The following is a 52,082-nucleotide window of genomic DNA, read 5'->3' as shown; positions in this document are numbered from 1 at the left end:
GGGGCCCCTCCCATGCCTTTCGGGCTATGGGGGAGTCGTCGACCGACGACAACGCCGCCAGGCGCCGCCCATCGGCACGCGACGCCGCCCCACCTCTGTGCGCGGCCTCTCACGCGCACGGGAACCGTCGCACCGCCCGGCACGTCCGACGGGCAAGCAGCGAGGGCCGAGGCCGGACAGGGGCGGGGCATGAACAGAGGCAGAGCGGGCGGTACGGTCGTGGTGATCCTGGTGACTGCGCTGTCGGTGGTGGCGTGCGGCGGGGGTGCCTCCGAGGATCTCGTGATCAAGGGGAGCCCACCGGCCGCGCCCTACAGCGGCCCGCTCGACGTACCGCATCCGAACGTCGAAGCCGACACCCCGCAGGCGAGGAAGACGGAATCGGGAGCCGCCGGCCGCGCTCTGGAATGCGCGGGGGACATTTACTCCGGCGGCAGCAGTGAACCCTGGAGCAAGGGCGACGGCGGGGCGACGCCCGAGGAAGGGCTGAAGCTGTATTTCGAGATCGAGCAGCCCGATCTGCCGCAGTACGGCTATCGCGTGGAACGCGAGGAGGCGGACCGGGTCCTGTACTCGTTCGACGTGGACCGCAGGACGAAGATCGCCGTTGTCGTCGCCAAGGACCGCAAGGGGCGCCCGGGCTGGGGTCCGGAGACCGCCGCCTTGTGCGACCCGGCGGAGCTGCCGTCGAGCTACACGGACAAGCAGCCGTACCGGGTCTGGACCGACAAGGACGGCCACCGGGTGCCCGTGTCCGAGCTGAACAGCTGGGCCGGCGAGGCGCACTGCGACTGGCAGGAGGCGAACTTCCTTGAATGGGGCGCGGGTTCGGGGGAGGGATCGGCCGACCGGAAGGTCTACGCGCGTGACCCGAAGGGCGTACTCCCGTCCGGGATGCTCACCTCGGCGTACGACGGGGACGTGACGATGCCCGCCGGTGCGCGGTCCACGGGCTACCACCTGGACGACTGGGAACTGTGGCTGACGGACGACCTGTCCAGGGCCTATGTCCGCACCCCGGACGGGGTGGAGGCGTGGCCCGCCATGAAGCAGCACATGGGATGCCGGTGACCTGTCCGGCCTGCCGGGCACCATGGTGGGCCCGAGGGCCCGCCCCGGGGCGCCGGACGGGCCCCGCACGGCGCCGGGGGCACGACACCGCCCCCCCGTACGGACCGTCTGCGGTCGCGCCCACCGGCTTCGTTCGCGAGGCTGGGCTGAGCCGAGCCCGTACGAACGTCCCCAGGAGCAGGCATGCAGCAGGACAAGCACCCGTCCTACCATTCCGTCGTCTTCCGCGACCGCTCCGCGGGCTACGCCTTCCTGACCCGGTCCACAGCGTCCAGCGAGCAGACCATCCAGTGGGACGACGGGGAGACCTATCCCGTCATCGACGTGGAGATCTCCGCCGAGAGCCACCCCTTCTTCACCGGCAAGGCCCGGGTCGTCGACACCGAGGGGCAGGTCGCCAAGTTCGAGCGCCGGTACGGGGAGGGAGAGCGCCCGTAAGCCCGGCCGGCAATTGGGGGGCGGCGTCACGGGGCTGGGGCACGCACCTCGCGGCGTTGTCGTCCATCACCATGGCTCCGCCATGGCTCAATCCTCCGCCTTGCGATGCACGCACCCCAGCCCCGCTCCCTTCACCCACCCCCCAATTGCCGGCCGGTCTAAGCCCACTGACCGCGCACTGCCCCCAAGTCTTCCGCCGCACCCTGGGCGCGGTGGAAGACGCCTGACTGAAGCGCCTACTCCCCGTGAGGACTTCGCCGCCTTCACCCGGAATTTCAACCGGTTCGCCCCCGGGCAGATCGCGGCGCCCCTGACCGCCCAGGCGATCTTCGAGCCGATGCTCGCTACAACCCGGCCAAGGGCAAGACAACGCCGTGGCCGGCCACCTGCTGGGAGCCCCCCGAACCCAGTGGGCACGGGCCCGTACACCAAGGCCGCCAACTTCCAGAGCCAGTCGTACAAGCTCCCCGGGAATCCGAGTGCTAGTGCCCCTCCCGGCAAGCTTTGCCCCGTCGCACCGCCCAGCACGCCCGTTCGCCGCGTTGGCCAAAAGCCCTGGTAGCTCCTTCCCCAAGCTCTCAGCTTCGTTCGAGCAGGGGAGACCCCACCCAAGGACTTCCGGCCGCCTTACGACCGCACGCACTGGACGACGCTCCTCACAGGGCAAACATTGCCGGTCACGGCACTGGCAGCCGAAGAAGCAGCAGATCGCCGGGATCGGGGTGCTCGGCTTCTCCGGGAACGACAGCGCCAACCTGGCGTTCGTGAACGGCGAGACGTCGCTCTTCCGACCATCGACATGACCGACACCCGGCGTGCGCCGGGCAGGATCGGACTCCATGTGTTCGGTGGCGGCGCCTACCAGGACACGTACGTACGCGCACTCGAGGAGAGATCCCACCTATGCCCGAAACGGTCGACACCCACGGCTCACCCGGCTCGCCCGGCTTTCTGGTCATCGGCGAATGCGTCGCCGACATCGTCCGGTTGCCGGGCGAGGACGACCGCGTCCACCCCGGCGGCAGCCCGGCCAACGTCGCGTACGGACTCGCCAGACTCGGCCGGCCCAGCACCCTGCTCACCCAGCTCGGCCCGGATGCCGAGGGCCGGCTGATCGCGGCCCATCTGGCGTCCGCCGGAGTCGTGGTGCTCACCGACGGCTCCACCGGGCCCACCCCGTCCGCCTCGGTGGCGCTGGACGCGGCCGGCCAGGCCGCGTACACCTTCGCCATCACGTGGACGCTCTCCCCGGTGGAACCGGAGCGGCCGCCGCACCATGTGCACACCGGCTCGATCGCGACGGTCATGGAGCCCGGCGCTGCCACCGTCCTCGCCGCCGTGGAGTCACTGCGTGGCGCGGCGACCGTCAGCTACGACCCCAATGTGCGGGCGGCCCTGATGGGCGACCACGACGCAGCCGTCCGCCGGGTGGAGCGCTGTGTCGCACTGAGTGATGTGGTCAAGGCCAGCGACGAGGACCTGGCATGGCTGTACCCGGGGCAGTCCCCGGAGTCCGTCGCCGCGCGCTGGCTCGGCACGGGCGGCCCCGCCCTCGTCCTGGTCACCCGAGGGGCGGACGGCGCGCTTGGTTTCACTCCGGGCGCGCGGGCCACGGTCGACGCGCCCCGTGTCAAGGTCGTGGACACGGTGGGGGCGGGCGACGCGTTCATGTCGGGCACGCTGCATGCTCTCGCCGCGCACGGGCTGCTCGGCGCCGCAGGACGGGACGGACTGCGTGCAGTCGATCCGGAGACCGTCACCGATGTGCTGCACCACGCGGCTGTCTCCGCGGCGCTCACCGTCGCACGCGCCGGTGCCAATCCGCCCGACGAACCGGAGCTGCGTGCCGCGCTGACCCGCGCCTGAGCACGGCTGTGCCACCGGCTGCCCGACGGAGCTCCGTCGAGCGGCCAGTGGCACAGCGGGGCCTGCGGTCACGCGTGCGGTTCCGGGAGCATGTGCGGTGTGCTGTCGTTGTCGAGGAACTCCACGACCGCCAGGGCGAACAGCGCCGCCAGGGCGATCCACACCGTGACGAGCCCCGTCGGCCGGTCCCACACGAGCAGGACCGCCGCGGCGACCACGACGACCGTCCAGTTGAGCCACTGCTTCGCCCGGTGCACCCAGGCGCCGACCGGACCGCCGGTGATCCCGGCCGCGTCGCGCACGGCGCCGATGCCGCCGTTCCACATGGACTTGACCCGGGTGGCGGCGCGGCCTTCGCCGGAGAGCCAGGCGGCGAGCGCCACCACCGTGCCCAGCGTGACCACGAGCCGGACCACGGCGCGGAGCTGGACGACCAGGGCGTCGAAGACGGAACCGGCCGCCGGCTGCGACACCGAGTCCGGAAGACTGTCCAGATAGAAAGCGCGGAACACCCATACCGCCAGGCCCAGCACCGCACCGCCCACCGCGATCGCGAGGGCCGCCGTGACCAGCGCACGGCGTCGGCGCACCGCGAGCAGCACTCCGCCCGCAGCGAGCACCAGGGTCACCACCGGAAGCCAGAATCCGGCCAGTTGCAGCAGCCGGAACCCCTTCTTGGCCTTGCCGATCGCGTCGGACGTCAGCACGGTGAAGTCGGTGTGGATCTCGGGGATCTTCGCGGCGATCGTCAGCCCGTGATCGACCAGGAGTTGCTTCACCCGGTCGATCACCGGGGCGAGATCGATGACAACCGTGTCGTTGGTCAGCTTCACGGCCCCGCCCCCACTGCCGGTCAGCGCCTTGACGGCCGCCGCGTGGGCGCCGCGGTTGAGGGCGACCCACACCTTCTCGAAGGCGTCCGAGGCCACGAACTTCTCCACGGTCCCGTGCACGAAGTTCGTCAGGCCCGTGGTCAGCGGGCCGCTCAGCCGTCCCAACGCCCTGTCGAGGACCGGCCGGTCCGCCGGGGCCACCTCGGCGAGCAGCGCGTGGACATCCAGATGTGTCATCACGGCATCGGTGACCCGGTTCGTCAGCGCTGCCTGCACGTCGGGGTCCGACGCCAGCGGCTTCATCATCGCCACATAGCGGTCGGTGTCGCTGACATCGTTCTTGGCCCAGACGGCGACGGCGCTCAGCGGCGTGAGGACGGCGGCGACGAGGATCAGCAGCACGGCGAAGACCGAGCGGATGTGGGGCCGGGACCGCACGGGCGTGCGCGCCTCCAGCTGCGTCACCCGCGCGCGTAGTGAGTCCAGTTCGTCGTTGGCTGAGTGAGGCTGTGACTCGTCGTGGTCCGCTGATGCCATGACCCCAGGGGATGCCCTGCGCGTCGGGGCAGCACGGCGAGTTGCTCCGTACAGGTGAGCCGGGGGCGCGTGGCGGGCGTGAGCCGTTCGTGCTCGCGGGCTCCGCGCGCCCCCGTTCGGCCCAGTGAGCGCATCCTCACCGGGGTGACGGCCGTTCGCCAGCCGGTGGGTCTGATGGGTTGCGGGGGCCGGAGCAGTGAGCGCCGAGGGGATACGTACTCGACGGCGGGGCGCAACCGGATCGGGGGCGGGTACGGGGCAGCGGAATCACCGCCTTCGGGTGCGGTCCGGCCTGGGCTTCCGCCGTACTTCGCCGGCCAGGAACCCGCACGGACCACGCACAGTGCGCGACGGAAGGAATGGCACATGACACAGGCTGACACCGGGGTCGCGGTGACGGGAGTGGGGCTGGTGACCCCCGCAGGCGCCGATGAACACGCCTTCTGGGCGGGGCTGTGCGCGGGACACTCCGTGGCGCGGCGCTGTGACGAACTGGGCGGCCTGTCGGTCGACTTCGCCTGCCCGGTCGACGGACTCGACCTGGACGCGGCGGTGGGCGGGCGCTCGGCGTGGCGGATGGCACGGTTTGTGAAACTGGCCCTGATTGCCGCCCGGCAGGCCGTCGCGGACGCCGGACTCTCCCCGGCTGACTGGGACGGGAGCAGGGTCGGCGTGGTGCTCGGCGTCGGTGTGGGCGGTGTCTCCGTCCTCGTCGACAACCTTCGCAGGCTCGACGGCACAGGACCTGAGGCTGTCTCCCCGCTGCTGGTGCCGATGATGATCCCGAACGCGGCGGCCGGGGAGCTCGCCATCGCGCTGAGCGCCCAGGGGCCCAGCCTGGCGCCCGCCACCGCCTGCGCGTCCGGGGCGACCGCGATCGCCGTCGCCCGTGACCTGCTGACGAGGGGGCGATGCGATGTCGTCGTGGCGGGAGGTGCGGAGTCCGCGCTGACCCCGCTCGTGGTGGCGGCTTTCGCGAAGATGGGGGCGCTCTCCACCCGCACTGGCGATCCGGCGGGCGCGTCGCGACCATTCGCCACGGACCGGGACGGGTTCGTCATCGGGGAGGGTGCCGCCGTGCTCGTGCTGGAGCGGACCGCTGACGCGTGCGCGCGCGGCGGACATCCGCGTGCGCTGCTGACCGGCGTGGGTTCCAGTACGGATGCCCACCACCCCACTGCCCCGACACCCGACGGGCGCGGTGCGCAGCGGGCGGTGGAGGCGGCGCTGCATGAGGCAGGCTGGGCGCCCCACGAGGTCGACCACATCAACGCGCACGGCACATCCACTTTGTTGAACGACGCGATGGAGATCGCGCTCATCTCCCGGCTCTTCCCGCACCGGCCCTCGGTCACCGCTCCGAAGGGCGTGGTCGGACACACCCTTGCCGCCTCCGGGGCGATCGAGGCGGTGGCGACCGTACTGACCCTGGAGCAGGGCATCGTGCCGCCGATCGCCAACCTGGATGCGTTGCCGGACGGGTTCGCCCTCGACTGCGTGACCAAGGAGCCGCGCCGGCAGTCCGTCGAGCGCGCCGTCAGCCACTCCTTCGGCTTCGGCGGACACAACGTCGCTCTCGCCTTCCAGCGTGTCTGACCGGTCGGACCGCCCGCAGGTCCCGGTGGGAGCGGCGAGGTGTGTCCTCGCCGTTCCTTCATCGTTCTCCTGTTCATGACCGCAACGATCGACAGCACCACAGTCCACGGCACTGCCGACTTGTTGAGAGGCGTCCTCTTCGGCGTCAACTTCCTTCAGGAGCACGGCTCCTGGCGTCGGCTGATCTCTACGGAACCGTTCCGCCGCCCGGCCGGCCGCAGTGCCGACGAGCGTCTTGCCCTGACGTACGAACGCCTGAGGGTCCTCAACAGCGCGCTTGACAGCGCAGCAGGGCCCGCCGCCGACCCCCGCGCCCTCGCCGCCCTGCACGAGTGGCTCGGCCCGGTCGATCCGGCGCTCACCACCGTTGCGGGCATCCACTACAACCTCTTCCTCGGCAGCCTCCTCGACCACGCCGGCGACAACCGCCGTGATCTGTCGGACTTCCTCCGGTTGCGGCGCATCGGCACGTTCCTCTGTACGGAGGTGGCGCACGGCAATGACGCGGTGGCCATGGAGACCACGGCGACGTACGACCGTGCACGCGACGGGTTCGTGCTGCACACCCCGCACGCCGGGGCACAGAAGTTCATGCCCAACACCAGTCCGGCCGGCGGCCCCAAGGCCGGACTGGTTGCGGCGCGCCTGCTCGCCGACGGCGCCGACCACGGCGTCTTTCTCTTCCTGGTGCCGCTCACCGACGACACGCACGCACTCCCGGGGGTACGCGTCCGCAGGCTGCCGGCGCGCCTGGGCAGCCCCGTCGACCACTGTCTGACCTCCTTCGACCGGGTCTTCGTGGGGCGTGACGCACTGCTCAGCGGTGAGCACGGACGGGTCGGCGACGACGGGGAGTTCAGCAGCGTTCTGCCCAACCGCAGGCGTCGCTTCCTCACCTCGATCGCACGCGTCACGGTCGGCAAGATTTCCATGAGCGCCTGCGCGGTCGGCTCCGCGCGCGCGACGCTTGCCGTCGCCGTGCGCTACGGGAGCCATCGGCACATCTCCGGGCCGCGCGCCACGGAACGGGTGCGGGTGATCGCCCACCGCAGCCATCACGGCCCGCTCGCCGAGGCCATGGCCACGGTGTTCGCGATGAGCCTGCTGCATCGCAGGGCCCTCGACCGCTGGGAGAAACAGCTCGGGACCGGCACGGAGACGGGACGGGCCGAGGCGGAGCGGCTGGTCGCCGTCGCGAAGGGGTGGATCACCTGGCAGGCCCGTGCCGTTGTCGTCGAGTGCCGCGAACGATGCGGAGCACAGGCGCTGTTGGAGAACAACGGCATGACCGAGCTGATCACCGGCGTGGAGGCGGTGATCACCGCCGAGGGCGACAACCTGGCCATCCACGCCAAGGCCGCCGCAGAAATGCTCTTCGCCACCTCACCGTCCGTGGACGGCGGCACCTCGGGCCGGGCGACCGGAGAGCTCGCCGACCCCCGGTTCCTGGGGTGGCTGCATGCGCAGGTGGAGGCCATCTGGTTCGCCCGCGCCAGGGAGCGGATGAGCAGTGCACCGCACAGTGACCCGCTGGCGCGGTGGAACGCGGCGTCCGGGCCCGCCCTGCGGGGCGTCGAGGCGCACGCCCGCCGACACGCGGCCGAGGCGTACGCGGAGGCCGTCGCAGAACTGCCCGTAGGCCCTGGCCGCGAGAGGCTGGCCGAACTGGAGCGGCTGTTCGCTCTCCAGTGGGTCGCCCGCAACAGCGGCGATCTGCTCGCCGCCGGCCATCTGACCGCCGATCAGGTCAAGGCCCTGCCGGACGCCGTCGAGCAGCTCATCGCCGCCGTCGCCGGGCATCTGCCCACCCTGATCGAGTCCTTCGCGCTGCCGGACGAGGTGCTCGCGGACTGGCCCATCGCCGGCGCGAACTATGTCGATGCGTACGACGATCCGGAGGCGTCCTGGCAGACCACCACCGGGGCGCAGGGGGAGCGGTGAAGGCTTCGGACGAGCGAACCGCCGGACAGCTGTGCAGGGTACGGGACGCGGTCGGGGCCCTTGGAGTCCGGGCCGTTCTGCTGGCGTACTGGGGCACCACATCCGTCCTTTCCCGGCGCTGTGCGAAGCCACGGGTGATCGTTGGCGAATCGGTTCGCCGCAAGGCGTAACCGGCAGATCGGGAGTCAGTTACTTCGGCATCGGGACCGTGCGTTCCACCGTCCCGGGAATCGGTAGAACCTGCATGAAATGCGCGACCTGCACGACCTAGCGAAGAGGAAGATCATGAGCGCGATCCACCCCCAGATCACCGACGTTCTCACGAACACCTTCAAGGTGCCGGCCGCCGAGATCCTTCCGGGTTCCACGATGGACAGCCTGGAGATGGACTCCCTCGCCGTCGCCGAGTTCGCCGTCATCATCAAGGAGACGCTGGGGGTCGAGGCCGACTCCGGCAAGCTCTACAAGGACGCCACCCTCGCCGACATCACGACGTTCATCGATGCCGTGGTGAGCGGCGACCCCGCGATGAGCAACGCCCGATGAACAGGCCTGCCGTCGCCGTCACCGGCCTGGGGATGATCACCCCGGTCGGCAACGACACCGACACCACCTGGCACGGGGTGTGCGCCGGGGTCTCACCGGCCCGCACCGTCCCCGAGCTCGAAGGCTGCGCGATCGACTTCGCGTGCACGGTCTCCGGTTTCGATCTGGACGACGCGGTCGGCGGCCGTGCGGCCTTCCGGATGGGGAGGTACGTCAAATTCGCCGTCCTCGCCGCGCGGGAAGCGGTCGCGGACGCCGGACTGGACCCGGCCGACTGGGACGGCAGCCGGGTCGCCGTGGTCGTCGGCACCAGCAGCGGAGGATCCGCGGGCCTGACCGAACAGGCCGTCGCCCTCGACCGGCGCGGGCCGGGGGCCACGTCGCCGGCGGGGATCCTCCTCACCATTCCGAACATGCCCGCGGCGGAGATCGCCATCCGGATGGGGGCGACCGGTCCCAGCCTGGCGCCGTGCACCGCCTGTTCCTCCGGGGTCACCGCGCTCTCCGTCGCCCGGGACCTGCTGGTCACCGGGCAATGCGACCTCGCCATCGCCGGAGCCACCGAGTCGATCGTCTTCCCGGTCGCCATGACCGGATTCGCGCGGTCCGGTGCCGCCGCCACGAGGGACGGCGACCCGGGCCGCCTCTGCCGGCCGTTCGCGGCTGATCGTGCCGGCCTGGTCATGGGCGAGGGCGCCGCCGTCATGGTGCTGGAACGGGCGGATGACGCACGGGCCCGGGCAGCGGTTCCGCGGGCGCTGCTCGCCGGGACAGGCGCCACCACCGACGCCCACCATCCCACCAGTCCGCACCCGTCCGGCGCCGTCGCCCGGGCCGCGGTAGAGGCCGCGCTGCGCGACGCGGACTGGGCGGCCGCGGACGTCGAACACGTCAACGCGCACGGCACGTCGACACCGCTGGGCGACGCCATCGAAGCCGCTCTCATCAGCCGGGCCTACCCGCACCGGCCACCCGTCACCGCCCCCAAGGGGGTACTGGGCCACTGCATGGGGGCCGCCGGAGCCATCGAGGCGGGGCTGACGATCCTCACGCTGCAGCGCGGGGTCGTACCGCCGATCGCCAACCTGGACGCCCCGGCGCCCGAGTTCGACATCGACTGCGTCACCCGACAGCCCCGCCACCGGCCCGTCCGGCGCGCCGTGAGCCACTCCTTCGGGTTCGGCGGCCACAACGCCGTGGTCGCCCTCCAGAGTCCGTAGGCAGGGGCAGACATGACGGTACGGTACGGCCGGGACGCCTTTGGCCCCACCGCACCGCCGACGAGCCGCGCGGGGCCGCGTGATAGCTTGCCGAAGCCAGTCAAACTCCACGTAGGGGTCAGGGAATCCGGTGCGAATCCGGAGCTGACGCGCAGCGGTGAGGGGGACGGGCGGGGCCACGGCCACTGGGACATCCACGGTTGTCCTGGGAAGGCGTCCCGTCCGAAGGAACCCGAGTCCGAAGACCTGCTGGCACCTGTCGCCCGGTACCGGGCGACAGCACTTCGTACAGTGGGCTCCGCGCATGGGCCCTGAGACGCAGAGGGACTCCGTGCCGTCCATAGCCAGCCCCGCCCGCACCGCCGCCCTGCTCCCGGCGGCACTCCTCCTGCTGACCGCGTGCGGCGGAGGGACCGACAACTCCGCGGCCAAGTCAGCTGGTGGCGAAGGCTATCCGGTGACGCTCAGGAACTGTGGTCGCACCGTCACCGTCGAAGCCGCACCGCACCACGCCGTCTCCGTCGACCAGGGATCGACGGAGATCCTGCTCTCCCTCGGCCTCGCCGACCGGCTGGCGGCCACAGCCACCTGGACCGACCCGGTGATGAAGGGGCTGGAGAAGGCCAACGCGAAGGTGCCACGCCTCTCGGAGAACCGGCCGTCGTCGGAGAAGGTCCTCGACCAGGAACCCGACTTCGTCAGCGCCTCGTTCGAATCGACCCTCGCCAAGGGCGGCGTCGCCCCCCGCGAACAGTTCGAGGAGCTCGGTGTCCCCACCTACGTGTCGCCCGCCGACTGCACCGGCAAGGACAACAGCGGCGGCGGCGACGGAGCGCGTACCGAAGCACTGACCATGGACAGCGTCTACGGCGAAGTGCGCGACCTGGCCGCCGTGTTCGGCGTTCAGCAGCGCGGCGACGAGCTCGTCGCCCGGCTGCGGGAGCGGGTGAAGAAGGCCACCGACGGCATCGACGCCTCCCACGCCACTCTCCTCTACTGGTTCTCCGACTCCAAGGCCCCGTACCTGGCTGGCTGTTGCGGTGCACCCGGCGTCATCACCAGGGAGCTCGGAGCGAAGAACGTCTTCGACGACACCCATGAGGAATGGCCGCAGATCAGCTGGGAGACCGTCGCCGACCGCAACCCCGACGTCCTGGTCATCGGCGATCTGACGCGCAGGGCACAGACCGCCGAGAGCGCCGCGAAGAAGATCGAGTTCCTGGAGTCCAATCCCGCGACGAAGAACATGGACGCCGTCAAGCACAAGCGGTACGTGCTGCTCAGCGGCCAGGCCATGAATCCGTCCATCCGGACGGTCGAGGGTCTGGAACAGGTCGCCGCCGGGTTGCGGACGTTCGGGCTCGCCGGGTGACGGACACCGAACGGGTCGCAGCGGTACGTACGGAGCAGGCACCCGGAACCGATGGGCACCGCAGGGCCGGTGGCGCACGGGGGCTGCGCGACGGTGTGCTGTGGACCACGGGCCTCGCCCTGCTCGCGCTGTCCGTCGCCATCGCCGTCACCATCGGCCCCGCCCGGATCTCCGTCGCCGACGTCTGGTCCGCGGTGGCCGCCCACCTCGGGGTGGGCGAATCGCGGCTCACCCCTGTCCGGGACGGCATCATCTGGAACCTGCGCATGCCCCGTACCCTGCTCGCCGCCGTGTGCGGCGCCGGACTCGCGGTGTGCGGCACGGTCATGCAGTCCCTGCTCCGCAATCCGCTCGCCGACCCGTTCGTCCTCGGCGTCTCCTCCGGGGCGTCGACGGGTGCCGTCGTGGTCGTCGTCCTCGGGGTGGGCGGGGGAGCGGTGTCGATCTCGACCGGGGCGTTCATCGGGGCACTCTGCTCGTTCGCCCTGGTGCTGCTGCTCAGTCATACCCTCGGCGGTACGACGGACCGGGTCGTCCTCTCCGGCGTCGCGGCCATGCAGCTGTTCTCCGCGCTGACCTCCTTCGTGGTGATGACCGCGGCCGACGCCGAGCAGACCCGAGGCGTGCTGTTCTGGTTGCTCGGCTCGCTCAGCGGGGTCGGCTGGACCGATGTGTGGGTCTGTTTCCCCGTGCTCGTCGTGACCCTGCTGATCTCGCTGGGCCACGCCCGAACGCTCGACGCCTTCGCCTTCGGTCAGGACGCGGCCGCCGCCCTGGGAGTCGATGTCGGCCGCACCCGGATCGTGCTGCTCTGCACGACCGCGCTGCTGACCGCCGCGCTCGTCAGCTCGGCGGGTGCCATCGGCTTCGTCGGGCTCGTGCTGCCGCATGCCGCCCGGGCGCTCACCGGCTCCGGGCACCGGCAGCTGCTGCCGGTCACCGCGCTGGCCGGGGCGGTGTTCCTCGTCTGGGTCGACACGCTCGCCCGGACCGTCCTCGATCCGCAGGAGGTGCCGGTGGGCGTCGTCACCGCCCTCATCGGCGTACCCGCGTTCGTTCTGGTCCTCTACCGAACCCGGAGGACCACATGACATCCATCGGTACCACCGCAGGTCTGCGTGCCCAGCGAGTCTCCCGCGAGGCGGGCGGCCGTCTTGTCCTCGACGGGGTCTCCCTCGTCTCTCCGCCCGGCGCGACCGTCGGACTCCTCGGCCCCAACGGGTCGGGCAAGTCCACGCTGCTCCGGGTGCTCGCGGGGGTCCTCGCGCCGGCGGCGGGCGTGGTGACGCTCGACGGCGAACCGCTCGCCGCGATCGGCCGGCGCACTGTCGCGCAGCGGGTCGCCGTGGTCGACCAGCATGCCGACACCCAGGTCGAGCTGCGCGTCCGGGACGTCGTGGGGCTCGGCCGCATTCCGCACCTCCGCGCCTGGTCGGCGCCCAACCGCGCGGACGAAGACGCGGTATGCGAGGCACTGGAACGCACGGGACTGGCCGAACGCAGCGACCAGGCCTGGCACACGCTCTCCGGGGGCGAGCGCCAGCGTGTCCAGATCGCCCGCGCACTGGCGCAGCAGCCGCGTGAACTGCTGCTGGACGAGCCGACGAACCATCTCGACATCCAGCACCAGCTGGAGCTGTTGTCCCTGGTCACCTCGCTGCCCGTCACCGGCGTCATCGCCCTGCACGACCTCAATCTGGCCGCGATGTTCTGCGACCGGATCGTCGTCATGAAGGAGGGGCGGGTGGTGGCCGCCGGCACCCCGGCGGACGTCATCACCGAGGAACTCATCTCGGATGTGTACCGGGTACGGTCGGTGGTCACCGAGGACGGCCCGGACGGGCGACCCTCGGTGCGGTTTCTGCCTGGACGGGCCCAGTAGCCGGGCATACGGAAGCAGAGCCGGAACCCGGCACGGTGCGGGCCCCTGGCCTGTCCGCTCCCCGGAGCCGCGCCTGCCCGGTCGCCAGGACCGGACGGACTCACCTGGTGAGGCCGTAGTGACGGTAGAGCTCCTCCTCCTCGGAGACGGAGAGATGGGCATCCGCGTCCACTCTCGGGGCACCTTTCACGCGGTCCTTCGGATGGGGAATGTGCAGATCGGAGCCCACCCGGCGAGCGCCGTCCAGGGGCACGAAATTCTCCTTCATACCGAACAGGCCGGTCTTCACCGTGATCCAGTCCGGTCTGCCGGTCGCGTCGTCGAGATACACCCGCCCCACGGTGCCGACCTTCTCGCCCCTGGGGTCGTACACTGTCAGGCCGTCGAGCTCCTTGGCATCCGTGAAACCGTCAGCGGCTCCCATGACCGGTTCCTCCTCGCCCGCGCGCGTGTCCTGTGGGCAGCTCCACCAGGGAAGGCACGTCCGGCTTCCATCGCGCCTCACCCGGATGGGCGATGCAACTTCCCGGCCCGGAACGATGGCCCCTCGCATCCGGGTCGGCAGCGTGCGATGCCGGTGGCGGGGCACAGCCCGACGTTGGACCGTTCGAGTGAGATCGTGACGGCGTGGAGGCGTACGCGGGCTTGCGCACGGGCGCCCCGGGCGGTCCGGCCGAACGGCGCTCCGGCCGCACCGCGGTCTCCGTGCCACGGGCATGCCGCCGCCTCGGCGAGCATGAGAGCGCGCCCATCAGCCCCATTCTGCCCGCCGGCGCAACACCTCCGCAGGAACCCGGCCATCGCCGCGTGGCGCCGCTGACCTGCTACCACCCCACCGTGCTATCGCACTTCGTATCCGTCGCGTCCGCCGTAGGATCTGCACCCTGCCCCGGCCGCCGCCGGTCAGGAGCCGAAGACCTTACAGGAGAGGCCCGTTGAACACCCCGCCGATAAATGAGCAGGCCGCCGCGCACCGCATGGACCCGGCCGGAGGGTGCCCGCACGCGGACAACGCGCGGCTGCTCGCCCGGGGCGCCGTGGCGTCCGTCGTGCTCCCCGGGGAGGTGCCGGGGATGGCGGTGCTCGGGCACGACGCGCTCAAGGAGTTCCTCGCCCACCCCGATGTCGCCAAGGGCGCAGCCCACTTCGCCGCGCTGGCCGAAGGACTGATCCCCGACGGCTGGCCACTGCGGACCTTCGCCACTGTGCAGGGCATGACCACCGCCGACGACGAGGACCACCGGCGGCTGCGCTCGCTGGTCAGCAAGGCGTTCACCACACGGCGGGTGGAGCAGCTCCGGCCGCGCATCGAAGTCCTCACCGCCGAACTGCTCGACCGTGTCGATGCCATGGCCGCCGAGGGGGACGGGACGGTGGACCTGCGCGCGGGGTTCGCGCTGCCGTTGCCACTGGGGGTCATCTGCGAGCTCCTCGGGGTGGACGAGCGGCACCAGGACCGACTCCACCATCTCTCGAACCAGATCGTCTCCACCGACATCGGACCCGCGGTGGCCATGGCCGCCAACCGGGAGCTGGTGGAACTGCTGAGCACCGTTGCAGCCGCCCGGGCCGAGCAGCCGGGCGACGACCTGATCAGCGCGCTGATCTCGGCCCGCGACGAGGGCGGTGACCGGCTCAGCCAGCAGGAACTCATCGGCACCCTGGTGCTGATGATCATCGCCGGTCACGAGACCACGCTGAACCTGATCGCCAACGCTGTGCGCGCCCTGTGCACCCACCGGGACCAGCTCGGCCTGGTCACCTCGGGCCGGGCGGGGTGGCCGGACGTGGTGGAGGAGACACTGCGCTGGGACAGCCCGGTCAGCTACTTCCCGTTCCGCTACCCGACCCGTGACCTGACCCTCGACGGGACCGTCATCCCGAAGGGTGCCCCCGTACTCGCCGGATACTCGGCCGCCGGACGCGATACCGCGGCGCACGGCCCGGACGCCGACCGCTTCGACGTCACTCGGCCGGCCAGGACGTCGGCGGCGCGTCACCTCTCCCTCGGGCACGGGCCGCACTACTGCCTGGGAGCGCCGCTCGCCCGGATGGAGGCGACGATCGCGCTGGAACAGCTGTTCCGCCGCTTCCCGGAACTCGAGGTGACCGTCCCCGACACGGAGCTGCCCCGCCACGCCAGCTTCGTCGGCAATGGCGTGCGCACCCTGCAGGTGCGGCTCCGGCCCGACACGGATACCGTCGCGGGCTGAGGCCCGGCACCGCATCGCACGGCACACCGCCGTGGCCCGGCAGCCGAGCTGCCGGGCCATTGCCACATCTGCGCCAACACGCCCCTGGTGCTCCAGTCGCAGTTCGCTATTCCTGCTGGTCAGGAGCATGTATCTGAGCGTACTTGGCTGACGTTCCGTCAGGTTGGGCGAGTTCGTGACCTTGCGTGCGCCGGTGGTAGTGGCAGCGGCGGGCCACTGCTTGGTGGCGGCGTCGCCATTGAGACCAGTGCAGTGCGTGGTCTATACGCCGACGGTGCGTCAGCGCGGCGCGGCCAACTGCCAGGAGCCCGCCGGATTTCTGCCACGGTGAGCGGGACCAGGGCGCCGGAACCGTTTCTGCTGCCCCCCTTTGCGTCACCGCGGCGGCCATGGCGGCGAGGTAGGCATGGGCGAGCATGGCCAGGGTGATGTGCCGGTACCAGCCCGGATAGCGGCGGACCTCGTACTGGTCCAGGCCGCACTCGTTCTTCGCCGCCTGGAAGGCTTCCTCGATCACCCACCGCGTCCCGGCGACAGGCACTCGGTACGGGTGGTGGGGCGGTAGGCCATGATGATCTGAACCTCGATTTATAACTTCCGCTCCCGCTGAACCATCGCCGCGCCTGCCGTGCAATGATCGGCGGCCGCCGGCGGGGAGGTAGAACCCTCTTTCTCCTTTCTCCGGGTAGCAGAAAGCCCGTTCGAGGCCGGGCGAGCGACGGCTGTTACAGAAATCCGCGCCTTTCTCGCAGGGGTGAGCCGTGGCGCGCGCGGGTTGACGTGGCGCCAGCAGTCAGTGATTGACGGGCGCCCGGGTAGTTGAATGCGTGCCAAGTGCATGCGTGTGTGACAGAAATGTCTGCATTTCGTAACACGCATATTGACGTCTGCCGCAAATCGGGTGATTGGGCCAAAGTGTGCGCTCTCGGCGTCACGCCGGGACCGATCAACGCTCGGGCCGCACGGTCCGGGCCTAGCCGGGATGTCATGCGGCCGGCGTGGGCCTCCCGAGGGGAGGAACAGTGCGGGGGCGTGGGCCTCCCGGGAGGAGGAACAGTGTTGGGCGAACGCGTCGAGCCACTGGGGACCTGGGGGGTTCTGTGTGGCAAGGGGGACTAGTCAGCCCGCTTTCGTCGGCGCGCGAGCGTCTGGCGAACGGCGCGATCAGCCAGCCCGCGATCGAATGGGAGCAGCGGTACTGCCGTGCCGTGATCACCAGCGATACCGTGGCCACCGCCTTCGTGGTGGCGGCCATCGGCAACTTCTTCGGGGCCCGGGACGCGGCCAACTGGCATGAGAAGTGGGGAATTCTCGCATTCGGCACCGAGCTGCTGGTGCTGGGGGCGCTTGCGGTGAGCCGGTCGTGGGCTCCGGCCGTACTCGGCCAGGGCGCCGAGGAATTCCGCCGGCTCGGACGCTCACTGTTCGCGGCGACCGTCGTACTGGCGCTCGGCGGGATCGCCCTCGCCTCGCGCAACATCAAGCTCTGGATCTTCGTCGCGATCCCCGCGATCGCGCTCATCACCATGACGGAGCGGTATCTGCTGCGCCTCTGGCTGCACAAACAGCGGAAGGAAGGACGGTGCCTGCGACCGGTGCTCGCTGCCGGGAGCCTGGCCACCGTCAGCGACCTGGTCACCCGAACCCGCAAGTTCCCGCACCTCGGCTGGCGGGTGGATGCGGTGTGCACGACGGACGGTCTCGGGCTCGACGGTGACCAACTGGACGGAGTGCCGGTCGTCGGCCGACTGGCGGATGTCGCGGGCCACGTCCACCGCGACGGCTACCATGTCGTCGCGGTCACACCGGACCCGCACTGGTCACCGGACCGGCTGCAGCGGCTGGCTTGGAACCTCGAAGGCAGCGACGCCGAGATGGTCGTGGCCCCCGTGCTGATGGAGGTGGCCGGTCCGCGGCTGCGCATCGACGCGGTGCTCGGGATCCCGCTGCTGCGGGTCAGCATGCCGACCTTCACCGGGGGCCGCCGGGCGGTCAAAGGGGTCGTCGACCGGATGGGCGCGGCGATCCTGCTGATCCTCTTCGCGCCGCTGATGGTGTTCGTCGGGCTGCTCGTGCTGGTGGGCAGTCGGGGTGGTGTGTTCTACCGCCAGCGCAGGGTCGGCAAGGACGGCCGCGAGTTCACCATTCTCAAGTTCCGCACCATGGTCGCCGGGGCTGACGGGGCACGTGCCGAGCTGGCCGACCGCAACGAGGGCGCCGGCCTGCTGTTCAAGCTCCGCCGGGATCCGCGGGTGACCCGGGTGGGAGCAGTGCTGCGCCGGTACTCGATGGACGAGCTCCCGCAGCTGTTCAACGTGCTCACCGGATCGATGTCGCTCGTCGGTCCGCGGCCTCCGTTGCCGGGGGAGTTCGCTGCGTACGGCCCGGACATCCGGCGGCGGCTGCTGGTCAAGCCCGGACTCACCGGCCTGTGGCAGATCAGCGGACGCAGCGACCTGGCGTGGGAGGAGGCGGTCCGGCTGGATCTGCGGTACGTGGAGGACTGGTCGCTCGCCCTGGACACAGTGATCTTGTGGAAGACGCTGCGTGCGGTGCTCTACGGGCAGGGGGCCTACTGATGCGCTGGGGTCGCCGTCCGGCCGACGCCCGGACCGCAGGCCGGGAGGGCCTGTCTGGAGAGAGGAACGGGTCATGAGAGTCAGCGTTTTCGGGCTCGGCTACGTGGGCTGCGTGTCGGCCGCGTGCCTGGCCAGCATGGGTCACGAGGTCATCGGGGTGGACGTGAACCAGGTGAAGGTCGACCTGGTCAACGACGGCAAGGCCCCGGTGGTCGAGGAGCGGATCGGCGAGCTCATCGCCGAGGTCGTGCGGACCGGAGCGTTGCGCGCTACCGGCGACGTCCGCGAGGCGATCATGGGCAGCGGGGTGTCGCTGGTCTGCGTGGGCACGCCGTCGGAGTCCAACGGGAGCCTGTGCACCACGTACTTGGAGCGGGTCACCGAGCAGATCGGCGCCGCGCTGGCCGAGCGGGGTGGGTGGCACACCGTCGTGTTCCGCAGCACCATGCTCCCGGGCACCTGCCTGAACCTGCTGGTACCGATCCTGGAGAAGTACGTCGGCGGCACGGCCGGGGTGGACATCGGGGTCGCGGTCAACCCGGAGTTCCTGCGCGAGGGCACGAGCGTGCGGGACTTCTTCGACCCGCCCAAGACCGTCATCGGCGAGCTCGACCCGGCAAGCGGCGATGCGGTGTTGGCGCTGTACGACGGCCTGCCCGGCGAGGTGTTCCGAGTACCGGTCCCGACGGCTGAGGCGATCAAATACGCGGACAACGCGTTCCACGGCCTCAAGATCGGCTTCGCGAACGAGCTGGGCGCGGTGTGCCAGGCGCTCGGGGTGGACTCGCACCAGGTGATGGACGTGTTCCTGGCCGACCGCAAGCTGAACATCAGCCCCGCCTACCTACGGCCCGGCTTCGCCTTCGGTGGCTCCTGCCTGCCCAAGGACCTCCGCAGCCTGGTCCACGCGGCGCAGCGGGCCGACGTCTCGGTGCCCATCCTCTCCCACGTGCTGACCTCCAACTCCGTGCATCTGCAGCGCGCGGTGGAGCTGGTCGAGCGCACCGGCAAGCGCCGGGCGGGCCTGTTCGGGTTGTCCTTCAAGCCCGGCACTGACGACCTCCGTGAGAGCCCGCTCGTCGAGCTGGCGGAGCGGCTCATCGGCAAGGGGTACGACCTGCGGATCTACGACGCCAACGTGAGCCTGTCCCGGCTGCTCGGCGCGAACCGCGAGTACATCGAGACCCGGCTGCCGCACCTCGCGCAGCTGCTCGCGGATTCCGTCGACGAGGTGCTTGAGCACGCCGAGGTGTGCCTCGTCGGGACCAGGGATCCGGCCGTGCTGTCGGCGCTGCCCCATGGCGCCGACGGCCCGGCGATTGTCGACCTCATCCACCTTCCCGACGCCGAGACGCGCCGGGCCGAACCGGGGTACATGGGCCTTGCTTGGTAACACGACCAGCGGCGACCGGGCGGACCGGCGCGCGCTGATCCTGGTGGAGAACCTGTCGGTGCCGTTCGACCGGCGGGTGTGGCAGGAGTGCACGACACTGCGCGACGCGGGCTGGAAGGTGCACGTCATTTGTCCCCAGGGGAGTAAGCGGGACACGGAGCCGGAGGCGGAGATCGACGGGGTGCGGATCCACCGCTACCCGTTGCGCGCGGCCACCGGAGGGCCGGCCGGCTACCTGCGGGAGTACGGATCGGCGTTGTGGCATACGGTCCGGCTGGCCCGGAAGGTCGGCCCGGTCGACGTGGTCCACGCCTGCAACCCGCCCGATCTGCTGTTCTTGCCGGCACTGTGGCTGAAGCGGCGCGGCGCACGGTTCGTCTTCGACCAGCACGACCTGGTACCCGAGCTGTACCTCTCCCGGTTCGGCCGCGGCGAGGATCTGCTCTACCGCGCCGTGCGCGCGCTGGAACGGCTGACCTACCGGGCCGCGAACGTCGTGCTCGCCACGAACGAGAGCTACCGGGACGTCGCGGTGCGCCGTGGCGGTCGGCGGCCGGAGGACGTTTTCGTGGTGCGCAGCGCGCCCGATATCGACCGGTTCCAACCGGTACCGCCCGAGCCGGAGCTGAAGCGCGGCAAGCCTCATCTGCTGTGTTACCTCGGCGTCATGGGCCCGCAGGACGGCGTCGACTATGCCTTGCGGGCCCTCGCGAAGCTGCGCGACGAGCTCGGGCGGACCGACTGGCATGCGGTGTTCGTCGGCGCCGGCGACACCTTCGACGCGATGGTGGAGCTGTCCCGGCGGCTCGGGCTCTCGGAGCAGGTGCAGTTCACCGGGCGCATTCCGGATGCCGATCTGGTGCGCTACCTGTCCACTGCGGACGTGTGTCTCTCCCCCGACCCGCACAATCCGCTCAACGACGTGTCGACCATGAACAAGGTCCTGGAGTACATGGCGATGGGCCGGCCGATCGTCTCGTTCGACCTCCGGGAGGCGCGAGTCTCGGCCGGTGACGCCGCCGTCTACGCGCCCGCCGACGACGAGGCCGCGTTCGCCGGGCTCACCGCGCTGCTGATGGACGATCCGGAGAAGCGGGCCCTGATGGGCAAGATCGGCCAGGAGCGGATCAGCGGGTCGCTCTCCTGGCGGAACTCGCAAGCGTCGCTGCTCGCCGCCTACGCCGCTGCCTGCCGTGACCACGCCCCGGTGTCGGCGGGCAAGACGGTCCGAACAGGGAGGAGGACGCGGCGTTGAACGATGACACGATCCGCCTGGTCACTATCGGGCGGATCCTCCGCCGGCGCCGGCGGCTTCTCGCCGTCCTCACCGTGGTGGGCGCGCTCGTCGGCTACGGTGCCTCGGTGCTGCTGTTTCCGCCGCGATACACGGCGTCGGCATCGGTACTTTTGCCTGGGCAGTGGGAAGAGCGCGAGCTGCTGACCCAGGAGGACATCGCGACCAGTTCGTCGGTGGCCGACCGCGCGGCCGCCACGCTCGGCTGGCAGGGCGTCAGCGGCGCCGACCTGCGGGACCGAGTGAGCGCCAAGGCCGCTGACGGGAACATCATCAAGATCTCGGGCACGGCCGACACCCCCAAGCGCGCGCAGCAGCTCTCCGACCGGATGGCCCAGCAGTTCGTCAGCTACGCCGCGCGGATCGCAGGCGGCAGCACCAACTCCGACGCGGCGTTGGGGACCGAGGCGCTGCGGAAGCAGGTGGCGGAGACCAACCTACGCATCACCGAGCTGGCGGATGCGGCCGATCCGGGGCAGACCGTGGAGAGCGTGCAGAGCCGCACCGAGCTCGAGAAGTTGCGCACCACGCTCCAGGAGGCCATCGGCAAGCTGGACCAGGCCGACTCCACCGCCACCAAGGGCAACATGGTCGTCATGGGACCGGCGGCCCGGCCGGCTGGCGAGGCACCGCCGACGAGGATTCAGCTCATCGTCGCCGGGGCACTGCTGTTCTTCCTGCTCGCGGTCATCGGCCATCTCACCGCCGCACGGATGAGTCGCCGACTGCGCACCCAACCGGAGATCGCCGCGGCGCTGGGCTCGGCGCTGCTGGGTACCGTCGACGTACCCGGTGAACGGCCCGCGCACCGACCGGAAGACCGTGGCCCGCGGGCCCGGATCCGCCGGCTGCTGGGCGTCGACATCCGGTGGGACCTACCGACCCCGCAGACGTCCGGCGACGAGGCCAGCAGGCAGATCCGCTACCGGCGGGTGTGCGCCCGCCTCCGGGACCAGCTGCCGGCCCCCCGGCGGCTGCTGGTTGTCGTCCCGGACGGCGACGAGATCGCCCGCCGGGCCGCCGGGCAGCTCGTCGCCGAGGCCGAGAGCGACCCTTCCCCAGGCTCTTCGAGCAGGGGATACCCCATGCTGCGGGTGGTCGGGGTTTCGGTGTCCCAGCCGATGGTCCCGGACCGCGACAACGAGTCCGGCGTCCTGATCGTGCTCAGCGCGGGCAGCTGGACCACAGGGGAGCTCGCCGGCATCGCCGAGGCGTGTGCGGACGCCGAGCACGAGATCGTCGGCATCGTCCTCGCCGGCACGGTCCGGGTCAGTTCGACGCGGTCCGCCGGCCATTCATGGGATGCCGCCGTGCCGGCGCTCGCGGTTGGCGGCGACGCAACGGGAGGTTCAAGGTGACGACGAGTGAATCTTCGCAGTCGTCTGCCGCCGCTCCGCTGCTGGACCTGCAGGCGCTGGTGGTGGCGGTGCGGAGGCGGCGCCGCCTCTGGTGCTCCATGGCGCTGCTGGGACTGCTCGTCGGCGCCGCGGTGGCGGTCCTGCTGCCATCGCCGCCGACCGCGGTGACCAAGGTGCTGGTCGCGCATCAGGAGGACCAGCCGAACGACCCCGGAACGCTGATCCGCACCGACGTCGCGCTGCTGGAAACCACGCGGATCGCCGACAAGGCCCTGAAGTCCCTCGACTCCGCGGAAAAACCAGAGGACTTCATGCAGGACTACGGGGCCATCGGCTTGACCAACAACCTGCTGCAGATCACTGTGACAGGTGACAGCGACGCGGAAGCGGTGACCCGCGCCAAGGCGCTGGCCGATGCGTTCGTCGCGGACCATGTGAAGCGGATCCGGGCGGCCGCGGACGCCGAGTCCAAGGCCCTGCTCGACCAGCGTGACCGAATGCGGGACGATCTCGCCAAGGTCAACAAGGCCATCGGAAACGGATCGCCGGAGAGTGGGCCGACGGCGTCGTCCGACCTGGAGTCGCTCTTCGCCCGCCGGGCCGAACTCACTTCGCGGATCACCGATTTCGGTCAGCGCGCCGCGGAGGCACGCATCGGCACGCCCCAGCTCATCGCCGGCACACAGATCGTGGACGCCCCGCGCGCGGTGCGGCACTTCCTGCCCAGGGCCGCTGCCACCAACGCCGCGGTCGGCCTCGTCCTCGGGCTCGTCCTCGGGCTCGCGGTGGCCGCGGTCGGCACGGTGGTGGCGGACCGCCCCGTGCTGCGCAGGGAGATCGCGGTGAACCTGGGCGCCTCGGTCATCACGGAGCTGCCCCTCCGGTCGGGCAGGCTGTGGCAGCGCCGACGGATCCGGGCGGCACGCGAACGGCTCACCGCGTCACTGGCCCGCACCGTACGCGGCTCCGCGGAACCGGTGTCGCTGCTGGAACTGGGCTGTGCGCGCAGCACGAGCGTGATCGCGCTGGACCTCGCCAGGACACTGGCGGCGGATGGGCCAGTGGTCATCATCGATGGTCTGCCCGGCCCACAGCTCGCCAAGCGCCGCCTGAAGCCGGGAGACCCGACCGTGGTCAGCGGCGAACGTGCCGCATCCGTGCCGCATCAGGAACGCCGGGTCGGCGTCGGCTCGGTGGCGCCCGGCACGGCGTGGACCGACCTCCAGTACCTCGGCACTCAGACCGTGCTCGTCGTGCGTGCCGGGCACGGCAGCGCCGCATGGCTGCACACCGTGGCACGGCAACTCGCTGACCAGCGCATTGTGGTGATCGGTGTGGTGCTGATCGACCCCGATCCGCGGGACCGGACCGACGGCACGCTGTGGGACGGGCTGGACACCGCGCTGCGCGCCCGGAGTGAGTGGCAGGCCCGGCAGAACGGGACCGGGCGACGGCGGCGGACGGAGCGGCAGCCGATGTGGGCCGCAGGAGTCCGCGACAGCGACCAGGAGGCGCGCTAGCACATGTGTGGCATCGCAGGCACTTACCGATGGCCGGACGGGAAGGAAGTGACCGATCGGCTCACCGACATCCTCGCCCACCGCGGTCCGGACGGGGCGGGCCGGTACAGCCACGCCGTCGGTGACGGCGAAGTGTACCTCGGGCACCGCCGACTGGCCATCATCGACCTGTCCGAGACCGGCGCCCAGCCGATGGTCGCGGACGGCCTCGCCCTGACGTACAACGGCGAGCTGTACAACGCGCCCGAGCTGCGTGCCGAGCTGGCAGCCGCCGGGGTGCGCTTCCGCGGTACGTCCGACACCGAGGTGCTCCTCGAGGCCTGGCGGCGCTGGGGTACGGACTGCCTGCCCCGGCTGCGCGGCATGTTCGCGTTCGGGATCTTCGACGAGCGAACCGGTGATCTGGTGCTCGCCCGCGACCAGCTCGGCATCAAGCCGCTGTTCCTGCTCCGTCGCGGCGAGGGGCTGGTGTTCGCCTCCGAGCTCAAGGCGCTCGCCGCCGCGACCGGCAGGTCGCTGGACGTGGACCACGCGGCGCTGGTGGCCTCACTGCTGTACTACTGGGTGCCGGACTCACGGTGCGCGTACCGCGAAGCGGAGAAGCTGCCGCCGGGGAGCTGGCTGAGGTGCCGGCGCGACGGCCGGGTGGAGCGCGGCCGGTACTGGCACCTGAAGGACGTCGCCGCCGAGGGCCGGGAGCGGGCCCGGAGCGGCGAGCGGCTGGACCTCGCCGCCATCGTCGAGGAGTCAACTCGGCAGCACCTGCTCTCCGACGTACCGGTGGCGACCTTCCTCTCCGGCGGCCTCGACTCCAGCTGGCTGACCGCGCTGGCGGCCCGCCACCGACCCGAGATCTCCGCCTACACGATCGGGTTCCGCGCCGAGGACGCCAAGTTCGAGGCGATGCCGGACGACCTGCGCTATGCCAGGAAGGTGGCCGAGCAGTTCGGCGTCGACCTGCACGAGATCGAGATCGCCCCGAACGTGCTCGACCTGCTGCCACAGATGACGTACCACCTGGACGAGCCGATCGGCGATCCCGCCGCGATCAACACCTTCCTGATCTGCTCGGCCGCTCGGGAGGCCGGGGTCAAGGTGATGCTCTCGGGGATGGGCGCCGACGAGCTGTTCGCGGGGTACCGCAAGCACCTGGCCAACCTGCTCGCGCTGCGCTATCAGCGCGTCCCGTGGCCCTTGCGTCGCGGCCTGTCCAGGGCCGTGGACCGGCTGCCGGTCGCCACGTCCCGCCGCGGGTACCGGTCGGTGCGCTTCGCGAAGCGGTTCCTCTCCTTCGCCGATCTGCCGGAGGAGACTGCGTTCCGGCGCAGCTACACCATGTACGACCAGGACGAGCTGCTCGCCCTTCTCGATCCGGACCTGGCCGGGACGGTCGAGGACGTGCTGACCGAGCACGCGGACGTCTACCAGGACAACGACCTCGACGACTTCGTCAACCGCATGTGCCTGGGCGACGCCCGGATGTTCCTGCCGGGCCTGAACCTCACGTACACCGACCGGTCGAGCATGGCCGCGTCGACCGAGGTACGCGTGCCGTACGTGGACGTCGAGGTGGTCAAGGCGGCGTTCGCCGTACCCGGCGATCGCAAGATCGTCGGACGACAGGGCAAGGCCGTCCTCAAGGAGGCGGCCACCTCGATCCTGCCCAGGGAGATCGTGTACCGGCCCAAGGGCCTGTTCAGCGCCCCGCTGCGCGCCTGGATGAGCCGGGATCTGGCACCGCTGGTGCGCGAGGTGGTACACGACGGCGTGCTCGTCAATTCCGGGTTCCTGCGCCGCGACGCGCTGGCGCGCATGGTCGCCGAGGACGCCGCCGGGCAGCGGGACTTCTCCAAGCATCTGTGGCACGTGCTGACCCTGGAGCACTGGTATCGCGGCGCGACCTCTGGCTCCGGCCAGAGCCAGACGGCTTGACGGCATAGAAACAAGAGGAGCTCGGGTGAAACAGGTTGTGCAGAACTACAAGAGCGGCGAGCTGGCGGTGCTCGACGTGCCGGTGCCGGGGTGCAAGCCGGGCGGTGTGCTGGTCCGCAGCGCCTACTCGCTGATTTCCACCGGGACCGAGCTCATGAAGGTGTCCGAGGCCGGCATGTCGATGCTGGGCAAGGCCCGCTCCCGGCCGGACCAGATGGCCAAGGTCATGCAGAGCGTGGCCACCAACGGGGTGCCCGCCACTTACCGCAAGGTGATGGGCAAGCTGGACTCCTACACGCCGCTGGGCTACTCGCTGTGCGGGGTGGTCGAGCAGGTCGGCACCGGGATCAGCGACGTGGCGGTCGGCGACCTCGTGGCCTGCGCCGGCAATGAGCACGCGTTGCATGCCGAGCTGAACTGGGTGCCGAAGAACCTCTACGCCCGGGTGCCGGACGGCCTCGCGCCGCGGCACGCGGCCTTCGGCACCGTCGGGTCGATCGCGATGCAGGGCGTCCGCCGCGGCGAGCCGCAACTCGGCGACGTGGCGCTGGTCATCGGCCTCGGGCTGATCGGGCAGCTGGTGGTGCAGCTCCTTGCGGCCTCAGGGGTCCGCGTCGTCGGGGTCGACCCCGACCCGGTGCGCTGCGAGCTCGCCGAGCGCCTGGGTGCTGCGGCCTGCGGCGATCCCGCGTCCGCGGCCGTGGAAGCCGTCGTCGCCGAACTCACCGGCGGTCATGGCGTGGACCAGGTGTACCTGGCCGCCGGCGGCGGCAGCAACCAGCCCGTCGAGCTGGCCGCGCGGCTCTGCCGGGACCGCGGCCGGGTCGTCGACATCGGCAAGTGCCGTCTGGACCTGCCGTGGAACGCGTACTACGAGAAGGAGCTCGACGTCCGGTTCTCCCGCAGTTACGGCCCCGGGCGCTACGACCCGGAGTACGAGCTCGAGGGGCGGGACTACCCGATCGGCTACGTGCGCTGGACCGAGCGCCGCAACCTGGCATGTTTCCTCAATCTCGTCGCCCGCGGCAGCGTCGACGTGGAGCCGTTGGTCTCCCACATCGCCGACTTCGATGACGCCGTCGAGACGTACCAGCGCCTGAAGGACGGCGGCCTGAAGGCCATCGCTGTGCTGTTCCGGTACCCCGAACACGCGGGGGAACCGGAGGCCCCGGCGGTGGCCGTGCCCGCGGCGCGACGCAGCGGCGGAGCGTCCACCCCGGCCCGGTCTGCCAAGGTGCCGGTGCGGCTGGCGTTCGTCGGCGCGGGCAACTACGCCACGTCGATGCTGCTGCCGCATCTGGCACAGCGCGACGGCGTCGAGTTGTCCACGGTCGTCACCACGACGGCGCTGTCCGCGGCCAACGCGAAGCGGAAGTTCGGCTTCGCCGAGGCGACCACCGACCTCGACGCCGTGCTCGGTGACAAGTCCATCGACGCGGTGTTCGTCGTCACCCGGCACAGCTCGCACGCCGAACTGACCCGCAGGGCGCTCCTTGCCGGCAAGACAGTGTTCGTGGAGAAGCCCCTGGCCCTCACCGAGGACGAGCTGGCAGGCGTGCTCGCGGCGGTGGAGGAGTCCGGCAACGACCGCCTGCAGGTCGGCTTCAACCGCCGGTTCGCGCCGCTGTTGCAGGAGGCCAGGAAGCGGTTCGGCGCCCGGACCGGTCCGGCGAGCCTCCGCTACCTGGTCAACGCGGGCCGGCTGCAGCACGGCAGCTGGTACCTCCAACAGGGCACCGAGGGCTCGCGCTTCGCCGGCGAGGGCGGACACTTCATCGACACGGCGAGCTGGCTGCTCGAGGCCGACCCGGTCTCGGTGTACGCGGTCGCCACGTCCGGCAACGAGGACCTGCAGGTCGTGCTGCGCTACCCGGACGGGTCCGCCGCCACCATCAGCTACGTCACCACCGGCGCGGCCGGCTTCCCCAAGGAGACGCTGGACCTCGTCGCGGACGGCAAGGTGCTGCGGCTCGACGACTTCGTCCGTGCCTCGGTGTACGGCCGCAAGCGGTGGGTCAGTTCGCGGCTGCCCAAGGCCCGGGACAAGGGCCAGTCCGCCGAACTGGCCGCGTTCATCAAGGCCGTGCGGACCGGCGGGCCGATGCCGGTGCCGCTGGAGTCGCTGGCCGCCACCACAGCGGCCACCCTCGCCGTGCAGACCGGCCTGGCCGGCGGCGCGCCGGTGACGTTGGCGAGCGCTCGATGACCATGAGCGCAGGCTGGTACCTGCGGCGCCTTTCCCGGATGAGACCGCGGGAGGTCGGCGGCCGGGTGGGCGACACGGTGCGCAGACGGCGGTGGCGGTCGGCGCCGCCGGACTGCCCGGACGTGACCGGCGCCCGGTTCACCGCGTCGCTGCCCGCGGGGGCGGTCGACGCGGTGGCACCCGACGCGGCGAAGCGTCTCGTCGCCGAGGCGGACCGGCTGATGGCCGGGCACGCCGAGTTCTTCGGCGTCGAGCGGGACGACCTGGCCGACCCGGACTGGTGGTACGACCCGAAGACGGGACGCCGGGCGCCGGAGGGCTACGCCTTCGACGTGCCGTACCGCAGCGAGGAGCAGGTCGGGGACATCAAGCAGATCTGGGAGCCGTCCCGGCACCAGTACCTCACCGTGCTCGCCGCCGCCTACGCGATCGCCGGGGACGAGCGGTACGCCGAGCGAGTGGCCGCGCACCTGCGGTCGTGGTGGACGGCCAACCCGCCGCTGCGCGGGGTGCACTGGACCAGCGGCATCGAGCTGGGCATCCGGCTGCTGTCCTGGGTGTGGATCCGCCGGCTGCTCGACGGCTGGCCGGGCGCGCCCGCTCTGTTCGAGGACAACCCGGTGGCGGTGAACCAGATCTGGCACCACCAGCGCTGGCTGGCCGCCTTCCCCAGCCGCGGGTCCTCGGCGAACAACCACGTCATCGCCGAGACCGCCGGGCAGTTCGCCGCAGCCTGCGCGTTCGGGTGGTTCCCCTCCTCGGCGCGCTGGCGGGCCGACGCGCTGCGGTCGCTGGAGCGGCAGCTTCGCAGCAACACCTTCCACTCCGGCCTCAACCGCGAGCTGGCCACCGAGTATCACGGACTGGTGCTGGAGCTCGGCCTGGCCGCGGTGGCCGAGGCGGATGCCGCAGGCCGGCCGGTCCCCGCGTCGATCCGGCTGGTGCTGCTGCGGATGACCGACGCGCTCGCGGCCATCGTGGACAGTCGGCTACGGCCGCCGCGCCAGGGGGACGCGGACGACGGGCACGGGCTGGTCGTGGACGGCGCGGGCACCGACCGCTGGGCCTCGCTGCTGGCTACCGGGGACGCGGTGTTCGGTCGGCTCGACTGGTGGCCGGCGGTGACCGGCACCGATGTGCGCACCCCGCTGCTGGCCGCGCTCATCCGGCCCACCGCACCGGCCGTGTCCCGCCCGGCAAGCCGACCGGCCCATTTCGCCGACGCGGGCATGACCATCCTGCGTGGTCCGGCGGAGATCTGGTGCCGCTGCGACGGTGGTCCGCACGGATTCCTGTCCATCGCCGCGCATGCTCACGCGGACGCGCTGTCCGTGGAGGTCCGGCACGACGGGGTCGACGTGCTCGCCGACCCGGGGACGTTCTGCTACCACGGGCAGCCCGAGTGGCGGCAGTACTTCCGGTCGACCCTCGGCCACAACACCCTGCAACTGGATGGCGGTGACCAGTCCGTCTCCGGCGGCCCGTTCCTGTGGACCCGGCATGCCCGCAGCAACGTCCTGGTCGCGGACACATCCGGCGCCTCCGATGGGGGGACGGCCCGATGGTGCGCCGAGCACGACGGTTACCAGCGCTCCGTGCACCGCCGCCGGGTGGATCTGACGGCCGCGAGCCAGGAGCTGAGGGTGGTTGACGAGGTGCGCGGCCCGCGCCGGGCCGTGCACCTGGCGTTCCACCTCGGCCCGGCGATCGCCGCGGACCTCGTGGGGAACCGGGCAGTACTCACCTGGACCCGGGACGGCGAGGACCGCTCCGCGGCGCTCGACCTGCCCGGGCAGCTGTGCTGGCGGGCGCATCGCGGCGAGAGTGACCCGCCGCTGGGCTGGTACTCCGCCGGCTTCGGGCGCAAGGAACCCGCCACCACGCTGGTCGGCACCGGCGTCGCCGACGGCGCGGAGGGGTTCACCACCGTACTCAGGTTCCGCGGCTAGGGGGGCGCATGGGGATCAAGAGGCACCACTGGGCATTGGCGGCGGTACCGCTGGCGCTGGCCCTGCTGGCGGCGCCCGGCTGTGAGAGCACGCCGGGCGCCCGGGCAAAGCCGGCCGCTGCGCCATCCACGTCCGTGGCCCGGGTGTGCGCCAACCCCGCGTCCGGGCCGGCGAAGGCGCCGGCGGGCGCGGTGACGGTCGACCCCTCGGTGGCCGGTGACCTGGCCGCGAAGACGAAGAGCAGCCCGCCGAACACCACGTTCTGGCTTCGGCCGGGCAAGCACCGGCTCGAGGCGGACCGCTACGCCCAGGTCATCCCCAAGGAGGGGAACCGCTACCTCGGTGCGCCGGGCGCGGTGCTCGACGGCCGGAAGAAGAACCAGTACGCGTTCGGCGGTACCGCCCGCAACGTCACCATCCGCTACCTGACCGTGCAACGTTTCGTCGCGCCGCGCGACGAGGGCGTGGTCAACCATGACTCGGCCGACGGGTGGGTGATCGAGCACGCGACGATCCAGAACAACTCGGGCGCCGGGCTGATGGCCGGGGCCCGCCAGCGGGTCCGCGCCAGCTGCCTGCGCGACAACGGTCAGTACGGCGTGAACGCGTACAAGGGCAACGGCCGTATCAGCGGCCTGGTGGTCGAGGGCAACGAGATCGTGGGCAACAACACGGACGACTGGGAGCGGAAGCGGCCGGGCTGCGGCTGCACCGGAGGCGTCAAGTTCTGGGCCGTCGACGGCGCCGACGTACGCGGCAACTGGGTGCACGACAACCGCGGAACCGGGTTGTGGGCGGACACCAACAACAACGACTTCCTCATCGAGGACAATGTGCTCGAGGCCAACGACGGAGCCGCGCTGATCTACGAGACCAGCTACAACGCGGTCATCCGGAAGAACACGATCCGGCGGAACAACTGGGTCGAGGGCCGCAAGTACGCGGACCGCGGGGACAACTTCCCCTTCGCGACCCTCTACTTGTCCGAATCGGGCGGCGAACCACGGGTCCGGGCCCGTACGGACAGGATCGAGGTCTACCGGAACCTGCTGGAGAACAACTGGTCCGGGATCACCCTGTGGGAGAACGCCGACCGGTTCTGCAACAGCCCGGCCAACACCTCCTCCGGTGACTGCACGTTGCTGGTCAAGGACATGGACCGCTGCGCCCAGCCGGCGATCGCCACCGAACCGCTCTACGCCGACTGCCGGTGGAAGACCCAGCGGGTGGACATCCACAACAACCGCTTCCTGCTGGACAAGTCCGTCGTCGACTGCACGGTCAAGTGCGACCGCATAGCGGTGCTGGCCAACTACGGCACCTACCCGGACTGGTCGCCGTACCAGGGCGAGCGGGTGGCCGAGGCGATCACCAGCAAGCAGCAGAACCGCTGGCATGACAACGCCTACCTCGGACCATGGAAATTCGTCGCCCACGACCCGAGCCGGATCCTCAACTCCGGGCAGTGGCAGGGCACGCCGTACCAGCAGGACGCGGGCAGCACCTTCCGCACCCAGGACGGTGGTTGAGATGCACACCGACCACACACCGAAGATCATCGGGACCGTCTGGGGACTGCTGATCCTCAACACGCTCGGCTCCGCCGGGGCGAAGACCATCATTCCGCTGCCCCGCTCCCTCATCCAGATGGTCACCATGGGCTCGCTGGTCGCCGCGTTCTCGCTGGCGCTCGCAGTCAATCTCCGGCTGCGCATCCAAGCGAGCGCCTTCGTGTTCCTGCTCACCCTGCTGCTGGTGCTGAGCGTGATCTCCAGCGCCCACCTGGAGTCCGGGTTCGGCGCGCTGTTCCGCTGCGCCCGGCTGGCTCTCTTCGTCGGCACGCTGTGGCTGCTCAGCCGCTGGTGGGACGGCGGCCTGACGTTCGTCCGGCACCACATCCGGATGTACTTCGCGGTGCTCGGGTCGGTGGCCGCCGGCCTGGTCATCTCACCGGGCGCGGCCATGCCCGAGACTTACGGCGGGCGGCTGGTCGGCGCGTTGTGGCCGCTCACCCCGCCGCAGATCGGACAGTACGCCGCGGTGATCATCGGGCTTACCGTGCTGCTCGTTCTGGGCCGCCGGACCGACAAGGCCGGCGCGGCGGTGGTCATCGTGCCGTCACTCGTCCTGCTCGCGCTGACCCATACCCGGACGGCTACGCTCGGCCTGCTCATCGGGCTGGCGTTGGCGATCGGCTCGCTCATCCTGACCAGCGCCGCCGCCCGCCGGTTCTTCGCCTGGGCGGTGCTCTACGCCGCCGTGGCCGCGGTGGGGTTCGCCTCCGCGCTGCAGGCGTGGTTCCTGCGCGGACAGAGCCAGGAGTACTTCACCAGCCTCACCGGTCGGGCCAAGGTCTGGGACGCCCTGCTGGCAGCGCCCCGGACGACCTCGGAGCAGGTGTTCGGCATGGGCCTGGGCGACAAGTCGTTCGGCGGGCTGCCGATCGACAACAGCTGGCTGGCCGTTTACAACGAGCAGGGTATGACCGGCGTCGCCTTGGTGGCGGCGATCATCATCGTGTTGGGCGGCGTCGCGTTGCTGCGGCCACCGACGCTGTCGAGAGCCTGCGCGATCTTTCTGATCAGCTACTGCGCGATCGCGTCGTACACCGAGACCGGGCTGGGCGACGCCTCGCCGTATCTGCTGCATCTGGCGGTGGCCGCTTCACTGCTGGCGGCACCTGCCGCGGCCACTCCCCTCTCGACGCCCGAAGTCCCTCGACGACGCGTCCCGCGATGGGCCCAGAGATCGGAGGTGACCTGAGCATGCACGTCCTCGTGGTGCACAACCGCTACGCCTCGGCGCAGCCGAGCGGGGAGAACAAGGTCGTCGACCAGGAGGTGGCACTGCTGCGCGGGGCCGGCCACCGGGTCGAAGTGTTCGAGCGGCGCAGCGACGACATCGCTGCCCGATCCCTGCTGGGCAAGGTCGCGGTACCGCTGCTGGTGCCGTGGAACCCGGCGGTCCGCGCGGAGCTCGCCGCCCGGCTTCGCACCGAGCGGCCGGACGTGGTGCACGTCCACAACGTCTTCCCACTCCTGTCGCCGGCGGTGCTGGCCGCCTGCGCCGACGCCGGCGTGCCCGCCGTCGCCACGCTGCACAACTACACCCAGGTCTGCCCGCCCGGCACGCTGCAGCGGGACGGCCGGCCGTGCACCGAGTGCGTCGGGTCCGCTCCGCTGCCCGCCGTCCAGCACGGCTGCTACCGGAGCTCCCGGCTGGCTACGGTGCCGCTCGCGGTCAGCCTGTCGGTCAACCGACGGCGGTGGTGGTCCGGCGTGGAGCGGTTCTTCTGCATCTCCGCGGCGCAGCGCGACGTCCTGGCGCGGGCCGGCATGCCGGCCGAGCGGCTGGCCGTGAAGCACAACTTCGTGCCCGAACCGGGCGCCCGCCGAGATGGCGATGGCGAGCATCTGCTCTATCTCGGCCGGCTCGCGGAGGCCAAGGGCGTGCGGCTGCTCATGGCCGCGTGGGACGAGATCGCCGCGGACGGCGGGGTGGGCGTGCCGCTCGTGATCGCCGGCACGGGACCGCTGGAGCGAGAGGTGACCGCCTGGGCGGCGGGCCGGGACGACGTGCGGTACGTCGGCCTGTACGACCAGGCGGAGTGCCGGCAGGCCATCGCGCGGTCGATCGCCGTGGTGGCTCCCTCCACGTGGCTGGAGGCGTTCGGCCTGGTGGTCGTGGAGGCGATGGCGGCAGGGGTCCCGACCGTCGCCGCCGGTCACGGCGCCTTCATCGAACTCGTCGAGGACGGGGTGACCGGGCTGCTGCACCGGCCGGGCGAGGTTGCCTCGCTCGCGTCCTGCATACGCCGGATCACGGCCGAGACGGCCCGCAACCGGGAGATGGGCCAGGCGACCCGGCGCCGTTACGAGCAGCACTTCAGCCCGGCCGTCGGGCTGGAGCGCCTGGTGGAGGGATACCGCATTGCGATCGCGGGTCGGTCCGGCGGCGGGGGCAGCGCGCCGCCGGCAGGGAACGGAAACGATGGCTCGCGGCGGAACACCCGCGCGAGCAGAGATGGGGGCAGTAAATGACACGATGCCGACTCTGCAGCTCGGCGGCGATGGGGAGCGTCGTCGATCTGGGGACGACCCCGCCGTGTGAAAGCTTTCTCGCCGCGGACCAACTGGACCTGCCGGAGCCGACGTACCCGCTGCATCTGCGGGTCTGCACCGACTGCTGGCTCGCGCAGATCCCTCCGCTGATCACGCCGGAGGAGACGTTCACGCAGTATGCCTACTTCTCCTCCTACTCGACCTCCTGGGTGGAGCACGCGCGCACGTTCGTCGCCGACGCCGTACAGCGGCTGGGTCTCGGCCCCGACGCCTTCGTGGTCGAGGTCGCGAGCAACGACGGGTACCTGTTGAGGCATGTGGTGGACCGCGGGATCCGCTGCCTCGGCATCGATCCCTCGGTGAACGTCGGCGCCGCGGCGCGGGACGCGGGTGTGCCCACGCTCACGGAGTTCCTGGACCCGGAAACCGGCGCCAACGTCCGCGCCGAGCACGGCCCGGCGGACCTGGTCGTGGCCAACAACGTGTACGCGCACATCCCCGACGTGGTCGGGTTCACCCGGGGGCTGCGCGCCCTGGTCGCCGACGACGGCTGGGTCTCCATCGAGGTGCAGCACCTGCTGACCCTGATCGAGGAGAACCAGTACGACACGATCTACCACGAGCACTTCCAGTACTACACGGTCGCGTCCGCGATCCGGGCGCTGGCGAGCGGCGGACTCGCGCTCGTGGACGTCGAGTTGCTGCCCACGCACGGCGGATCCATCCGGCTGTGGGCCCGGCCGGCCGAGGTGGCCGGCGAGCCGACCAATGGGGTATCCCCTGCTCGAGCGGAGCCGAGAGCTTGGGGAAGGGTGGCCGACGTGCTGGACCGGGAGAAGGCCGCCGGGCTGCAGGAGCTGTCCGGGTACACCGCGTTCTCCGCTCGGGTGGCCAAGGTGCGCCGGGACCTGCTGCGGTTCCTCATCGAGGCGGCCGAGCGCGGCGAGACGGTCGTCGGCTACGGCGCCCCGGGCAAGGGCAACACCCTGCTCAACCACTGCGGCATCCGGCCCGACCTGCTCCCGTACACGGTCGACCGCAACCCCTACAAGCACGGCAGGTTCACCCCGGGCACCCGCATCCCGATCCTGCCGCCCGAGCAGATCAGCACCGACAAACCCGACTACGTCCTCGTCCTCCCGTGGAACCTGCGGGCCGAGCTGGTCGAGCAGCTGTCCTTCGTGCACGAGTGGGGCGGCCGGCTGGTCTTTCCCATCCCGGAACTGAGCATTGTCGAGGTCAAGCCATGAAGGTCGTTCTGTTCTGCGGCGGTTACGGGCTGCGTATGCGCAACGGAGCCTCCGACGACACGCCCAAGCCGATGGCGATGGTCGGCCCGCGGCCGCTGATCTGGCACGTCATGCGCTACTACGCACACTTCGGGCACACGGAGTTCATCCTGTGTCTCGGGTACGGGGCTCACCACATCAAGAACTTCTTCCTCAACTACGAGGAGACGACGTCCAACGACTTCGTGCTGCGGGGCGGGCGGACCGAGCTGCTGTCCACCGACATCGCCGACTGGACGATCACGTTCGCGCAGACCGGCATCGAGTCACCGATCGGGGAGCGGCTGCGCCGGGTGCGGCACCACCTGGCCGGCGACGAGATGTTCCTCGCCAACTACGCCGACGTGCTCACCGATGCCCCGTTGCCGGAGATGATCGACCGGTTCGCCCGGCGCGACGCCGGTGCGTCGATGATGGTGGTGCCGCCGCAGTCCTCGTTCCATTGCGTGGACCTGGGCGAGGACGGCCTGGTGGGAGGCATTACCGCGGTGAGTGACATGCCGCTGTGGGAGAACGGCGGCTACTTCGTGCTCCGCCAGGAGGTCTTCGACCACATCCCGGAGAACGGGGACCTGGTCGCTGACGGTTGCGCCCAACTGGCCAAGCACGGACGGCTGGTGGCGCACCAGCACCGCGGCTTCTGGAAGCCGACCGACACCGTGAAGGAGCGGGCCGCGCTCGACGCTGCCTACGCCCAAGGCGACCGCCCGTGGACCGTGTGGGAACGGGACGGCGCGGGGGCGAGCGCGACCGGCAGCAGGCACGGTGCCGGAGCGAGGGCGTGATCCGGCTCGGGGCCGGGCGCCTGGACCGGATCGTCGCGGTGGGCGCGCACTGCGACGACATCGCCATCGGCGCCGGCGGTACGCTGCTGACGCTGTGCCTCGCGCGGCCGGGTATCCGCGTCGACGCGCTGGTGCTCTCCGGCGGTGGCAGCGAGCGGGAGCAGGAGGAGCAGGCCGCGCTCGCCGCCTTCTGCCCGGGCGCCGACCTGCGGCTGACCGTGCACAAGCTGCCGGACGGCCGGCTGCCCGCGCGCTGGGACGAGGCCAAGGCCGCGGTCGAGGATCTGCGCGCGGGGACAGAGCCGGATCTCGTGCTTGCCCCGCGCACCGATGACGCGCACCAGGATCACCGCGGTCTGGCGAAGCTGATGACCACCGCGTTCCGCGACCACCTCGTGCTCGGCTACGAGATCGTCAAGTGGGACGGCGATCTCGGCCGTCCGGCGGCGTACCAGCCGCTGTCGCCGGAGATCGCCGAACAAAAGGTGCGGCTGCTGCAGGAGCACTACCCCTCGCAGCAGCACCGGCCCTGGTACGACCGGGAAGCCTTCCTCGGGCTGGCCCGGATCCGCGGTATCGAAAGCCACGCGCGCTACGCCGAGGCGTTCGCCGTCACCAAACTCACTCTCGACCTGGGGGACTGAACCTTGCGCGTATTGCTGACCGGACACCAGGGCTACCTGGGCACCGTGATGGCCCCGGTCCTCACGGCCGCCGGGCACGAAGTCGTCGGTCTTGACGCCGGCCTGTTCGCCGACTGCGTGCTGGGCCCGCCGCCCGCGGACCCGCCGGGGCCGCGGGCGGACCTGCGCGACGTCACGGTCGAACACGTGGCCGGGGTGGACGCCGTGATCCACCTGGCCGCCCTGTCCAACGACCCGCTGGGGTCGCTGGCGCCGGAGCTCACCTACGACATCAACCACCACGCGTCCGTACGGCTGGCCCGGCTGGCCCGCGACGCCGGAGTGCGGCGCTTCCTGTACGCGTCGACCTGCTCGGTCTACGGCGCCGCCGGCGGCGACGACCTGGTGGCCGAGGACGCCCCGCTGCGCCCGGTGACGCCGTACGCGGAGTCCAAGGTGCGGGTGGAGGACGACCTGCACGCGCTCTGCGACGGCGACTTCAGCCCGGTGTTCATGCGCAACGCCACCGCCTTCGGCTTCTCGCCCCGGCTGCGCGCCGACATCGTGCTGAACAACCTGGTGGGCCACGCGCTCCTGTCCGGCGAGGTGCTGGTGATGTCCGACGGCACGCCCTGGCGTCCGCTGGTGCACGCCGCCGACATCGCACGGGCCTTCACAGCAGCGCTGACCGCGCCGCGCGAAGCGGTGCACGACCGGGCGTTCAACATCGGCAGCGAGATCAACAACGTCACGGTCGCCGAGATCGCCGAGCAGGTCGCAGAGGCGGTATCCGGCTCGAAGGTGGTGATCACCGGGGAGACCGGTGCCGATCCGCGATCGTACCGGGTGGACTTCACCCGGTTCCGCGCCGCGGTGCCCGGCTTCGACTGCGAGTGGACCGTGAAGCAGGGCGCGCTCGAACTCGCCGACAACTACCGGAAATACGGGCTGACCCGGGAGGACTTCGAGCGACGCTTCACCCGGCTGGCCGTGCTGCGCGCGGCGTCCGACGCCGGCACCGTCGACGACACCCTGCGGTGGCGCCGATGACCGCGGCCGGCGAACAGATGCACGCGCTGGTGGAGCGGCTGTACCCGCTGTGCCGGAGCATCACCGGCGACGGTGTGCGCGCCACCCTGGAGATCGTCGGCGAGTACGTCCCGCTGCAGGTGCACGAGGTGCCGACCGGGACGCAAGTGCTCGACTGGACGGTGCCGCAGGAGTGGAACATCCGGGACGCGTACATCGCCGACACCGCCGGCAACCGGGTCGTCGACTTCGCCGCCTCCAGCCTGCACGTGCTCGGCTACAGCGTGCCGGTGTCGGGGACCATGCCGCTGGCCGAGCTGCGGGAACACCTGCACACCCTGCCGGACCACCCGACCTGGGTGCCCTACCGCACGAGCTACTACAAGCCGGAATGGGGGTTCTGCCTGGCCCAGGAGACCGTGGACGCGCTGCCGGACGGCGAGTACGAGGTGCGCATCGACTCCACGCTCGCGGACGGCCACCTCACCTACGCCGAGCACGTGGTCCCCGGGCAGGTCACCGACGAGGTGATCGTCTCCTGCCACGTCTGCCACCCGTCGCTGGCCAACGACAACCTGGCCGGCATCGCGGTGGCGACGTTCCTGGCCCGGGCGCTGGCGCAGGAAACGCCGTACTACACCTACCGGTTCATCTACGCGCCCGGCACCATCGGGGCGATCACTTGGCTGGCCCGCAACGCGGAGCGGGTGAATGGGGTATCCCCTGCTCGAGCGGAGCCGAGAGCTCGGGGAAGGGTCAAGCACGGCCTTGTGCTGGCCTGCGCCGGCGACCCGGGCCGGCTGACGTACAAGCAGAGCAGGCGCGGCGACGCGGAGATCGACCGGGTGATGCGGCACGTGCTTGCCGCCTCCGAACGCCCGCACCGCGTCGCCGAGTTCACTCCGTACGGCTACGACGAGCGGCAGTTCTGCTCGCCCGGGTTCGATCTCGGCGTGGGCTCGCTCAGCCGGACCCCGTACGCCGGGTACCCCGAGTACCACACCTCGGCGGACAACCTGGACTTCGTCTCCCCGGAGGCGATGGCGGACACTCTCGCCGTCTGCCGCGAGGCATTCGCCGTCCTTGACCGCAACCGGCAGTACGTCAACCTCAGCCCCTACGGCGAGCCACAGCTGGGCCGGCGCGGGTTGTACGACTCGCTCGGCGGCCGCAGCGACGCGAAGCAGGCCCAGATGGCCATGCTCTGGGTGCTCAGCCTCTCCGACGGCGAGCACAGTCTGCTGGACGTCGCCGAGCGGTCCGGGCTGCCGTTCGACACCGTCGCCGGCGCGGCCGGCGCCCTGCACGCCGCCGGGCTGATCAAGGAATGACACCGATGACCATCGAGGGGGAGAAGGCGACGGCATCGGCCGGATCCGCCAGGCGGGCCCTCGTCGGTCGGCTGTCCTGGGGACTGGCCGACCAGGCGGCCTCCAGCGTGAGCAACTTCGTGGTGGGCATCTACGTGGCCCGCTCGCTGGGGGTGACCGCGTTCGGCGTGTTCAGCCTCGCCTGGGTGACGTACGGCGTGGTGCTCAACGTCTCCCGCGGGCTGGCCACCGATCCGCTCGTGGTGCGCTTCAGCGGCGTTCCGGAAGCGCCCTGGCGCGGGGCGGTGGCCCGGTCGACGGGTACCGCACTCGGCGTCGGTGTGGCCCTCGGCGCGGCGTGTCTGGTGGCCGGGCTCGGCCTGGGCGGCCGCGTGGGGCCCGCGTTCGCCGCCCTTGGCGTCATGTTGCCGGGGCTACTGCTCCAGGATGCCTGGCGGTTCTCGTTCTTCGCCGCCGGCACCGGGCGGAAGGCGTTCGTCAACGACGTCGTGTGGGGTGTCGCGCTCGTCCCGGCCATAGTGGTGGCGGTCCGTGTGGGCAGCGTGGCCGCTTTCGTGCTCGCCTGGGGCGCGTCCGCCACGGTGGCGGCGGGGTACGGCTACATCCAGTCCGGCATCCGGCCCCGGATGACCGAGACGCGCGGGTGGCTTCGCGAGCAGCACGATCTCGGCTACCGATACCTGGTCGAGAACGTCAGCCTCAGTGGCGCGAGCCAGCTGCGGGTGTACGGGCTCGGTGCGATCGTCGGGATCGGCGCGGTGGGTGCGATGCGGGGCGCCGAGCTCCTGCTCGGCCCGTTCCTGGCGGTGCTCATGGGGCTTTCGCTGGTCACGGTCCCGGAGGCGGCACGGGTGCTACGGCAGGCCCCGCACCGGCTCGGCACGTTCTGCATCCTGCTGGGCGGGGGGCAGGCCGCCGGCGCGCTGCTCTGGGGCGCGGCGCTGCTGCTGATGCCTGGCCGGCTCGGCGAGCTGGTGCTCGGCGGCGTCTGGCACTCCGCCTCGGAGCTCATCGTGCCGGTCACCCTCGGCGTCGCGGGCGTCGGCCTCGGCACCGGCGCGGCGGCCGGGCTGCGCGCGCTCGGCACGGCCCGGCGCAGCCTGCGTTGCCAGTTGTTCGCCTCCGCCTGCTATGTCAGCGGCGGGCTCGGCGGGGCGGCCGCCGCCGGCACAGTCGGCTCGGCCTGGGGGGTCGCCGCCGCAACCGTCAGCGGCTCGGCCGTGTGGTGGCTGCAACTGCGGTCCGCCCTGCGCGAGCGCCACCGCAATCCCATCCACGAAGCGAGGACCTCATGACCGCCCAACCAAGGCTGAGCATCGGCCTGCCCGTGTACAACGGCGAGGAGTACTTGGCCGAGTCGCTCGACGCCCTGCTCGGCCAGACCTACGAGGACTTCGAGCTGGTCATCTCCGACAACGCCTCGACCGACGGGACCCAGGAGATCTGCCGCAAGTACGCCGCGCGGGACTCGCGCATCCGGTACCTCCGGCTGACCCGGAACATCGGCGCCACGCCGAACCACAACCATGTGTTCGCCGAGTCTCGCGGCGAGCTGTTCAAGTGGGCCTCGCACGACGACCTGTACGGCCGGGACCTGCTGCGGCGCTGCGTCCAGGCGCTGGACGAGCGGCCGGACATGATCCTCGCGCACACCGGCCAGGCGATCGTCGACGGCGACGGCCAGGTGAGGGTCCCCTACGAGTACGGGCTCGCCACCGACTCGCCGCACGCGCCGGAGCGCTTCCGCAGTCTGTTGTTCGAGCCGGGTGGCGACGACTTCTACGGGGTGATGCGGGCCGACATGCTGCGCCGGGTGAAGCCGCTCGACAGCTACCACCACGCGGACCGCACGTTCGTCGCCGAGATCGCCCTGCACGGGCCCTTCCACCAGGTGCCGGAACTGCTGTACTTCCGCCGCGACCATCCCACCCGCGCCGAGCGGGCGAACCCTTCCAAGCGCTCCCGGTGCGTCAACCTGGACCCGCGCCGGGCGGGCCCGCTGCACCCGACGCCCCGGCTGCTCGCCGAGTACGTCTGGGGCTTCGTCGCGGCGATCCGGCGGGCGCCGTTGTCCCCGGCCGACCGGCGCGCGTGCTACCGCCGCCTGGCCGCATGGATGACCAGCCGGGTCCGGCCGGGCGCCGGCGAGCGGGTCGAGGACCGCGCCCCGGTCGACCCGGCCCGGTTCACTGTCTCCGTCGACGCCCTCGTCGCCGGCCGTGAGGGGAGGCAGGCATGACGTCCCCGAACGGGACTCCGGTGCGCGTCGGGGTCTTCGGCCTGCTCGGCTCCGGCAACCTCGGCAACGACGGGTCGCTCGAGGCCGTACTCGGCTACCTCCGCGCCGAGCACCCGGAGGCGATCGTGGACGCGCTGTGCGGCGGACCCGAGGTCGTTGCGACCCGGTACCGGATCCCCGCGACGCGGCTGCACTGGTACCGCGGGGAGTACCGGACCGCATCGCGGGCGGGCGCGATCGCGGCGAAGGGCCTGGGCAAACTCGCCGACGCCGTCCGCACCGCTGCCTGGGTGCGCCGGCACGACGTGGTGATCGTGCCGGGCATGGGCGTCCTGGAGGCCACGCTGCCGCTGCGGCCGTGGGGCTTCCCGTACTCGCTGTTCCTGCTCTGCGCGAGCGGCCGGCTGTTGCGCACCCGGGTGGCGCTGGTCAGTGTGGGCGCCGCGACGATCGGCAACCGGCCAACCCGGGCCCTGGTGCGCTGGTCGGCGCGGCTGGCCGCATACCGGTCGTACCGGGACGCGCAGTCTCGCGACGCGATGCGGGCCATGGGCGTGGACACCGCGCGCGACGAGGTCTACCCGGACCTCACGTTCGCCCTGCCGACGCCGCGGGCGAGCGCGCCCTCGGACCCGTCGGCCCCGCCGGGCCCGGTCTGCGTCGGCGTTATGGACTTTCACGGCGGCAACGACGATCGCGCTCGGGCCTATGAGATATACCGGCGCTACCTCGACGGGACGATCCGGTTCGTCCGCGCGCTGGTCGAGGAGGGCAGGGCTGTCCGGCTGCTCACCGGTGACGAGTGCGACGCGTCGGTGGTCGCCGCGATCCTCGACGCTGTGGACTCGCCGCTGCTCACCGCTGCCGAGCCGTCCTCACTGGCCGACCTGATGAAGGAGATGGCGGCTGCCGACACCGTGGTGGCGATCCGGTACCACAACCTGATCTGCGCGCTGAAGACCGGTACGCCGGTGCTCGCTCTCTGCTATGCAGCGAAGAGCGACGCGCTCATGGCGGAGATGGGCCTTGGCGTGTACTGCCACCCGGCGCGCGAGGTCGACGCCGACCGGCTGCTCGAGCAGTTCCGTGCGCTGGAGAAGCGTTCGGCCGAGCTGCGGCAGACCCTCACCGAGCGGAGCCTGGCCGCCGCCCGGCGACTCGAGCGCCAGTTCAACTCCTTGACCGCGGCCCTGTTCCCTGCGGCCGACCACGCCCACACCTTGCGGAAGGCTCCATGAAGGCGACCAAAGTCCCGGAGATCACCGGCGCGTACCTGTTCGAGCCGACGCCGTACGCCGACGAGCGCGGCTTCTTCTGCCGCACCTTCGACGCCGACGTGGTCCGCTCGGTGGGCCTCGACCCGGACGCCTTCGTTCAGGACAGCCTGTCCCGCTCGGTCCGGGGCGTGCTGCGTGGCCTGCACCTGCGCTCCGGCTCCGGCGAGGCCAAGCTGGTGCGGTGCTCGTACGGGAGGATCTTCGACGTCGTCGTGGATCTGCGGACGGACTCGCCGACATACCGCAGCCGGGCCTTCTTCGAGCTTTCCGACGAGACGCAGGTGACCCTGTACATCCCGGCGGGGTGCGCGCACGGCTTCCAGGCTCTGACCGAAACCGCCGACGTCTCGTACCGGATCGACCGCCCGCACGATCCGGCCGAGGACGTGACGATCGCATTCGACGACCCGGAGCTCGCCATTCCCTGGCCGCTACCGGTCACATCGATGTCCCAGCGGGACCGGGAGGCGCCCAGCCTCGCCGAAGCCCAGCAGCAAAAAGAGAGTTGAGGTTGGCGTGGACACCGAAGGCACCGAAGAGTTCCTCCTGCCCCGGTCGCGGATGGCGAACGAGCGGCTGCACGCCATGATCCCCGGGGGCGCGCACACCTACGCCAAGGGCGACGACCAGTATCCCGAGAACCTGGCCCCGGTCATCAGCCACGGCCGCGGTTCCCACGTGTGGGACATCGACGACAACCGCTACGTCGAGTACGGCTCCGGCCTGCGGTCGGTCAGCCTCGGCCACGCCCACCCACGCGTGATCGAGGCGGTGCGGCGGGAACTCGACCGCGGCAGCAACTTCGTCCGGCCGTCCATCGTGGAGGTCGAGGCCGCGGAACGCTTCCTGGCCACGGTGCCGACCGCCGAGATGGTGAAGTTCGCGAAGAACGGCTCCGACGTCACCACCGCCGCGGTGCGACTCGCCCGCGCCGTCACCGGGCGCCCGCGGGTGGCCATCTGCGGCGACCATCCGTTCTTCTCCGTCGACGACTGGTTCATCGGGACCACGCCGATGTCCGCCGGTATTCCGGCGGCGACCACCGAACTCACCGTGGCGTTCCCTTACGGGGACCTGGCCGCCACGGAGGAGCTGCTCACCCGGTACCAGGACGAGGTCGCCTGTCTGATCCTCGAACCTGCCGGTCACACCGAGCCTTCCCCAAGCTCTCAACTTCGTTCGAGCAGGGGAGACCCCACTCCCGGGTACCTCGTCGGCCTGCGCGAGCTGGCCGACCGCCACGGCTGCGTACTGATCTTCGATGAGATGATCACCGGCCTGCGCTGGTCCGAGGCGGGCGCCCAGGGCCTGTACGGCGTCGTCCCCGACCTCTCCACGTTCGGCAAGGCACTGGGCAACGGGTTCGCCATCTCCGCGCTGGCCGGGCGCCGCGATCTGATGGAGCGGGGCGGGCTGCGTCACTCCGGCGACCGGGTGTTCCTGCTGTCCACCACGCACGGTGCGGAAACGCACTCGCTGGCCGCCGCGATGGCCGTGCTCACCACCTACGTGGAAGAGGGCGTCACCGCGCGGCTCCACACCCTCGGCGAGCGGTTGGCCGCCGGTGTCCGCGACGCCGCGGCCGGCATGGGCGTCGGCGACCACATCGTCGTCCAAGGCCGGGCCAGCAACCTGGTCTTCGCCACCCTCGACGAGAACCGGCAGCCGTCGCAGCAGTACCGCACCCTGTTCCTGCGCAGGCTCCTCGCGGGCGGGGTGCTGGCCCCGTCGTTCGTGGTGAGCAGCGCGCTCAGCGACGCCGACATCGATCACACCGTCGACGTGGTGGCCCAGGCATGTGCGGTGTACCGGAAGGCACTGGACGCCGCAGACCCCACCCCCTGGCTGGCCGGACGACCGGTGAAGCCGGTATTCCGCCGCCTGGCGTGACATGACGTGACGTCAGCGACGCTCCCGCCGACCGGCGTCGGCCATCCCATCGACCAGCCGGTCAGCCATCCGGTCGACCAGCCACGCGGTCGCCGGTATCACCGCCAGCGCGGTGCACCAGCCGCCGAGGACGTCGGTCGGGTAGTGCGCGCCCAGGGCGACCTGCGTCCAGCCCATGGCGGCGCCGGCAACCAGCGCCGCGGCGAGGACGAGTAACGTGCCGGCCGTCCTGCCGAGGCCGAGCAGGCCGGTCGCGAGCAGCGCCACCACGAGGGCGAGCGCGGTGAGGAAGGCGGTGTGCCCGCTCGGGTAGGACAGATTATCGCCGTGGATGGTGCGTCCCACCAGGTACTTCAGCAGCGTCGCCGCCCCCACGGCCATGGCGACGCCGGCAACGATGAGCACCGCTGCGCGAGGACGCCGAAGCAGCAGGCAGCCCGTCACGGTGGCCACGACCAGCGTCGCCGCTCCCGCGGGCTCCCCCGAGAAGTTCATGGCCAGGGCGATGTTCCGCCACGGCGACCGCACACCGTCCACCGCCAACTGGATCCACACGTCCACGCTGCCGGGCTCGCTGTGGCCGGCGTACAGGACCCCGAGCACGACGACCACTAGCGCGGCGAGGGCCGCGATCAGCCCGAGCCACGCGCGCAGGGATGGCGGCAGCACCGCGGGCGCCGGCTGGCCGATCACATGCCCACCGCGTCCGGTCGACCTGCGGTGGTTTGCCGTGATCGGTGGATGGTGTTCCGGGTCTTGACTTCTTGAGGCAGGGTGAAGGTGCGGCCCTTCATCGGACCGGTGGGCAGCCATGAATCAGCGCCTTCCTGTTTCCGACCGCGCCCCACGACGGCGGGGCGTTGTTCCCGGACGACTCCGGTGACCGTAAGTCCGGGCACGCCACGGCCTATGTGTCCCGTCAGTACCCCGGCTCCCGCGGGCAGGTCCAAAACGGCATGGTCGCGACTACCACCGCGCGGGCCGATGAGCGCGTGCACTACCCGTCGCAGACCATCCGACAGATGCGATGCACCTCCCCGTCTGGACCTACGTCATGTCGCCCCCGCCGCTACCGCGATGCCGCGCCCACGAGAACTGACAATACAATGCAGTCGCGGCAAACCGCCGTTGGATAGTCCGCGGGTCAACACTCAAGGCCGGGAAGTTAAGGATCTTGCGGTCGGTGTCCAGTGTCTTTGTGGTCGCGGGACACGCTGGGCCGCTGCCGCCGGGCACGGTGAATATCGTCGTGACCGTCCCCGTGGCTCTTTCCGACGCCGCTCTGGTCAATGCCGTTGCGACCGCCACCGAGGCGAAGGTCCAGGCGCTCCTGGATGCCGGACTCGACTGCTCAGGCACCCCACCGACGCGGTGTGCATCGCCTCACCGGAGCCTGCACCCGGCGCGGCCGGGAACCGTTCGCGGGCCCGCGTTCGACGTGGGGATCACGACTCGCCCGAGCCGTGCACACCGCCGTACGGGAGGGCGCACTGCGGCACCCTTGACCTCGAACCGCCCGCGCGCCGACGAAGGGACTCCTGCTCTCATGACGTCCACCCCTGCCAGCCCCATCCCCGAGCGGCCGACCGTGGCCGTCCTCGGCACCGGAATCATGGGATCCGGGATGACCCGGAGCCTGCTCCGCGCCGGACTCGACGTCCGCGCCTGGAACCGTACGCAGGCCAAGGCGGCCCCCCTCGCCGCCGACGGCGCCACGATCACCGAAACGGCGGAGGAAGCCGTGCGGGGCGCCGACGTCATCCTCACGATGCTGAACGACGGACTCTCCGTGGCCGCCGCGCTCACCGCCGCGGCGCCCGGGGTGCAACGCGGTCAGGTCCTGCTGCAGAGCTCCACCGTCGGGATCGATGCCACCACCGAACTCGCGCAGAGGGCGGCGGACTTGGGGCTCGTCTACCTCGACTCCCCGGTTGCGGGTACCAAGCAGCCCGCGGAACAGGGTGCGTTGACGGTTTTCGTTTCCGGTCCGTCCGCCGTCCGCCCGTCGGTGAACCCTGTGCTGAACGCGATCGGACAGCGCACGGTCTGGGTCGGCGAAACACCGGGCGCCGCCTCGCGGCTGAAGCTCGTGGTCAACACCTGGGTGATCAACATGGTGAGCAGCATCGCCGAGTGCCTGAACCTCGCGGAGGGGCTGGGCATCGACCCGCAGTCGTTCCTCGACGTGATGAAGGGCGGCCCGCTGGACTCCGCGTATCTCCAGGGCAAGTCCGCCGCGGTCCTCTCCGGCGACCTCACCCCGAGCTTCACCCTGTCCACCGCGCTCAAGGACACCCGCCTCATCCTTGCGGCCGCCGAACAGACCGGGGTGACGCTGGATCTCGTCGCCGCGTCGGCGAACCGGTTCACGCGTGCGGAGGAGGCGGGACACGGCGGCGAGGACATGATCGCCACCTACTACGCGGGCCGCCCCGCGGAGAAGGACGACGACTGACCGTCCCCGGTCGCGACGGGTGCCCTGGCCTTGCGCTCCGTGGCCCCGACGCCCGCCAGGCGCATGGTGCGCGGGGCGATCAGCTGCTCGGCGAGCTCCGGCACGGTGGGGTCGCGGTCGAACTCTGCGGCCAGTGAGTCCTTTGCCGTGGCGATGTGCATGCGCCTGCCCCCGGCAGGGCCGCCCATGCGTGAAAGAGCGAGTCGATGCGGCCAATCGGCGTGAATGGCCGGGAATGCTGGTCATCCGGCGTCACAACCGTGCAGGTGAGAGGAGCGGGAGAGGACAGAACCGCCCCACCGGTACGGGGGAGCCCGGTGGGACGGTCACTATCAGACTGCCACACGAGTCGGCCGAATGTGGCGCGACCGGCCCGTATCGATGGGCTGTTACCGGCGGGTCAACAAGGTACTGGTCGATTGTCGCCGTCCTCGTGACCAGCGCTGTCCACGGTGTTGTTCGGAGGCAGGGAACGGATGTGAGGTATTGGTGAGGGCAGTAGCCAGAGCGACGACAGGGCTCCGTCGGCGGCGGCGATGAGGAGGGTCGCTGTCAGGCCGATGAGGGTGGCAAGTAGCCCGCCGACGACGGCGCCGACGGGGCGTATGCCGTAATTGATCGTGCTGTACGCGCCGGCCACGCGACTGCGCATGCCGTCGGGGATCACCGTGGCCTGAAGGGAGTTGAGGTTGACGTCGAACAGCATCACGCCGAAGCCCGAGAGGAATTCGGCCGCGGCCAAGGCTCCGGCGCGGAGCCAGAGCGGGCCGTCCGCAGCGGCGGCGATGGCGATCGGCGCCGGGAACAGCACCGCGCCCATGACAATGCTGCGCCCCACGCCGAAACGTCGCGAGATCATCGGGGCGAACACCGCGCCAAGGAGGGCACCGGTCGCGCCGATCCCGAACGCGATGCCGATCACTCCTGCGGACAGTCCGAGGCTCCGGCTGGCGAACAGTACGATCAGCCCACTGCTTGCCACAAAGGTGAAGAAGTTGACGGTTGCCGCGCAGCCGAGGCCGGCCCTCAGCATTGGGTGTCGGAAGATGAACGTCACGCCTTCCTTGGCACGCCCCAACAGCGAGGGCGCTGCTGTGGAGGCGGTCGGTGTCAACTCTCACATCGGCGGGTTGAGCAATCGCGGATGCATGTCCATGTGGATCAGGTGTAGTCAGGCACCTGCGGCGGCCTGTTGCCGGGCCATGATGTGGGCGAGTCGGCAGGGATCACTGCCGATCACGCTGTTGGGGCCAGAGAAGCCGTTCACGCCGAGGCACGCGGCCCCGGCGTCCGCTACGTTCTCGGCCTGACGAGCACGCCGCTGTCGTGCGCCGGCGTCTACTGGGGCCATGGCGGCACTGCTCCGGGATACCGGACGCGCGGAGGTGCCACATAGGACGGTCGCGCCGTCGGCATCGCGGTAACCACCGCCCCGACCGGCGCAGCTGCACAGCCGGTGGAGGCCACCGTCGACACGGCGCTGTGCCGCCCGGCGACTGGGAGATCGCCTTTCACGCCGAGGGCGTCCAGTTGGTCGACGCCGGAGTGGCAGCAGCCCCGGATCCGGAGGCCGTCCGCCTGGGGCCGGCAGATGTGCCGGAGATGCTCGCCCTGGTCGAACGCACCCGCCCCGGACCGTTTCTGCCGCGCACCGTCGAGCTCGGCACCTACCTCGGCATCCGGCGCGAAGGAGCACTCGTCGCGATGGCCGGGGAGCGGCTGCACCCGACCGGCTACAGCGAGATCAGCGGTGTCTGCACCGACGAGTCCGCACGAGGCCGGGGATTCGCCGGCCGGCTCGTGCTCGCCGTCGCGCACGAGATCAAGGAGCGCGGCGACCCCCCGTTCCTGCATGCCTCCGCGACCAACACGAACGCGATCAGGCTCTACGAGTCCCTGGGCTTCCGGCTCCGCCGCCGGACGTCGTTCCTCTCTGCCGTCGTACCGCGGCAGCTGCCGGAGTCCGGGCGCGCCAGTGGTACGGGCGGCGCGCAGGTGGCAGCCTCGTACTGACGTGTGAGCCGTCTCTCCTCCCTGCCGGGTGACGGTGTTCCTGCGGCTGGTGTCACGGGAAGGACCTTCGGCCCGGGACTTCCGGACCGGACACCACCGGCAGGCGCCGACCGAGGACCTTCGGCCCGGCCCCTGAGGCCGTTAGCCCCGTGTCCCGTTCTTCCGCTTCCAGGTGCACTGGATGGGAATGCCGGGAACAGGCCGACACCAACACGAGGAGGCAATGCCGTGACGATCGGGCACGAGCGCGCGGCGGTCGAGCGGAGTGCGGCGGTGCCGGGCACCGATGCGGGGGAGGCCGCGGTCTTCGCTCCCCGGGTCGGGGACGGCGTGCTGTTCGGCGGGCTGTTTCTGCTGACCGCCGTGGTCCTGATCCTCGACGTGCGTACCGGTGAGGATCTGCGGGTCGTGCCGCTGCTCGTCGTCGTGCCTGCCCTCGTCTCGGTCTTCGGCACCATGCGGCAGACGGTGTACACCGCCGCCTGGATCATGGCGGTGGTCGTCACCTCCCGGCTGGTGTCCGGAGGAACGTTCTGGGACCTCTTCGTCGGCGTCGGTTTCACGGTCCTGGCCTGTGTCCTCGGAGTCGGCGCCTGTTCGCTGCGGATCCGCCATGCCATCGAGATCGCCCGGCTGCGCTCCGCGGCAGTCGCTCTTCAGCGGCAGATCCTGCGCCCACTGCCCGTCCTGACCGGCCAGGTCGTCGCCCACGGGGTCTATGCGCCGATCGAGGAGGACCGGCTGGTCGGCGGCGACATCTACGAGGTCGTCGAATCACCGTACGGAACCCGGGTGATCATCGGTGATGTGCAGGGCAAGGGGATCGCCGCGATCGGTGCGGGGTTTGCCGCGCTCGGCGCGTTCCGGGAGGCGGCCATCCGCGAGCCCACCCTGACGGGAGTGGTGGACGCCCTGGAGGACGCGGTCGCCCGCCACAACGCCTTCTCCGCCCAGACCGGCGAGATCGAACGCTTTGTCACAGCCCTGGTCCTCGGCTTCGAGGGCGAGGATCGCGTGGAGGCCGTCAATTGCGGTCATCTGCCGCCCCATCTGCTGCACGACGGCGCGGCAGCCGCTGTCCCGCTCCGCCTCACCTCCGTACCGCTGGGCATGGTGGAGCTCTGCAGCGAGGCGCGCGGTGCGGAGCGGTTCGACTTCCCGGCGGGTGCGACGCTTCTGGCATTCACCGACGGAGTGACCGAGGCCCGCGATGCCTCCGGTGCCTTCTACCCGCTGGACGCCCGGCTCGGCTGTTGGGCTGCGTACGAACCGCGTGAACTGCTGGACGCGCTCCATGCGGACCTGGACGCCTTCTCCGGCGGCGTACGGCGCGACGACATCGCGATGCTCGCCCTGCGCAAGGCATCGACCGGCAACCGTCGCCGACCGCCCGGCGCGATGTCCGGTCAGGGCGCCCGGAGGGCCGCGCAGACCTTCAGCGAGCGGTGACGGAGGCGAGACCTGATCCCCAGATGTCACGGCGAGACTCATGTCGCGCCGGGACATCCCACCTGGTGGACGGCGGCTACCGCGTCCTGAGTGGCGGACGGGGGATCGAGAGCCGGAAGGGACGACGGTGACCTCCCCGTACCGGGGATCGCGCTCCGAGCTCGCCGAGGTCCTCGACCTGGCCCGCGCCGGATCGGTCGAGGTCCACGTCGAGACGGACACCCTGGACGAGGCGCCGCCGGCGTACGAGAGGCTGCATCACGGCAAGATCAACGGTCGCGTGGTCATCCTCCCCAATGGCTGACTTCTCCAGCGGTACAGGAGGGAATGAGGACGGCGCCCCGCCGAGCCGCTCCACCGTCGACCTCGACGGCGGCCGCGCCGTCATCCGTCTCGCAGCGGCCACCTCCTCGCAGGGCTCCGGCACGCTCTGAAGGCTGTTCCGTACGGGTGTGACCGTTGGGGTGGCGATGGGGCATGGGCGGGGCGAGTTGCAGGAGGCCCTGCGCCGCTCGGGTCCGCGCGCCGGCCGCATGTCAGGTGACGGGGGGCGTACAATCGTTTGCCCTTGCTGCCGGTCTTCTTGGCTGCAAGTCCGGGACTTTCGTTCCATCGCCTCCGGCGTCACCACCTGCTCCTTCTCGTTCGGCGGCGGCACGGTCGACATGAGCACGACCCTGGCCCGCTTCGGTGCGGCCTTCACCTACTGACCCCGACGAAGCACAGCACAGAGGACTGGGAGTGACATGAACAGACGTGCACTGCGATGGAACCTCGGACTCGCCGCCGCGCTCGTGGTGAGCAGCGCCGTGACCGCCCCTCTGATCGCGCACGCGCAGGGGATCGCGACCGGCAGGGTCGCCCCCGTCGCGGAACTCCCGGACGACTTCAACGGCGACGGATACTCCGATGTGGCGGTACCCGCGCCCTCGGCAAGAGCCAGGCAGGCTCGGTCGTCACGCTGCGCGGTACGGCCTTCGGCCTCACTGGCAAGGGTGCCCAGAGCTACTCGCAGGACACCTCGGGGGTACCCGGCGTCGCGGAGAACAACGACCGCTTCGGGGCGGCCACCAAACTGGTCGACACCAACGCCGACGGTCGCGCCGAGCTGATCGTCGGCGCGCCCGGCGAGAACGCCGACGCCGGCTCGGTGTGGGTGTTCAAGTCCACCTCCTCGGGGGTCACGCCGACCGGTTCGTTCACCTTCGGCGCGGGCACGCTGGGCACGGTCGCGACGCGCGCGCAGCTCGGCTCGACGTTCAACTAGGACCTGTCCGGCCGATCATGTGACTGCGGCTTGCCCGGATTGTTGATGTGGGCATGAGGCGGGGTGATCTGACGGATGCCGAGTGGGAACGGTTGCGGCCGTTCCTGCCGCGACCAGTCGGCCACTGGCGCGCTCGCCATTGAGCACCAGACCTTCGATGTCGTCGTCACCGCGGCCGGCCACGCGCGAGGCCGTACCCAGGGCGCGCTCCACATCGAGCGGCGGCGCGCTCTGCGGTGCCTCGTCGTGCGCGTGCAGGACGGATCGGGCCTCGACGTCGCCGTCGCTCAGCTTCTGCAGCACCCATCCCGAGGGGGCTTGGGCGTGCACCATGCCCGCTCGCGGCTGGCTCTTCTCGCTGGCCGCTGCGGGAGGGTGCAGTGTAGGAGCATGTTTAGTCGGCGCTTTGCTGGCATGAGGCAGCCGTGGCAGTCGTTGGTGATCCCGGTGGCGCTCATCGTGGTGATCACGGTTGCGGATGCCGTGATCCCGGTCGACATTGTCCTCAGTCCGCTGCTGGTGATTGCGCCCGTGATCGCCGCGTGGTTCGGCGCCGGGCGTTGGACGACGGGCGGTATCGGGGCTCTGGCGGTGGTGGCCCAGGGGTTCATCGGCTGGCGCTTCGGTG

Annotated in this window: 42 protein-coding genes, 8 pseudogenes and 1 riboswitch; of the genes and pseudogenes, 43 read left to right on the top strand and 7 right to left on the bottom strand. The window is 70.9% G+C overall.

Annotation, left to right across the window (positions count from 1 at the left end; genetic code table 11):
• Positions 1-189: 189 nt before the first annotated feature.
• The 3 genes from AB0N06_RS27045 (at position 190) to AB0N06_RS27035 (ending at position 3,375) form a co-directional block, all read left to right on the top strand.
• Positions 190-1,071, top strand: coding sequence for a hypothetical protein (locus tag AB0N06_RS27045; RefSeq protein ID WP_366137265.1), 882 nt, complete (start codon positions 190-192; stop codon positions 1,069-1,071).
• A gap of 183 nt (positions 1,072-1,254) precedes the next feature.
• A complete protein-coding gene (locus AB0N06_RS27040) occupies positions 1,255-1,509 on the top strand; it encodes a type B 50S ribosomal protein L31 (RefSeq protein WP_366137264.1) in 255 nt (84 codons plus the stop codon).
• Between the two features lie 903 nt (positions 1,510-2,412).
• Positions 2,413-3,375, top strand: a complete 963-nt coding sequence (locus AB0N06_RS27035; protein ID WP_366137263.1) for a carbohydrate kinase — start codon at positions 2,413-2,415, stop codon at positions 3,373-3,375.
• Between the two features lie 68 nt (positions 3,376-3,443).
• On the opposite strand, the gene AB0N06_RS27030 is transcribed toward AB0N06_RS27035, so the two are convergent.
• Positions 3,444-4,745: a hypothetical protein gene (locus tag AB0N06_RS27030; protein ID WP_366137262.1), complete on the bottom strand. Its 1,302-nt coding sequence runs from the start codon at positions 4,743-4,745 to the stop codon at positions 3,444-3,446.
• A gap of 366 nt (positions 4,746-5,111) precedes the next feature.
• Here AB0N06_RS27030 and AB0N06_RS27025 point away from each other — a divergent pair, with 366 nt between their 5' ends.
• The 7 genes and pseudogenes from AB0N06_RS27025 to AB0N06_RS26995 all read left to right on the top strand — a co-directional run bounded on the left by AB0N06_RS27025 (position 5,112) and on the right by AB0N06_RS26995 (position 13,302).
• A complete protein-coding gene (locus tag AB0N06_RS27025) occupies positions 5,112-6,341 on the top strand; it encodes a beta-ketoacyl-[acyl-carrier-protein] synthase family protein (RefSeq protein WP_366137260.1) in 1,230 nt (409 codons plus the stop codon).
• A gap of 75 nt (positions 6,342-6,416) precedes the next feature.
• A pseudogene (locus tag AB0N06_RS27020) lies at positions 6,417-8,452 on the top strand (acyl-CoA dehydrogenase).
• A 115-nt stretch (positions 8,453-8,567) separates the two neighbouring features.
• Positions 8,568-8,828, top strand: coding sequence for an acyl carrier protein (locus AB0N06_RS27015; RefSeq protein WP_358860222.1), 261 nt, complete (start codon positions 8,568-8,570; stop codon positions 8,826-8,828).
• Entirely contained in the window at positions 8,825-10,048 is a 1,224-nt protein-coding gene (locus AB0N06_RS27010; RefSeq protein ID WP_366137259.1) for a beta-ketoacyl-[acyl-carrier-protein] synthase family protein, read from the top strand. The genes AB0N06_RS27015 and AB0N06_RS27010 overlap by 4 nt, the downstream gene beginning before the upstream one ends.
• An 80-nt stretch (positions 10,049-10,128) precedes the next feature.
• A riboswitch (cobalamin riboswitch) is annotated at positions 10,129-10,317 on the top strand.
• A 62-nt stretch (positions 10,318-10,379) separates the two neighbouring features.
• Complete coding sequence (locus AB0N06_RS27005; protein ID WP_366137272.1) at positions 10,380-11,420, top strand: ABC transporter substrate-binding protein; 1,041 nt, start codon at positions 10,380-10,382, stop codon at positions 11,418-11,420.
• An 83-nt stretch (positions 11,421-11,503) separates the two neighbouring features.
• A complete protein-coding gene (locus AB0N06_RS27000) occupies positions 11,504-12,511 on the top strand; it encodes an iron chelate uptake ABC transporter family permease subunit (RefSeq protein ID WP_366137270.1) in 1,008 nt (335 codons plus the stop codon).
• Positions 12,508-13,302, top strand: coding sequence for an ABC transporter ATP-binding protein (locus AB0N06_RS26995; protein ID WP_366137258.1), 795 nt, complete (start codon positions 12,508-12,510; stop codon positions 13,300-13,302). The genes AB0N06_RS27000 and AB0N06_RS26995 overlap by 4 nt, the downstream gene beginning before the upstream one ends.
• A gap of 103 nt (positions 13,303-13,405) precedes the next feature.
• Here the strand turns inward: AB0N06_RS26995 and AB0N06_RS26990 are convergent.
• Positions 13,406-13,726 (bottom strand): annotated as a pseudogene (locus AB0N06_RS26990) (PRC-barrel domain-containing protein); the annotation flags it as partial.
• Between the two features lie 553 nt (positions 13,727-14,279).
• On the opposite strand from AB0N06_RS26990, the gene AB0N06_RS26985 reads away from it, so the two are divergent.
• Complete coding sequence (locus tag AB0N06_RS26985; RefSeq protein WP_366137269.1) at positions 14,280-15,515, top strand: cytochrome P450; 1,236 nt, start codon at positions 14,280-14,282, stop codon at positions 15,513-15,515.
• A gap of 106 nt (positions 15,516-15,621) precedes the next feature.
• On the opposite strand, the pseudogene AB0N06_RS26980 reads toward AB0N06_RS26985, so the two are convergent.
• Positions 15,622-16,050: pseudogene (locus tag AB0N06_RS26980) on the bottom strand (hypothetical protein); the annotation flags it as partial.
• Positions 16,051-16,615: 565 nt separating this feature from the next.
• Here AB0N06_RS26980 and AB0N06_RS26975 point away from each other — a divergent pair.
• The 21 genes from AB0N06_RS26975 (at position 16,616) to AB0N06_RS26875 (ending at position 44,270) form a co-directional block, all read left to right on the top strand.
• Entirely contained in the window at positions 16,616-18,094 is a 1,479-nt protein-coding gene (locus tag AB0N06_RS26975) for a sugar transferase (RefSeq protein ID WP_366137257.1), read from the top strand.
• Between the two features lie 73 nt (positions 18,095-18,167).
• Positions 18,168-19,487, top strand: a complete 1,320-nt coding sequence (locus AB0N06_RS26970) for a nucleotide sugar dehydrogenase (protein ID WP_366137256.1) — start codon at positions 18,168-18,170, stop codon at positions 19,485-19,487.
• Complete coding sequence (locus AB0N06_RS26965; RefSeq protein WP_366137255.1) at positions 19,477-20,742, top strand: glycosyltransferase family 4 protein; 1,266 nt, start codon at positions 19,477-19,479, stop codon at positions 20,740-20,742. The genes AB0N06_RS26970 and AB0N06_RS26965 overlap by 11 nt, the downstream gene beginning before the upstream one ends.
• Positions 20,739-22,139, top strand: coding sequence for a Wzz/FepE/Etk N-terminal domain-containing protein (locus tag AB0N06_RS26960; protein WP_366137254.1), 1,401 nt, complete (start codon positions 20,739-20,741; stop codon positions 22,137-22,139). The genes AB0N06_RS26965 and AB0N06_RS26960 overlap by 4 nt, the downstream gene beginning before the upstream one ends.
• The gene (locus tag AB0N06_RS26955; protein ID WP_366137253.1) at positions 22,136-23,659 is read left to right on the top strand and encodes a Wzz/FepE/Etk N-terminal domain-containing protein; all 1,524 of its coding nucleotides are present in this window, start codon (positions 22,136-22,138) and stop codon (positions 23,657-23,659) included. Before AB0N06_RS26960 ends, AB0N06_RS26955 begins: the two co-directional genes overlap by 4 nt.
• 3 nt (positions 23,660-23,662) lie before the next feature.
• On the top strand, positions 23,663-25,591 hold the full coding sequence (gene asnB / locus AB0N06_RS26950; RefSeq protein WP_366137252.1) for an asparagine synthase (glutamine-hydrolyzing): 1,929 nt from the start codon (positions 23,663-23,665) through the stop codon (positions 25,589-25,591).
• Between the two features lie 25 nt (positions 25,592-25,616).
• Complete coding sequence (locus AB0N06_RS26945; RefSeq protein WP_366137250.1) at positions 25,617-27,797, top strand: bi-domain-containing oxidoreductase; 2,181 nt, start codon at positions 25,617-25,619, stop codon at positions 27,795-27,797.
• Positions 27,794-29,746 (top strand): alginate lyase family protein, encoded by a 1,953-nt coding sequence (locus AB0N06_RS26940; protein ID WP_366137249.1) that lies wholly within the window; start codon positions 27,794-27,796, stop codon positions 29,744-29,746. The genes AB0N06_RS26945 and AB0N06_RS26940 overlap by 4 nt, the downstream gene beginning before the upstream one ends.
• A gap of 8 nt (positions 29,747-29,754) precedes the next feature.
• Positions 29,755-31,275: a right-handed parallel beta-helix repeat-containing protein gene (locus AB0N06_RS26935; RefSeq protein ID WP_366137248.1), complete on the top strand. Its 1,521-nt coding sequence runs from the start codon at positions 29,755-29,757 to the stop codon at positions 31,273-31,275.
• 1 nt (position 31,276) lies between these two features.
• On the top strand, positions 31,277-32,509 hold the full coding sequence (locus AB0N06_RS26930; RefSeq protein WP_366137247.1) for an O-antigen ligase domain-containing protein: 1,233 nt from the start codon (positions 31,277-31,279) through the stop codon (positions 32,507-32,509).
• 2 nt (positions 32,510-32,511) lie between these two features.
• Positions 32,512-33,786 carry a glycosyltransferase gene (locus AB0N06_RS26925; RefSeq protein WP_366137246.1) on the top strand — a complete coding sequence of 425 codons (1,275 nt, stop codon included), beginning with the start codon at positions 32,512-32,514 and terminating at the stop codon, positions 33,784-33,786.
• Complete coding sequence (locus tag AB0N06_RS26920) at positions 33,783-35,057, top strand: class I SAM-dependent methyltransferase (protein WP_366137245.1); 1,275 nt, start codon at positions 33,783-33,785, stop codon at positions 35,055-35,057. The genes AB0N06_RS26925 and AB0N06_RS26920 overlap by 4 nt, the downstream gene beginning before the upstream one ends.
• On the top strand, positions 35,054-35,881 hold the full coding sequence (locus AB0N06_RS26915) for a glucose-1-phosphate cytidylyltransferase (RefSeq protein ID WP_366137244.1): 828 nt from the start codon (positions 35,054-35,056) through the stop codon (positions 35,879-35,881). Before AB0N06_RS26920 ends, AB0N06_RS26915 begins: the two co-directional genes overlap by 4 nt.
• Positions 35,878-36,525 carry a PIG-L deacetylase family protein gene (locus AB0N06_RS26910; RefSeq protein ID WP_366137243.1) on the top strand — a complete coding sequence of 216 codons (648 nt, stop codon included), beginning with the start codon at positions 35,878-35,880 and terminating at the stop codon, positions 36,523-36,525. Before AB0N06_RS26915 ends, AB0N06_RS26910 begins: the two co-directional genes overlap by 4 nt.
• A 3-nt stretch (positions 36,526-36,528) precedes the next feature.
• Positions 36,529-37,554, top strand: coding sequence for an SDR family oxidoreductase (locus AB0N06_RS26905; RefSeq protein WP_366137242.1), 1,026 nt, complete (start codon positions 36,529-36,531; stop codon positions 37,552-37,554).
• The gene (locus AB0N06_RS26900) at positions 37,542-38,864 is read left to right on the top strand and encodes a DUF4910 domain-containing protein (RefSeq protein WP_366137240.1); all 1,323 of its coding nucleotides are present in this window, start codon (positions 37,542-37,544) and stop codon (positions 38,862-38,864) included. Before AB0N06_RS26905 ends, AB0N06_RS26900 begins: the two co-directional genes overlap by 13 nt.
• 5 nt (positions 38,865-38,869) lie before the next feature.
• A complete protein-coding gene (locus AB0N06_RS26895) occupies positions 38,870-40,159 on the top strand; it encodes a hypothetical protein (RefSeq protein ID WP_366137238.1) in 1,290 nt (429 codons plus the stop codon).
• Positions 40,156-41,103 (top strand): glycosyltransferase family 2 protein, encoded by a 948-nt coding sequence (locus AB0N06_RS26890; protein WP_366137236.1) that lies wholly within the window; start codon positions 40,156-40,158, stop codon positions 41,101-41,103. The genes AB0N06_RS26895 and AB0N06_RS26890 overlap by 4 nt, the downstream gene beginning before the upstream one ends.
• Complete coding sequence (locus AB0N06_RS26885; RefSeq protein WP_366137235.1) at positions 41,100-42,341, top strand: polysaccharide pyruvyl transferase family protein; 1,242 nt, start codon at positions 41,100-41,102, stop codon at positions 42,339-42,341. The genes AB0N06_RS26890 and AB0N06_RS26885 overlap by 4 nt, the downstream gene beginning before the upstream one ends.
• A complete protein-coding gene (gene rfbC, locus AB0N06_RS26880) occupies positions 42,338-42,889 on the top strand; it encodes a dTDP-4-dehydrorhamnose 3,5-epimerase (protein ID WP_366137234.1) in 552 nt (183 codons plus the stop codon). Before AB0N06_RS26885 ends, rfbC begins: the two co-directional genes overlap by 4 nt.
• 7 nt (positions 42,890-42,896) lie before the next feature.
• On the top strand, positions 42,897-44,270 hold the full coding sequence (locus AB0N06_RS26875; RefSeq protein ID WP_366137233.1) for a glutamate-1-semialdehyde 2,1-aminomutase: 1,374 nt from the start codon (positions 42,897-42,899) through the stop codon (positions 44,268-44,270).
• A 12-nt stretch (positions 44,271-44,282) separates the two neighbouring features.
• Here AB0N06_RS26875 and AB0N06_RS26870 read toward each other — a convergent pair whose 3' ends face one another.
• On the bottom strand, positions 44,283-44,963 hold the full coding sequence (locus AB0N06_RS26870) for a phosphatase PAP2 family protein (protein ID WP_366137232.1): 681 nt from the start codon (positions 44,961-44,963) through the stop codon (positions 44,283-44,285).
• A 122-nt stretch (positions 44,964-45,085) separates the two neighbouring features.
• On the opposite strand from AB0N06_RS26870, the gene AB0N06_RS26865 reads away from it, so the two are divergent.
• From AB0N06_RS26865 to AB0N06_RS26855, 3 genes and pseudogenes are all read left to right on the top strand, one after another.
• Positions 45,086-45,406: a transposase gene (locus AB0N06_RS26865; protein ID WP_366137268.1), complete on the top strand. Its 321-nt coding sequence runs from the start codon at positions 45,086-45,088 to the stop codon at positions 45,404-45,406.
• A 92-nt stretch (positions 45,407-45,498) separates the two neighbouring features.
• A pseudogene (locus AB0N06_RS26860) lies at positions 45,499-45,775 on the top strand (adenosylcobinamide amidohydrolase); the annotation flags it as partial.
• A gap of 41 nt (positions 45,776-45,816) precedes the next feature.
• Positions 45,817-46,725 (top strand): NAD(P)-dependent oxidoreductase, encoded by a 909-nt coding sequence (locus tag AB0N06_RS26855; RefSeq protein ID WP_366137231.1) that lies wholly within the window; start codon positions 45,817-45,819, stop codon positions 46,723-46,725.
• Here AB0N06_RS26855 and AB0N06_RS26850 read toward each other — a convergent pair.
• Both AB0N06_RS26850 and AB0N06_RS26845 read right to left on the bottom strand, forming a co-directional pair.
• On the bottom strand, positions 46,689-46,886 hold the full coding sequence (locus AB0N06_RS26850) for a hypothetical protein (protein ID WP_366137230.1): 198 nt from the start codon (positions 46,884-46,886) through the stop codon (positions 46,689-46,691). The genes AB0N06_RS26855 and AB0N06_RS26850 overlap by 37 nt on opposite strands.
• A gap of 239 nt (positions 46,887-47,125) precedes the next feature.
• Positions 47,126-47,782, bottom strand: a complete 657-nt coding sequence (locus tag AB0N06_RS26845; RefSeq protein WP_366137229.1) for an MFS transporter — start codon at positions 47,780-47,782, stop codon at positions 47,126-47,128.
• Positions 47,783-47,986: 204 nt separating this feature from the next.
• Here AB0N06_RS26845 and AB0N06_RS26840 point away from each other — a divergent pair.
• From AB0N06_RS26840 to AB0N06_RS26810, 7 genes and pseudogenes are all read left to right on the top strand, one after another.
• Positions 47,987-48,214, top strand: a pseudogene (locus AB0N06_RS26840) (serine hydrolase); the annotation flags it as partial.
• Positions 48,211-48,738, top strand: a pseudogene (locus AB0N06_RS26835) (GNAT family N-acetyltransferase); the annotation flags it as partial. The pseudogenes AB0N06_RS26840 and AB0N06_RS26835, both read left to right, overlap by 4 nt.
• A gap of 228 nt (positions 48,739-48,966) precedes the next feature.
• Positions 48,967-50,187, top strand: a complete 1,221-nt coding sequence (locus AB0N06_RS26830; protein ID WP_366137228.1) for a PP2C family protein-serine/threonine phosphatase — start codon at positions 48,967-48,969, stop codon at positions 50,185-50,187.
• 40 nt (positions 50,188-50,227) lie between these two features.
• A complete protein-coding gene (locus tag AB0N06_RS26825; protein WP_366137227.1) occupies positions 50,228-50,491 on the top strand; it encodes a zinc-binding dehydrogenase in 264 nt (87 codons plus the stop codon).
• Positions 50,484-50,621, top strand: a complete 138-nt coding sequence (locus tag AB0N06_RS26820) for a DUF6191 domain-containing protein (RefSeq protein ID WP_366137226.1) — start codon at positions 50,484-50,486, stop codon at positions 50,619-50,621. The genes AB0N06_RS26825 and AB0N06_RS26820 overlap by 8 nt, the downstream gene beginning before the upstream one ends.
• Positions 50,622-50,933: 312 nt before the next feature.
• A pseudogene (locus tag AB0N06_RS26815) lies at positions 50,934-51,098 on the top strand (VCBS repeat-containing protein); the annotation flags it as partial.
• Positions 51,089-51,454 carry an FG-GAP repeat protein gene (locus AB0N06_RS26810; protein ID WP_366137266.1) on the top strand — a complete coding sequence of 122 codons (366 nt, stop codon included), beginning with the start codon at positions 51,089-51,091 and terminating at the stop codon, positions 51,452-51,454. The pseudogene AB0N06_RS26815 and the gene AB0N06_RS26810, both read left to right, overlap by 10 nt.
• Before the next feature lie 15 nt (positions 51,455-51,469).
• On the opposite strand, the gene AB0N06_RS26805 is transcribed toward AB0N06_RS26810, so the two are convergent.
• Positions 51,470-51,757 (bottom strand): hypothetical protein, encoded by a 288-nt coding sequence (locus AB0N06_RS26805; RefSeq protein ID WP_366137225.1) that lies wholly within the window; start codon positions 51,755-51,757, stop codon positions 51,470-51,472.
• A 144-nt stretch (positions 51,758-51,901) separates the two neighbouring features.
• Between AB0N06_RS26805 and AB0N06_RS26800 the strand changes: the two are divergent.
• Positions 51,902-52,082 (top strand): annotated as a pseudogene (locus AB0N06_RS26800) (serine/threonine-protein phosphatase); the annotation flags it as partial.

This window comes from Streptomyces sp. NPDC051020, from assembly GCF_040683105.1.
GTDB lineage: Bacteria > Actinomycetota > Actinomycetes > Streptomycetales > Streptomycetaceae > Streptomyces.
This window is presented reverse-complemented; position numbering and strand designations above follow the sequence as displayed.

Excerpts from the sequence above, each read along its gene's own strand:
- AB0N06_RS27045 (WP_366137265.1), top strand. The coding sequence starts at position 190 with ATGAACAGAGGCAGAGCGGGCGGTACGGTCGTGGTGATCCTGGTGACT.
- AB0N06_RS27040 (WP_366137264.1), top strand. The coding sequence starts at position 1,255 with ATGCAGCAGGACAAGCACCCGTCCTACCATTCCGTCGTCTTCCGCGAC.
- AB0N06_RS27035 (WP_366137263.1), top strand. The coding sequence starts at position 2,413 with ATGCCCGAAACGGTCGACACCCACGGCTCACCCGGCTCGCCCGGCTTT.
- AB0N06_RS27030 (WP_366137262.1), bottom strand. The coding sequence starts at position 4,745 with ATGGCATCAGCGGACCACGACGAGTCACAGCCTCACTCAGCCAACGAC.
- AB0N06_RS27025 (WP_366137260.1), top strand. The coding sequence starts at position 5,112 with ATGACACAGGCTGACACCGGGGTCGCGGTGACGGGAGTGGGGCTGGTG.
- AB0N06_RS27015 (WP_358860222.1), top strand. The coding sequence starts at position 8,568 with ATGAGCGCGATCCACCCCCAGATCACCGACGTTCTCACGAACACCTTC.
- AB0N06_RS27010 (WP_366137259.1), top strand. The coding sequence starts at position 8,825 with ATGAACAGGCCTGCCGTCGCCGTCACCGGCCTGGGGATGATCACCCCG.
- AB0N06_RS26995 (WP_366137258.1), top strand. The coding sequence starts at position 12,508 with ATGACATCCATCGGTACCACCGCAGGTCTGCGTGCCCAGCGAGTCTCC.
- AB0N06_RS26985 (WP_366137269.1), top strand. The coding sequence starts at position 14,280 with ATGGACCCGGCCGGAGGGTGCCCGCACGCGGACAACGCGCGGCTGCTC.
- AB0N06_RS26970 (WP_366137256.1), top strand. The coding sequence starts at position 18,168 with ATGAGAGTCAGCGTTTTCGGGCTCGGCTACGTGGGCTGCGTGTCGGCC.
- asnB (WP_366137252.1), top strand. The coding sequence starts at position 23,663 with ATGTGTGGCATCGCAGGCACTTACCGATGGCCGGACGGGAAGGAAGTG.
- AB0N06_RS26940 (WP_366137249.1), top strand. The coding sequence starts at position 27,794 with ATGACCATGAGCGCAGGCTGGTACCTGCGGCGCCTTTCCCGGATGAGA.
- AB0N06_RS26935 (WP_366137248.1), top strand. The coding sequence starts at position 29,755 with ATGGGGATCAAGAGGCACCACTGGGCATTGGCGGCGGTACCGCTGGCG.
- AB0N06_RS26930 (WP_366137247.1), top strand. The coding sequence starts at position 31,277 with ATGCACACCGACCACACACCGAAGATCATCGGGACCGTCTGGGGACTG.
- AB0N06_RS26925 (WP_366137246.1), top strand. The coding sequence starts at position 32,512 with ATGCACGTCCTCGTGGTGCACAACCGCTACGCCTCGGCGCAGCCGAGC.
- AB0N06_RS26920 (WP_366137245.1), top strand. The coding sequence starts at position 33,783 with ATGACACGATGCCGACTCTGCAGCTCGGCGGCGATGGGGAGCGTCGTC.
- AB0N06_RS26915 (WP_366137244.1), top strand. The coding sequence starts at position 35,054 with ATGAAGGTCGTTCTGTTCTGCGGCGGTTACGGGCTGCGTATGCGCAAC.
- AB0N06_RS26895 (WP_366137238.1), top strand. The coding sequence starts at position 38,870 with ATGACCATCGAGGGGGAGAAGGCGACGGCATCGGCCGGATCCGCCAGG.
- AB0N06_RS26890 (WP_366137236.1), top strand. The coding sequence starts at position 40,156 with ATGACCGCCCAACCAAGGCTGAGCATCGGCCTGCCCGTGTACAACGGC.
- AB0N06_RS26885 (WP_366137235.1), top strand. The coding sequence starts at position 41,100 with ATGACGTCCCCGAACGGGACTCCGGTGCGCGTCGGGGTCTTCGGCCTG.
- rfbC (WP_366137234.1), top strand. The coding sequence starts at position 42,338 with ATGAAGGCGACCAAAGTCCCGGAGATCACCGGCGCGTACCTGTTCGAG.
- AB0N06_RS26855 (WP_366137231.1), top strand. The coding sequence starts at position 45,817 with ATGACGTCCACCCCTGCCAGCCCCATCCCCGAGCGGCCGACCGTGGCC.
- AB0N06_RS26850 (WP_366137230.1), bottom strand. The coding sequence starts at position 46,886 with ATGCACATCGCCACGGCAAAGGACTCACTGGCCGCAGAGTTCGACCGC.
- AB0N06_RS26825 (WP_366137227.1), top strand. The coding sequence starts at position 50,228 with ATGTCGCGCCGGGACATCCCACCTGGTGGACGGCGGCTACCGCGTCCT.
- AB0N06_RS26820 (WP_366137226.1), top strand. The coding sequence starts at position 50,484 with ATGGCTGACTTCTCCAGCGGTACAGGAGGGAATGAGGACGGCGCCCCG.